Source organism: Actinomadura sp. 21ATH (assembly GCF_041951345.1).
Taxonomy (GTDB): domain Bacteria; phylum Actinomycetota; class Actinomycetes; order Streptosporangiales; family Streptosporangiaceae; genus Spirillospora.
Genome location: NZ_JBGNUR010000018.1, coordinates 111,916 through 162,553, shown reverse-complemented (window position 1 = coordinate 162,553; position 50,638 = coordinate 111,916). Strand labels below are relative to the sequence as shown.

The following is a 50,638-nucleotide window of genomic DNA, read 5'->3' as shown; positions in this document are numbered from 1 at the left end:
CTCTCCTTGCCGGAGGGTTCGCGCGGATGACGGATACAGTCGCCGATGCTGGTGGGTCACGTTCCGCATTCCACCAGGCAGAGCCCATGATTAGGACGCCGCTATCACCGCGCTACGGCCACCTGTACCTGGCGTGGAACGAGCCCGCGGTCGAGCCGCCCGGCGAGTGCCTGCCCACGACGGAGACGTTCCGGCGGCTGGCCCGCGCGATGGGGCTGGCCGAGCCGGCGCTGTACGAGCCGGACGAGCGGCTGGCCGAGCAGGCGCTGGCGTCCGGGCATCCGTTCCTGGAGGGGATCACGCTGGAGCGGCTGAAGAAGGAGGGGTTCGCGCGGCTGTCGGTGCCGGATCCGTTCCTTCCGTACGCGGACGGGTTCCCGACGCTGTCGGGGCGGCTGGAGTTCGTGTCGCGGTGGGCCGCGGACGCGGGCCTGGACCCGCTGGCGGGGTACACGCCGCCGGCCGAGGTCGCCGATCCGGAGCGGGCGAAGCGGTACCCGCTGGCGCTGGTCTCGGCGGCCTCGCACCACTTCCTCAACACGGTGTTCGGCAGCAACGAGGAGCTGCGGCGCCGGTCGGGCGGCGGGCCGGCGCTGCGGATGCACCCCGAGGACGCGCGGGAGCGGGGGCTGGAGAGCGGCGGCCGGGTCCGGGTCGGCAACGACCGTGGCGCGTTCGAGGCGGTCCTGGAGGTGACGCCGCAGGTGCGGCCGGGCGTGGTCGCGACGACCAAGGGGCACTGGGCCAAGTTCTCGGGCGGCGCCAACGCCAACGCGGTCGTCGACGAGCGCGACACGGACATGGGCGGCGGTCCGGTGTTCCACGACACCCGGGTCGAGGTGGAACCGGCCGGCTGAGCGGCCCGTCAAGGGATCATGAAGATCGAGACCGCGCTCGAGCGGGCGCGGAGGTACGAGCGGCGGGGCGAGGCCGCGGAGGCGGCGGCGGTCTACGCGGAGGCGGCCGGGGCGCTGGAGGTGCGCGGCGACCTCGCCTCGGCCGTGGCGGTGCGGGCGCGGCAGGCGCGGGCGCTGCGGGACGCCGGCCGGATCCGCGACGCCCTGCGGATCATGGACGCGGCCGAGCGCGCGGCCGCCGGCCTCCCGGACGCCGGAGCGCTGCGGGCGGTGCTGGACGGGCAGGCCGCGCACGTCCTGGAGGGCGCGGGCCGGGTGAAGGAGGCGCGCGCCCGGGCGCTGGCGGCGCTGGACGGGTTCCGCGCCGTCCGCGACCGCCGCCGCGCGGAGCGGGTGGCGGTGCACGCGGCGCGGCTGGCGGTACGGGAGAGCGGGCACCGCGCGGCCGTCCCGGCGCTGCGCGAGCTGCTGGCCGTCCTCGCGCCGGGCGGCGACGCGCACCGGCGGGTGGCGGCGCTGCTGGGCGAGGCGGAGCGGCGCCCGGACCGCGACCACGACATCGTCGTGACGCATCCCGGCGCGGCGGCGTGGGGGCGGCCGGCGGCCGCGCTGGCGGTCGGCGCGCACCTGGCGGTCGGCAACGGGGTCGCCTGGAACCTGCCGGACGGCCGCGACGAGGACCCCGCCGACGTCCGCGAGCGGCTGGCCGAGAGCTGGGGCGTCACGGACGCGGCGGGCTGGCGCGAGCAGATCGACGCGCTGCTCCACGCGGAGAACAGCGATCCGGCGATCCAGGACGTGCTGGACCTGCGGCGCCCGGAGGACGACGAGTACGCCTGGCAGGAGGCCGTGACCGGCCGGTGCCGCGGCGAGGACGTCGGGACCGCCCGGGAGCTGGTGCGCCTGTCGACGCTGATCCTGCGGTACGAGGCGCGCTTCCGGATCGACGGGCTGCTGGAGGCCGGCGAGCGGGTGGGCACCGTGGCGGGGTACGACTTCGGCCGCGCGGTCAACATGGCCCGCTGGGGCCTCAACGCGGGCTTCTGCGACGCGGAGACCGCCGCGGAGTGCGTGCTGCGCGCGGGCGACCTGGCCCGCCGGGCGTACGGGTCGTGGGCGGAGTTCTCGGCCGGCTACACCCTGGGCCGGCTGCTGCGCTTCGACGGGGGCGAGTTCGGCACCTGGTACGACCGCTCGGTCGCGGCCCACCGTGTCCTCACCGGCGCGCCGGACAGCCCCTGGCGGACCCTCGCCTGGGGCTGACCGGCGCGGGCGGTCACGTGGCGTCGATCTCGTGGATGATCGACTTCTTGGCGTCCTCGTCGAGGCTGGAGGCGGTGACGGCGTTGCGGGCGAGGGCGGCCAGTTCGGCGCGGCCCAGGCCGAAGACGTCGGCGGCGACGCGGTACTCGCCGGTCAGCGTGGTGTCGAACATGGGCGGGTCGTCGCTGTTGAGCGTGACGAACAGGCCCTCCTCCAGCATCCGGGGCAGCGGGTGGGCGGCGATGTCGGGGATCTGGCCGGTGCGGACGTTGGAGGTGGGGCACACCTCCAGGGGGATCTGCGTCTCGCGCAGGTGGGCGACCAGCCGGGGGTCCTGGACGCAGGACAGGCCGTGGCCGATGCGCTCGGCGCCCAGCCCCTCGACGACCTCCCAGATCGTTTCCGGGCCGGTCATCTCGCCGGCGTGCGGGAGGCTGCGGAGCCCGGCGGCGCGGGCGGCGCGGAACGCGTCCCGGATGGCCTCGGTGTGGCCGGCGCGGGCCTGCTCGATGCCGGCCAGGCCGAAGCCGACGAGGTTCTCGGGCGGGTGCGCGAGGGCCTGGTCGAGGGTGTCGCCGATGAAGTCGCCGGGGAGGTCGGCCGGGATGTCGAAGATGTAGGCCATCCGGATGCCGTACCGCTCGCGCGCCTGGCGGGCGGCGATGTCGAGCGCCTCGGTGACGGCGGCGGGCGGCATGCCGACGAGCCGGTGGGCGTGCGGGGTGACGGTCAGCTCGACGTACCGGACGTTCTGCGCGGCCAGGTCGCGGGCGACGCCGAGCACGAGGGTGGCGACGTCCTCGGGGTCGCGGACCAGGGCGTTGACGGCCTGGTACACCTCGGCGAAGTGCGGGAAGTCGCGGAACGCGTAGAACGCGCGCAGCTCCCGCTCGCCGGCCGGGACGGTCCCGTCGGGGTGGCGCCGGGCCAGTTCGAGGACGGTGGGGACGGACGCCGAGCCCACCAGGTGGACGTGGAGCTCGACTTTCGGAAGGGCGTCGATGAACGCGTGCAGATCGGACACGGCGGCGACGTTAACAGCGGTTTCGCCGTCCACGGCAGAGATGATCGCGTTATCTGACACAAGAATGTCAGAATGGGCCCATGCGCGCGTCCCGGCTGATCAACCTGGTGCTCCTGCTGCAGTCGCGGGAGACGATGACCGCCGCCGAGCTGGCCCGCGAGCTGGAGGTCTCCGAGCGGACGGTCTACCGGGACGTCGAGGCGCTGTCGGCGGCCGGCGTCCCGGTGTACGCCGAGCAGGGCCGCAACGGCGGCTACCGGCTCGTCGGCGGGTACCGCACCCGGCTCACCGGGCTCAGCCGCGAGGAGGCCGAGGCGCTGTTCCTGTCCGGGCTGCCGGGCCCGGCCGCGGACATGGGGCTGGCCGACGCGGTCGCGGCGGCGGAGCTGAAGGTGCTGGCCGCGCTCCCGGCCACGCTGCGGGACGCCCCCGTCCAGGCCGGCCGGCGCTTCCACCTGGACGCGCCGGGCTGGTTCGGCGAGTCCGGTCCCCCGCCGCTCCTGCGGGAGCTGGCCCGGGCGGTGTGGCGGGACGAGGTCGTCCGGCTGCGCTACCGCAAGGACCGCGAGGTGACGCGCACGGCGGAGCCGTACGGGCTGGTGCTGAAGAACGGCACCTGGTACCTCGTCGCCCGCGTCGGCGAGGGGCACCGCACGTACCGCGTCGACCGGATCACCGGGCTGGAGCCCACCGGCGAGACGTTCGAGCGGGACGAGGGGTTCGACCTGCCCGGCCACTGGGCGGGACAGGCCGAGTCGTTCCTGCGGGCGATGCTGCGCGAGGAGGTCACCGTCCGGCTGAGCCCGGCCGGGCTGCGCGCCCTGCGGTACGCGGTGGAGCCGTACGCGGCCCGCAGGGCGCGGGAGGAGGCGGGCGAGCCGGACGGCGACGGCTGGGTCGTCACCCGGCTCCCGGTCGAGTCGCCGCTGGTGGCCGAGCAGGAGCTGATGCGCCTGGGCGCCGAGGTCGAGGTGCTGGAGCCGCCGGAGCTGCGCGCCCGGATGGCCGGGAACGCCGCCCGGGTCGCCGCGCTCTACCGGTAGCCGGTGACGTCGGCGGGCCTGCCCGCCGACTGCACTTCGGCGATGTACCGCCAGGCGTCCGGCCGGCTGCCGTCGGTGTCGGTGAACCCGTACTCCCGGGCCAGCTCGCCGCTGGACAGCGACCTGCCGTTCCAGCGGTGCCGTTCCGGGTCGGCGGCCAGGGCGGCGGCGGCCCGCCCGACGTAGGCGGGCGACTCGGAGATCGCGAAGTGCGCGTTCACGCGGGTGCCGTCCCGCCAGGTGTCCTCGGTGACGCCGAAGTGCTCCAGCATCGCCTCCGACCGCAGCCAGCCGGGGGTGAGCGACACGGCGGTGCAGCCGTACGGCGCGATCTCCTCCGACAGGGCCAGCCCCATCCGGATCACGGCCCATTTGCACAGGTCGTAGAAGTAGCCGGTCTCCTCGCGGTACGCGGCGTTGCTCTCGGCCGTGCCGTCGGTCATCTCGATCGCCAGCCCGCCGGGGTTCCTGATCAGGAGCGGGAGCGCCTTGTGCGCGGTGATGGCGTGCGCGTCGATCGACAGCCGGAACATCCGCAGGCCCTCGTCCAGCGGCAGGTCCCAGAACCGGGTGCCGAACCTGACGAGGTGGTCGGCGCCCCAGATGTCGTTCACCAGGACGTCCAGCCGGCCGTGGCCGGCGTCGATCCGCTCGACCAGCCGGTCCACCTGCGCGGGGTCGAGATGGTCGGTGGGGACGGCGATGCCCTCGCCGCCGGCCGCGCTGACGAGCTCGGCGGTCTCCTCGATGGTCTCGGGGCGGCCGGTCTCCGAGCGGCGCTCCCGGGTGGTGCGCCCGGTGGCGTAGACGGTGGCGCCCGCGGCGCCCAGCTGCACGGCGATGCCGCGGCCGGCGCCGCGGGTGGCCCCCGCGACCAGGGCGACCCGTCCCGCCAGCGGGCGGTCCCGCCCGTCCCGGCCGGTCGTCGCGGTACTCGTCTGCTCGTTCATGCGGACGATGCTGGCACCGAAACCTGACAGCGAGCGTCAGGCTTTCCCCACGTTTCGGGCGGGCCGCTCCGGAGGCATGGCGCCCGCCCGGGCCGCTGCCCGGGCGGGGAGGTCCATGCGGCGAGGACGGTCAGGTGAAGATGCTGATGCCGCCCGGCCCCACCAGGCAGCCGAGGACGATCAGGACGATGCCGAAGAGAATCTCCCGGCGGGCGATGAGAACGTAGATGCCGGCGATGACGAGGATCGCCGCGATGATCGAAAGCAAGGCGAACATGGTCGCGGGGTGCCCTGCCCCGCGACCGGCAAACCGCCTCCCGATATTGGTTGTCCGAAATTACCGAATTGTTACGTCCGCCGGTTTCTCGGCGGGCCGCCGGCAGAGCCGCAGCGCGTTCGCCACGATCCGGTGGCCCGACCGCCCCGCCGCGGTGAGGATCGACTCCGGATGGAACTGCACCGCCCAGCGCCGCCGCCGCGGGTCCTCGATCGCCATGACCACGTCCCCGGTCAGCGCGGTGACCTGGAAGCCCTTCACCCGGTCGGGCTTCGCGTGCAGCGAGTGGTAGCGGGCCGCGGTGAACTCGTCCGGCAGCCCCTCCAGCAGCTCGCCGCCCGCCGCGACCTTCACCTGCCCCGGCTTGCCGTGCGACGGCTCCGGCAGCAGCGCCAGCTCGCCGCCCGCGTGCTCGACCATCGCCTGCAGCCCCAGGCACACCCCGAACGCGGGCAGCCCCCGCTCGTCGAGGGCGTCCAGCAGCGCGCCGGTCGCGAAGTCCTCGGGCCGGCCCGGACCCGGCGACAGGACGACCAGGTCGGGCGCGTGCTCGTCCAGCATCCCCACCGGGAAGCCGTGCCGCAGCGTGACCACGTCGGCGCCCTCCTGTCGGAAGTAGTCGGCGAGGGTGTTGACGAAGGAGTCCTCGTGGTCGACCACCAGGACCTTCAGCCCCTCCCCGGCGCGCCCGGCCGCCGGCTCCGCCGCCGCCCCGGCGTCCTCGGCGCCGGCCTGCGACTCCTCCAGCGCCCGCAGCAGCGCGCTCGCCTTGAGGTGCGTCTCGCGCTCCTCCTCGTCGGGGTCGGAGTCGTACAGCAGCGTGGCCCCGGCCCGCACGGTCGCGATCCCGTCCCGGATCTGCGCGGTACGGAGCGTCAGCCCGGTGTTCATCGACCCGTCGAAGCCGACGCAGCCGACGGCCCCGCCGTACCAGCGGCGCGGCGAGTCCTCGTGGTCCTCGATGAACTGCATCGCCCACGTCTTGGGCGCGCCGGTCACCGTCACCGCCCACATGTGGGTGAGGAACGCGTCCAGCGCGTCGAAGCCCGGCCGCAGCCGCCCCTCGATGTGGTCGACGGTGTGGATCAGCCGCGAGTACAGCTCGATCTGCCGCCGCCCCAGCACCTTCACGCTGCCCGGCACGCAGATCCGCGACTTGTCGTTGCGGTCGACGTCGGTGCACATCGTCAGCTCGGACTCGTCCTTGGCCGACGACAGGATCGCGCGGATCTGCTCGGCGTCCTCCAGGGCGTCCTCCCCGCGCCGGATCGTGCCCGCGATCGGGCAGGTCTCCACCCGGTCGCCGGTCACCCGGACGAACATCTCCGGCGAGGCGCCGACCAGGTACTCGCCGTCGCCGAGGTTGAACAGGAACTCGTACGGCGCCGGGTTGGTCTCCCGCAGCCGCTCGAAGAACGCCGCCGGGGACTCGCACCGCCCGTACATGGCGTGCCCCGGCGTCACCTCGAACAGGTCGCCGCGGACGAACTTCTCCTTGGCGTCCCGCACCATCCGCGCGTACACGCCGGGGACGGGCTGGGGCGGCGGCTCGGCGGCGGCGGGCACCGGCGTCGGCTCGGTCTCGCGCGGCAGCCCCGCGGTGCTCGCGCCGCCGGCCTCGAAGTCGTAGGACATCCGGTGCGAGGTCTCCCGCTTCCGGTCGACCACGATCATCTCGTCGGCCAGGTGCAGCACCAGGTCGCGCTGGTCCGCCGGGCGCTCCAGCCGGGTGCGCAGCGGCTCGAACTGCAGCGACAGGTCGTACCCGAACGCCCCGTACAGGCCGAGGTGCGGGTCGTCGCAGCGGAACAGGTCGATGATCGCGCGCAGCGCGCTGAACACGGTCGGCTGCCGGCTGCGCTCCTCCTCGGTGAAGAACTCCGCGGACGGCGGCACGAACACCTCGACGCCGCCGGCGTCCTCGGAGCGGACCTCGCCGACGCCGCGCAGCACCGGCGCGACAGCGGCCAGCACCACCCGGCCGCGCCCGTTCAGCGCCCGCGCGGCGACCGTGCGGCCGCGCGCGACGATCTCCAGGCAGGGGTCGAGGTAGGCCATGTGCCAGCGGCTGTAGCGGCCGGGGTACTCCATGCCGGAGCTCAGCACGCCCCCGCGCCGCTCCCCCACGGCGGCGACGAGGGCGTTCAGCACGTCGGACTTGCGCTCGGGGTCGACCGGCGTGGCCGTGCGGGTGACCCGCACGCCCCCGGCGGTCACGAACTCGCTGGTCTGCGATTGCTCTGGGACGGTCTCCACCGCGGTGGCCCCTCGTGATCGAGCCCTGCACCCCCGGCCGAAACGCGAGACGACCGCCGGGTGAGGGCGGTCGCCTGGATTTCGGAAATGCACGAACCGGCGCCGCCTAGCGGCGCCACCACCACTGGAAGAGCCGGGGCGCGGTTCGCATGGGAGGAGCCTACCCGCCCGCGCGCCCCCGGGTCGAGCGGCGCCGCGCTGGAACGATCCAGCCAAGTCGTGCCGTACCCGATATGAGCCCGTGACCGGCGCCGGGATAGGCTCGCGCGGTTTCACTTCCGCCCCGGAGGACCTGCGCCGACACGCGCGCCACCGGGGCGGGCATCGCTCCCGCCCGACGAGGAGGACCCTTGGCCTCGAAATCGGCCGGTACCCCGGCCAAGACCCCGCCCCCGGCGGAGCCCCCGCGCTCCGACCGCAGCCACTGGAACTGGCTGCTGATCGTCCCGGTGGTGCTCCCCCTGCTGACGTTCGTCTTCAACAGCGACGAGCCCCGCGTCGCCGGTTTCCCCGCCTTCTACTGGATCCAGTTCCTCTTCATCCCGGTGGGCGTGGCCTGCACGGTGATCGTCTACCGGATGACCAGGAGGCGGGGCTGACATGAGCACCGAGCACCTCACCGAAATGATCATTTTCGCCCTGCTGTTCCTCCTGGTGAGCGGCATGGGCTTCGTGGCGGCCCGGTGGCGCCGGCCGGCCACGATGGACAGCCTGGACGAGTGGGGCCTGGGCGGCCGCAACTTCGGCAGCTGGATCACCTGGTTCCTGATCGGCGGCGACCTCTACACCGCCTACACCTTCGTCGCCGTCCCCGCCCTGGTCTTCGGCGCGGGCGCGGCCGGCTTCTACGCGGTGCCGTACACCATCGTGGTCTACCCGCTGGTGTTCCTGGTGCTGATCCGGCTCTGGTCGGTGTCGCACGTGCACGGGTTCGTGACGCCCGCCGACTTCGTGCGCGCCCGGTTCGGCTCGCCGACGCTGGCGCTGGTGGTGGCGATCACCGGCATCGTGGCGACGATGCCGTACATCGCGCTGCAGCTGGTCGGCATCGAGGCGGTGCTGAAGGCGATGGGGGTGACCGGCCACCTGCCGATCGTCATCGCGTTCGCCATCCTGGCCGCCTACACCTACCAGTCGGGCCTGCGGGCGCCGGCGCTGATCGCCTTCGTCAAGGACATCCTGATCTACCTGGTGATCATCGTCGCGGTGCTGTACATCCCGAGCAAGCTCGGCGGCTGGGGGAACATCTTCGACTCGGCGCAGGCCAAGTTCGAGAAGACCCCCGCGCCGTCCGACGGGATCCTGCTGGACGGCACCAACCAGCTCAACTACGCGATGCTCGCGCTGGGCTCCGCGCTGGCGCTGTTCCTCTACCCGCACAGCATCACCGGCGTGCTGGCCAGCAAGAACCGTGACGTGATCAAGCGCAACATGTCGGCGCTGCCCGCCTACAGCTTCGTGCTCGGGCTGATCGCGCTGCTGGGCTTCATGGCGATCGCGGCCGGGGTGACGCCGATCATCACCGACGGGAAGGCCGACACCAACACCGTGGTGCCGGTCCTGTTCGACCAGATGTTCCCGAGCTGGTTCGCCGGCGTCGCGTACGCGGCGATCGGCATCGGCGCGCTGGTCCCGGCGGCGATCATGTCGATCGCGGCGGCGAACCTGTTCACCCGCAACATCTACAAGGAGTACCTGAAGAAGGACGCCACCGAGAAGCAGGAGGCCACGGTCAGCAAGCTGGTCTCGCTGGTGGTCAAGGTCGGCGCGGTGGCCTGCATCCTGCTGCTGGACCCCGAGTTCTCCATCGACCTCCAGCTGATCGGCGGCGTGATCATCCTGCAGACGCTGCCGGCGGTGGCGCTCGGCCTGGTCACCCGCTGGTTCCACCGCGGCGCGCTGATCGCCGGCTGGGCCGCGGGCCTGGGCGCCGGGCTGTGGATGCTGTACCAGATCCCCAACCCGGCGAAGGGCAAGGAGCACTTCGGCGGCTCCGCGTACAAGCTGAGCGAGCTGGGGCTGGACACCAAGATGACGGTGTACGTGGGCGTGCTCGCGCTCGCCGTCAACCTGGTGGTCGCGGTCGCCGGCACGGTGGTGTGCCGCGCCGCCAAGCTGGCCGACGGCGACGACGCCACGCGCGAGTCGGACTACACGGCCGACGCCGGCGACCCGAAGGTCAAGGAGCTGGAGCTGTCCTCCTCGACCTGACCGGCGCGCCGCCGCCCCGTCCACCGGGCGCGGCCGTTCCCACCCCTCAGGGTGCGGAGCGGCCGCGCCCGGCCGTTTCCGCGGCCGGGCGGCGGCGGTGGCCGGTTGCGGACTTGGGCACCGGGTGCCGCTAATTATTAGGTTACTTTCCTGTTTGTGCGGCCGCGATCGGTTGCGAGCCCGGCCGCCGCCGCCGGCGCCCGCCCGCCGGTCCGTCCCCCGTCCGCCAGGAGAGCGGTTCATGCTGCCATGAAGACGCCCAACAGACCTGCGGTCCTCGTACCCGCCGCCGCCCTCGCCGCCTCGCTCGCCGTCGCCGCCGCGCCCGGCACCGCCGCGGCCGGCTGCCGGCCCGACGCGCGCGACCTGCTGATGACCTACCGGCCGGTCGACCACACCGTCACCGACGCGCAGTACTTCCGCGCCCGGCTGACGCTCGCCAACCGCGACCGCGGATGCGCGCTCGCGGGCGGCTGGACGATGTACTTCACCTCCGTCCGCCAGCCCGCCGCGGTGCTGGCCGGCGCGGCCGGCGACGCCGCCCGCGCCCGGCTCGCCGCCCAGGGCCTCGCGGTCGCCCGCGCCGACACCGCCCGGAGCGGCGACTTCTACGCGCTGACGCCGACCGGCGCGTTCGGGCGGGTCGCGCCGGGCGAGCGGCGCGCGATCGACCTCGACGTCGAGCTCTGGGCAACGCACAAGTCCGACGCCCCGGCCGGCTGGGCCCTCGCGTACGGCCGCGGCCCCGCCCGGTGGATGCCCGCGAAGACGCTGCTCGACCCGGCCGACCCCAAGCAGACCAAGGCGTTCTCCGGCGACGCGCGGCCCGTCCAGACCGCGGCGCTCCGCCACGCCGAGAACACCGCCCGCAGGCTCGACCTCACGCTCCAGCAGAGGATCGTCCCGCAGCCGCTGTCGGCCACGGCCGGCGGCGGCACCGTCGCGCTCGGCGGCGACTCCGCGATCACCGCCCCGGCGAGCCTGCGCAAGGAGGCCGGATACCTGCGGTCGGCGCTCCGCGACGTCTCCACGGGACGCGGCGCGCCCGTCACCCTGCGGACGGACGCCCGGCTGGACGCCGACCGCGACGGCGAGCCCGACGCCGAGGGCTACACCCTGAACGCGACCGCCGCCGGGGTCGAGATCGTCGGCGCGGACGCCGCCGGGGTGCTGTACGGCATCCAGACGCTGCGGCAGCTCGTCCCCGCCCCGGCGTACAAGGCGGCGGCCGCCGGCCGCGCGCCCGCGACGGTGGCGGTGCCGCGCGCGGCGGTCGCCGACGCGCCGCTGTTCGGCTACCGCGGCCTGCACATCGACGTGGCCCGGCACTTCGAGTCCCCCGAGACCGTCAAGAAGTTCCTGGACCTCATGGCGTTCAGCAAGCTCAACCGGCTGCACCTCGGGCTGACCAACGACGAGGGCTGGCGGCTGGAGATCCCCGGCCTGCCCGAGCTGACCGGCTTCGGCGGGCGCCGGGTCCTGGAACCGGACGAGCGCACCGGCCTGCATCACGGCATGGGGTCGGTGAACGACCTCGGCGGCGGCGACGGCGTCCTCGGCAAGGCGCGCGACCGCACCCAGGCCAACCTCGGCCGCACCCCCGCGTTCCAGGGCTACGAGCAGCTCATGGTCAACTTCGTCGGCAAGGGCTCCGGGCACTACTCGGCGGGCGACTTCACCGGCATCCTGCGGTACGCGGCGGAGCGGCACATCGAGGTCGTGCCGGAGCTGAACTTCCCCGCGCACGCCCGCGCCGCCGTCCAGGCGATGGAGCGCCGCCACCAGCGCACCGGCGACGCCACCTACCGGCTGCTCGACCCGCAGGACACCTCGCGGCACGTCAGCGTCCAGGGCTACAACGACAACCTGGTCAACCCCTGCGTCCCGGGCACGTACGCGTTCCTGCGCAAGGTCGTCGGCGAGGTCGGCAAGATGTACGCCGCCGCCGGCGTGCCGCTGAACCGGCTCAACCTCGGCGGCGACGAGCCGCCCGGCCCGCCCGAGGGCTGGTGGAACGGATCGCCCGCGTGCGCGGCGAACCCCGACACGGCCGGCAAGTCCGGCGAGGAGCTGGCCGACCTGTTCTTCACCCGGTGGAACGGCATCGCGCTGACGGCGGCGAAGTCGACCTCCGGCTGGGAGGACGTCACCGCGCCCGACCGCGACCTGCGGCTGAGGAACTTCGCGCCGCTCCCCTGGCAGAACGTGTGGGGCTGGGGCCGCGAGGACTGGGCGTACCGGTTCGCGAACGAGGGCACGCCGGTCATCCTCGCCCACGCCACCAACCTCTACATGGACCTCGCCTACAACAAGGACCCCGACGAGCCGGGCTACTACTGGGCCGCGTACGTGGACGAGAAGAGCACGTTCACGTACCAGCCGTTCGACGTGTACGCCAACGCGACCGAGGACCGGTGGGGCAACCCCGTCACGCCCAGCCCCGGCTGGCAGCGGCTGACGGAGCAGGGCAGGAAGAACATCCTCGGCATCGAGGCGCAGCTGTGGGCCGAGAACGGCAAGACGCCCGAGGTGCGCGAGTACCAGGCGTTCCCGAAGCTGCTCGGCGCGGCCGAGCGGGCGTGGAACCGCCGCACGCCGTCGCCCGCCCAGATGCCGGCGGCGTGGGAGGTCTTCAGCAACACGCTCGGGCAGGTCACCTACCCGCTGCTGTCGTACTACCGGCCGGTCGGGCTGCGCGGCACGGGCGTGAACTACCGCGTCCCGCTGCCCGGCGCGAAGATCTCCGCCGGGACGCTGACCGCCAGCGTCCGCAACCCCGGCCTGGCGATCGAGTACTCCACCGACGGCGTCCGCTGGCGCGCGTACGGCGGCCCCGTGCGGGTCGGCGAGCACGCGCTCGTCCGGACGCGCAGCGCGGACGGCCGCACCAGCCGCATCGCCCCGGTCGGCGTGCCGGCCTGGCGGGACGGCACCGCGTACCGGCCGGGCAGCGTCGTGACGCACCAGGGCGAGCTGTTCACCGCCACGCGCGGCGGTACGGGCCGGGCGCCCGACCTGGCCCCGGGTGACTGGAGGCTCCTCCAGTAGGACCTCTCCAGCAGGACCTCCGGATCCCTTTTCCCGTTCCCCTCCCTCGTCCCGTCGCGGCGGCCTTCCGGCCCCGCGGCGGGACTTTCCTCGTCCCGGGGCCTTGACAGCCGATCTCTCCGGCGACCATCCTCAACGCTAACGTTAACGTTAATGTGACGCAGCCTACAGGAAGGCTCCCCGGAATGCGGATGCTCCGTCCCCCCGCCGCCCTGGCCGCGGCCCTGCTCGCCGCGGCGCTCGCCGGCACCGGACCGCCCGCCGGCGCCGCCGGGCCCGAGCGCCCGGCCCGCGCGCTCGACCTGCGCATCGCCACCTACAACGTCTGCGGGCACGGCTGCCTGCCGACCAAGGAGATCTGCGAGGCGACCATCGGGCGCGACTGCGCCACCAAGCTCCCGCCGTGGGCGGGCGGGCGCGCGGCGAACGTCGCCGACGACATCGTCCGCGCCCGCACCGGCGTCGTGGTCACCCAGGAGATCGGCAACAACGCCACCCCGACGCAGCCGATCGTGGACGTGGAGTCGTACCGGAAGCCGCTCACCGACGCGATGCGCGCCCGCGGGTACGCCGAGGCCCCCGCCGACTACGCCGGAGCCCGGCACCCCGAGCACGGCTACCCGCTGAGGTCCGGCGCCGGCCGCTACACCTACTACGACGCCCGCCGCTTCTCCCACCGGGACGAGCGCGGCCGGGAACTGCCGCACGACCTGCTGTGGCTCCCCGACTCCACCGAGATCTACGGCAAGACGATGACGTGGAACACCCTGCGCGACCGGCGCACGGGGATGCGGTTCGTCGTGGTCAACATGCACCTGGAGTACCGCAAGAACGGCGCCACCGACCCCAACGGGTGGACCAAGGACTGGGGCCGGGTGCGCTACGCCGACGCGCGCCGCACCGCCGAGCACCTCACCCGCGACAACGCCCACACGCGCGGGCTGCCGGTCGTGTTCGCCGGGGACATGAACTCCGCGTCCCGGGAGGACGGCGCCAGCTCCTACGACGCGTTCGCCGACCTGGGCTACGCCGACGCGCACGAGACCGCGAAGCGGCGCTCGGGCGACGAGTACCTGTCGTTCAACGGCGGCAGGATCCCGCTGCCGAAGGGCGAGGACAAGATCGACCACATCTTCGTCCGGGCCGGGACCCCGGTCCGCGCCTGGACGCTGGTGCCGCAGACCACCGCGCGGTCCGGCGCGGCGTGGGACCTGCTGCGCTCGGACCACAACCTGGTGCACGCCGACGTACGGATCAAGGAGCCCACCCGATGACCGCCGCCCCCGCCGACACCGCCGCCCTCACCGCGGCGCTGCGCCACGCGAACCCGGCGCTGTCCCGGTTCAACCCGCTCCAGCGCATCCTCGTCCACGACGACTTCAACACCGGCACGCACGGCTGGATCGAGCTGCTCGGCAACTACGACGGCCGCGGCGACCTGCGCACCGTGGACGACCACATGAGCGACTTCCGGCCGCCGCAGCTCAGCTCCTGCGACTTCTTCGACGTCGGCACGCACGGCGCGATGTCGGGCACCTACGCGCTCAAGGTCGCCACCCGCCCGCTGGCCGGGCACACCGGGGTCGCGATCCGGCGGCTGACCATGGCGGGCCGCGGCCGGGTGCAGTTCGAGACGTACCTGACGTTCAAGACCGAGGCGCACTCGGCCGAGAACCAGGCGGCCGCCAAGGCGGGCGCCGGCGAGTGGGACGCCAACCTGCACCCCTCCGAGCAGCAGTTCGGCGCCTTCACCGTCGCCACCGACATCTGCGACGGCGTCCGCTACCACTGCGTGGCCCGCTACCTGAACACCGACGTCGACAACAACCTGCGGCGCGAGTGGGTCGCCCCGACGATCCCCGAGCCGACCCCGCGCGAGCACTTCGAAGGCAAGATCAAGCTGCCGCCGACGGCCGACTTCACCGCGCCCGGCCCGGAGAACTGGGCGAAGTTCGGCGGGCCGCAGGAGCTCTGCTACAACGAGGTGCCGACCAAGGTCAACTGGCACTACCTGCGCTGGGTGATCGACACCTCCACCCGCTCCAACGTCGAACTCCAGCTCAACGACACCGTGTACGACATGCGCGACGTGCCGGTCCCCCCGTACGACGAGGAGTACGGGTCGCTGGAGAACCTGCTCAACTTCTACGTCTCGGTCCGCACGCACACCGACGTGCGCAACTTCCTCTACCTCGACTCGGTGCTCATCTCGGTGGACTGGTGAAAGGGTCCGGCATGCGACAGTCGTTCACCGCGGTCCTGGAACGGAACCGCACCCTCTCCGGTGACTTCGCGACCGAGCCGTACGAGGCGGCCTGGGCCGCCGAGGCGCGCTGGTTCGTGCACACCCTCGAACGCGGCGCCGCCGGCGCCCGGATGCGGGTCACCACGCAGATATCGCCCGACGGGCTGCACTGGTGTGACCTGGAGCCCGAACGCGAGCTGGACGGCGACCTGGCCACCTGGGCCTCGGCCGGGTTCGGCGGGTGGCTGCGGCTCAAGGGCGCCGTCGAGGGCGACGCCAGAGTGATGATCTACCTCGCCCTGAAGAGCTGAGGCACCGCCATGGCGATGCGTAGGCGCGAGTTCCTGGCCCTGGCGGGCCTGGCCGCGTCCGCCGTGGCGGTCGCCGGCTGCGGCGCGGCGGGCGGCGGCTCCTCCCCCGAGGGGTCGCTGCGCGCCGCGTTCGGCCAGCCGGTCACCGACCTGGACCCGTACAACGCGGGCACGGCGGTGGACGAGGCGTCCCTGATCGTCAAGCGGCTGGTGTTCGACACGCTGGTGCGCCGCGACGGGGAGCGCCTCGTGCCCGGGCTGGCGACCTCCTGGAAGCGCGAGGGCGACACCACCTGGGCGTTCGAGCTGCGGCCCGGGGTGCGCTTCCACGACGGCGGCGCGCTCACCGCGCGCGACGTGGTCGCCTGCCTGAAGCGGACGCAGGCCGTCAAGTCGGCGCAGAGCTCGCTGTGGGCGGCGGTGAAGTCGGCGCGGGCGGACGGCGACCACCGGGTCGTGTTCGAGACCGACGGGCCGATGGCCACGCTGCCGGTGAACCTGACGCTGCTGTTCATCGTCCCGGAACGGCTCGTGGCCGATCCCGCGCAGAAGCGGCGCCCGGTCGGCTCCGGCCCGTTCCGGGTCACCGGGTTCACCCCCTCCGCCGGCGTGGAGCTGGCCCGCTTCGACGGGTACTGGAACGGGCCGCCCGCGCTGCCGGGCGTCTCGATGCCGTACATCGCCGAGACCTCCGGCGCGATCACGGCGCTGCGCAACGGCGACATCGACCTGCTGTGGCCGGTGCCGCCCGACCAGCTGCCCGAGGCGCGCGGCACCGGCGTGGACGTGCGCACGGTGCCGAGCTGGACCTACTACCTGGCCTGGTTCAACTGCAAGCGGGCGCCGTTCACCGACCCCCGGGTGCGGCGCGCGATGTGGCACGCGCTGGACCTGGAGGAGATCGTCGGGAAGCTGTACGGGGCGGGCGCGGAGCGGATGCGGGCGCCGATCCCGTCCACCGTCTTCGGCTTCGCCGAGCAGCCTCCGTACGCCCACGACCCCGGGGCGGCCCGGCGGGCGCTGCGCGAGGCCGGGCTGGGCGGCGGGTTCACCACCTCGATGATGTGGTTCGACGCGACCGGCCCGCTGGCCCGCGAGCTGGCCCAGTCGATGATCTCGGCGTGGGCGGAGGTGGGCGTGCGGGTCCGGCCGCAGAGCGTGGAGAAGGCGCAGTGGCTGGCCCGGCTCAACTCCCTGGACTGGGACATCGAGCTCCAGACCAACACCGTCACCACCGGCGACGCGGCGTTCACGCTCGGCCGCCTCTACACCTCCAAGGCCGACCGGATGGGATACCGGAACGCCGAGCTCGACAGGGTCCTGGCCGCGGCCGGCCAGGAGGCGGACGCCGCGCGGCGGGAGGAGCTGTACGCCCGCGCCTGCGAGATCATCTGGGCCGACGCGGTCGGGGTCTTCCCCGCCGCGCTCACCACCGCCTACGGCGTGCGCCGCGACCTCACCGGGTTCGTCCCCGCCGCCAGCAACCAGCCCGACCTGGCCGCGGTCGGGCGAGGGAGGACGCCATGACCCCCCGACGCCGGGCAACCCTGCGCGACATCGCCGCCGCCCTGGACCTGTCGGTCAACACCGTCTCGCGCGCGCTGGCGGGCAAGGACGCCGTCAGCGCCGAGACCCGGGAGCGTGTCCGGGCCGAGGCCGACCGGCTGGGGTACGTCCCGAACACGATGGCGCGCTCGCTCGTGCTGCAGAACGCGATGACGATCGGGCTGGTCATCACCAACCCGTCCAACCCCTTCTACACCCGGCTGATCAGCGCCATCGAGGAGCGCGGCCGCGTGCACGGCTACTCGCTGATGCTGATGGTCACCGAGGACAGCGTCGACAACGAGCGCCGCGTCGTGGAGGAGCTGATGCGGTGGGGCGTGGACGGCGTCCTGGCCGTCCCCGTGCAGGACGGCGCCGAGCACTGGGACCGGCTGCGCAAGTCCGGCGTCCCGGTCGTGCTGCTCAACCGCGACCTGCCCGGGCTGGACACCGACCTGGTCGGCGTCGACTACCGCGACAGCGCGCGCCGGGCCACCGGGCTGCTGGTGGACGGCGGCGCCCGCGACCTCTACCTGCTGGAGGAGGACCTGGACATCTCGCCGGTGGCCGAGCGGATCCGCGGCTTCCGGGCGGTGCTGGACGAGCGCGGCATCGCCGTCGGCGCCGACCGCATCATCCGGGTGCCGACCCGGCGCCGGGAGGCCAGCTCGCAGCCGTGGGACCCGGTCGACTCCTACGCCATCGGGCGCGAGCTGGCCGGCCGGGTCGGGCCCGGGAGCGCGGTGCTGGCCGGCAACGACTACTTCGCGCTCGGGCTGTACCGCGCGTTCACCGAGCACGGCCTGCGGATCCCGCGGGACGTGGCGGTCGCGGGGCACGGCGACCACCCGTTCGCCGCCTACCTCGGCCCGCCGCTGACGACCGTGCGGCTGCCCGCCGCGCGGGTCGGCGCGACCGGCGTCGACCGGCTGCTGGAGCGGATGGCCGGCGAGGGCGCGCCGGAGACCACGCTGTTCCCCGCCGAGCTGATCGTCCGGGAGTCGGCGACGGGAACGGAGGCGGGCTGATGGGACGGTTCCTGCTCAGGCGCGCCGGCCAGGCCGCCGTGGTGGCGTTCGGCGCGATCAGCCTGGTCTTCCTGGTCGTCCGGGTCGTCCCCGGCGATCCGGCGACGCTGATCCTCGGGCCCGACGCGAGCGCCGACCAGCTCGCGTCGGTGCGCGCCGAGTTCGGGCTCGACCGGCCGCTGTGGCAGCAGTACCTCACCCACATGGGCGAGGTGCTGCGCGGCGACTTCGGCGGCTCGTGGCGGCTGGGCGGCGGCGCGATGGGCGCCGTGCTGGAGCGGTTCCCGGCCACCCTGCTGCTGGCCGCGCTGGCGCTGCTCATCACGCTGGCCGCCGGGTTCCCGGTCGGGATGGCGTGCGCGCGCCGGCCCGGCGGGATCCTGGACGCCCTGGTGTCGGCCGGGTCGCTGGCCGGCCAGGCGATCCCCTCGTTCTGGCTGGGCATCGTGCTCATCCTGGTCTTCGCGCGGGAGCTGCACTGGCTGCCCAGCACCGCCGGCGGCGGCCCCGCCGCGGTGATCCTGCCGTCGGTGACGCTCGCGCTGCCGTTCGTCGGCTGGCTGGCCCGGCTGGTGCGCAACGGCGCGCTGGAGGAGCGTGCCAAGGACTACGTCCGCACCGCCCGCGCGAAGGGCACCGGCGAGGGCGCGGTCATGTACGTGCACGTCGCCCGCAACATCGCCGTGCCGGTCGTGACCGTCCTCGGCCTGCTGATGGGCAACTTCATCGCCAACGCCGTCATCGTCGAGGTCGTCTTCTCCTGGCCCGGCCTCGGCTCCCTGATGGTCGACGCGATCACCAACCGGGACTACGCGGTGGTGGAGGCGGCGATCGTCACGATCACGCTGTCGTACATCGCGCTGAACGTCCTCGTCGACGCCCTGTACGTCGCCCTCGACCCGCGCCTCACCCCGGAGACGGCATGAGCACCACCGCGACCGAACCCGCCCCCGCCGCCGCCGTTCCGGCCGGCGCCTCCGGCCGGCCCGCGCGGCGCCGCCTCCCGGCCCGCGCCTGGATCGGCTCGGCGGTCCTCCTCCTGTTCGTGCTCGCCGCCGTTTTCGGGCCGATGATCCGGCCGTACGACCCCGTCGCGACCGACCTGCCGCACCGCCTGCTGCCGCCCGGCTCCGCCGCCGGCGACGGCATCGCCTGGCTCGGCACCGACCAGGTCGGCCGCGACATGCTGGCCAACCTGCTGGCCGGCAGCCGGGTCTCGCTGATCGTGGCGCTGGCGACCGTGCTGATCGGCGGGGCGGCGGGCCTGCTGGCCGGGCTGCTGTCGGGCTATTTCGGCGGCTGGACCGACACCCTGCTGTCGCGGATCGGGGACGTCCAGCTCGCCTTCCCCTCGATCCTGCTGGCCATCCTGATCGCCGGGGTGCTCGGCCCCAGCATCACCAACATCGTGATCACGCTGGCGGTCACCCGCTGGGTGATCTTCGCCCGGGTGGTGCGGGCGTCCGCGCTGGCCACCCGCGACCTGGAGTTCGTCGACTCGGCCCGGGTACTGGGGGCCGGGCACGCCCGGATCCTGTTCCGGCACGTGCTGCCGTCCTGCTGGCAGCCGCTGCTGGTCGCGGCGACCGTGCAGATCGGCCTGACCATGGTCGCCGAGGCGTCGCTGAGCTTCCTCGGCCTCGGCATCCCCGCCGACGCCGCCTCTTGGGGCGCGACGGTCTCGGCCGGCCGCGACTACCTCGGCTCGGCCTGGTGGATCTCCACCGCCCCGGCCGTCGCGCTGGCCGCCGTGGTCACCGGCGTCGGCATCGCCGGCGACGCCTTCCGCGACGCCGCCGACCCCCGCGCCCAGATCTGACCCACGGCCCCACCCCGGCACTGAGAGGCACGCATGTCCCGTACCGCCGACCACCCCGTCCCGGCGACGCCCCCGGCCGCCGGGGACGTCGCCGCCGAGCTGCGCGACGTCCACATCGGCTTCCGCTCCGGGCGCCGCGCCGCCGTCAGCCCGGTCGTCCGGGGCGTCTCCCTCACCCTGCGCCGCGGCCGGGTGCTCGCCCTGGTGGGCGAGTCCGGCAGCGGCAAGAGCCTCACCTCGCTGGCCCTGATCGGGCTGCTGCCGCCCGGCGCCGCGGTCACCGCGGGCACCGTGGCGATCGGCGGCGAGGACACCGCTGGGTTCGGCGAGCGCCGCTGGCGGGAGGTGCGGGGCCGCCGGGTCGCGATGGTGTTCCAGGACCCGATGGCCGCGCTCAACCCCGGCCTCAGCGTGGGCCGCCAGGTCGCCGAGCCGTTCCGCCGCCGCCTCGGGGACGACCGGCGCACCGCGCGCGCCAAGGCCGTCGCGCTGATGGAGGAGGTGGGGATCGCCGACGCCGACGCGCGGTACGGCGCGTACCCGCACGAGTTCTCCGGCGGGATGCGGCAGCGCGCCGTGATCGCGATGGCGCTGGCGCTGGGCCCGGAGGTGCTGCTGGCCGACGAGCCGACCACGGCGCTGGACGTCACCGTCCAGGCCCAGATCCTGCGGCTGCTGGCGCGGCGGCAGCGCGAGGCGGACCTGGCGACGCTGCTGGTCTCGCACGACCTCGGCGTCGTCGCGCGGCTCGCCCAGGACGTCGCGGTCATGTACGCCGGGCGCGTCGTCGAGCAGGGCCCGCTGGACACCGTCTACACCCGGCCCGCGCACCCGTACACGCTCGGGCTCCTGGAGGCCGTCCCCGGCGCCGGGGACGAGCGGCTGCGCCCCATCCCGGGCCTGCCGCCGGACCCGCGGCGGCCGCCGGGCGGCTGCGCGTTCCACCCGCGCTGCCCGTTCGCCACCGAGGTCTGCCGGACCGGCGACCCGCCGCTGGAGCCGCTCGGCGACGGCCGGTCGGCGGCCTGCCACCACACCGCGGAGGTGACCCGATGAGCGAGGTCGTCCTGGAGGTCAGGGGCCTGGAGGCCGGGTACGAGCGGCGCGGCCGCCAGGGGTTCGGCCGGGAGCGCGTCCGCGCCGTGGCCGGGCTCGACCTGATCGTGCGGGCCGGGCGGACGCTCGGCATCGTCGGCGAGTCCGGCTGCGGGAAGTCGACGCTGGCGCGGGCGATCGTCGGGCTGCGCCCCGCGTTCGCCGGGTCGATCGAGTTCGCGGGGCACGACCTGGCCGCCGTGCCGCCGCGGCGGCGCCGCCGGATGGGCCGCGACCTGCAGATGGTCTTCCAGGACCCGTACACCTCGCTCAACCCCCGGATGACGGTCGCGGCGATCATCGCCGAGGGGTGGCGGGTGCATCCGGGCATCGTCGCGCGCGAGGAGCGCGCGGCCGAGGTGGACCGGCTGCTGGGGCTGGTCGGGCTGCGCCCCGAGCACGGCGCGCGGCGGCTGCACGAGCTGTCGGGCGGCCAGTGCCAGCGGGTCAGCATCGCCCGCGCGCTCGCGCTGCGGCCGCGCCTGATCGTGTGCGACGAGGCCGTCTCGGCGCTGGACGTGTCGGTGCGGGCGCAGATCCTCAACCTGCTGGCCGACCTGCAGGCCGAGCTCGGCGTCGCGTACCTGTTCATCTCCCACGACCTGGACGTGGTCCGCCACATCGCGCACGACGTCGCGGTCATGTACCTCGGGACGATCGTCGAGCGCGGCACCGCCGAGGAGGTCTTCACCGCCCCGCGGCACCCGTACACGCGGGCCCTGCTGTCGGCCGCCCCCTCGGTGCACGACCGGCCGGGCACCGCCCCGGAGGAGATCGTCCTCACCGGGGACGTGCCGTCGCCGGCGGCGCCGCCGTCCGGGTGCCGCTTCCGCACCCGCTGCTACATGGCCGCCGGCGTGTGCGCCGAGGAGGTCCCCGCGCTCACCGTCCGGGACGGGACGGCCCATCCGGTCGCCTGCCACTTCGCCGACGCGGCGGGCGCCACGGCGCCTCGGGCAGAGCATCGGTAAGCACCGGCAAAGAACCCTCCAACGCCGCCGTGAGCCCGGGCCGCCCGGGAATCACCGGCTCGGATCAGGCACGGAGGGGAAGGGTGCTCATGCGGGTCACGATACGGGCGGCGCTCGCCGCAGGGATCGCGTCCGCGGTCCTCGGGTGGCCGGCGCCGGCGCGGGCCGGCGAGCTGGACATCGACGCCGAGGGCGCTCGCGCAGGCTCGTCCGTCACCGTCGCGGGCGGCTGCGAGGCCGCCGACCGCGCGGTGCGCGTCACCGGGGCGGCGCGCGGCGAGGGCAGGGTCGTCGACGGCTGGTTCACCGTCGAGGCGCGGATCGTCCGGGAACGGGCGGGCGCGCACCGGGTCGAGGCCAGGTGCGACGCCTCCGGCCTCACCCAGGAGGGCACCTTCCACCTCCCCGGCGGCACCGGCGGGGACGCGCCAGGAAACGAAGACGCCGCCGCGGACGGCGACGCCGCGCCTGACGGAGACACCGCGCGGGACGGGGATTCCACGCGGGACGGGGACACCGCGGGGGCCGGGGGCACCGGCCGGGACAGGGACGAGACCGGCGAGGCGGCCGTGCCCGTCCCGCGCGGGTGGGCGCGGACGGGCGACGGCGGGGCGCACGAGCCCGGCCCGCCGTGGGCGCTCGCCGGCACGGCGATGGTCGTCGCGGCCGCCGCGATCGGCGGCTCGGCGCTGGCGCGGTCCCGCGCGTCCCGTGGCCGCTAGCCGCGCCTACCTCGTGGCGGCCGGGCTGGCCCTGGCGGGCGCGCTGGCCATGGGCAAGGGGATGGACGGCGGCGGGCCGCGGGCGGACTACCGCGACCACGGCGGCCCCCGCGCGCTGTGGCACATCCCCGACGGCCCGGCCCTCCCGCCCGCCGCCCCGGCCCGCGTCCGGATCCCCGCGATCGGGGTGGACGCGCCCGTGGCGCGGGTCGGGCTCAACGGCGACGGCACCGTGGAGGTGCCGCCGCTGCGGCATGCGGACCGGATCGGCTGGTACGCGCCGGGCCCGGCACCCGGCGCCCGCGGACCGGCGGTCCTGCTCGGCCACTACGACGACCGCGACGGCCCCGCCGTCTTCCACCGCCTCCACCGGCTCCGCCCCGGAGACGAGATCCGGGTGGCCCGGGACGGCGGCGGCGCGGCGGTGTTCCGCGTGGACGCGGCCGAGCGCGTGCCCAAGTGGCGCTTCCCGCGCACGCGCGTGTACGGGAAGGTGCGCTACGCGGGCCTGCGCCTGGTCACCTGCGGCGGCGCGTACGACGAGGCGGACGGGTCGTACCGGGACAACCTCATCGTCTACGCCCACCTCGTGCGGTGAGCGTCACGCGCGGCCGTAGGAGTCCTCCAGCCGCTCGATGTCGTCCTCGTCGAAGTGCCCGAACGCGATCTCCATCACCCGCACGGCCGGGCCGGCCGAGCTCAGCCGGTGGGTGTCGCCGGCCCGGATCAGGATCCGCTCGCCCACCTCGGGCTCGATCCGGCGGCCGGCCACCTCGAACACCGCGCCGGGGTCGAGCGCGACCCACAGCTCGTCGCGGTCGCGATGGCGCTGCAGGCTGAGCCGCTGCCCGGGATCCACGTGAATGATCTTCACGGTGGAGGGCTCGTTCAGCGTGAAGCGCTCGAAGCTCCCCCACGGGCGCCGCTCGGTCTCGACGGCGGGTTCGGGCCTCAGGTCGGTCTGCACTGTCACCTCGGGAGTCGTGGATTCTCGGTACGGCCGTTCACCGGAACGGCACGGCGTCAGTCCTGGAACAGATCGAGGACGCGGTCGGAGGAGGCCGCCGGCAGCCCGGCCAGGATGAGGTCTGCCAGGCCGTCGACCACCGCCTCGCGGGGGACCTCCCCGGCGTGGTCGAGCCACCAGTCGCCGGCGGTCTGCACCATCCCGACGACCGCGTGGCCCCACACGTACGCGCGGGTGCGGTCCAGCCGGTCGCCCTCGGCGAGCATCACCTCGGCCAGCTCCCGGCTCACCCCGCGGATCATGGTGCTCATCGCGCTGTGGGTGGCCGCGTCCTCGGCGCTGGCCCGGTGCATGAGGAACCGGTAGAGGTTCAGGTTCGCCGAGATCGTGGCCAGGTAGGTGTCGATGGTGGAGCGGGTTCGGGCGCGCACGGATCCGGGCCGGGAGAACTCGGCCATGATCCCCTCGACCAGCTTGCGGGTGTGCCGCTCGGCCAGCGCCTGGTACAGCCCGCTCTTGTCGCCGAAGTGCCGGTAGAGGATCGGCTTGCTGATCCCCGCCTCCGCGGCGATGGCGGCCATCGACGCCTCCGGGCCCTCCCGCTGGATCACCCGGTCGGCCGCCTCCAGGAGGGCGCGCCGGCGGCCGGGGTCACGCCGTGACCCCGCCCGCACCGCACCCGTCGCCGTCATGGGAGAAACCGTACGCTACCGGCACCGGCGACCCGTGAACGGGCACCGTCCATGACCGCTCCTCCCGCCGGCGCGCGGCCGCTCATCGACATCGGGTCCAATACGGGCACACTCTACGGCTCCCGCCCTCCGCGCGCCCCGGCCGGGTGGCCCGAGATCCCGCGTCAGGGAACGATCGTCTCGCCTTGCGCGGTGCCTTCGAGCGCCTTGACGTAGGCCGCGGCCACGACGGCGGCCGGTGTGCCGTCCGAGGCGTCCATGCCGAGACCCTCCAGCGTCTCGCTGACCCACCCCGGGCTGACCACGTTGATGCGCAGCCCCCGCGGGAGCTCGGCGGCGGCGTTGCGAACAAAGCCCTCCAGCCCGGAGTTGACCAGCGTCCCGCCCGCTCCGATGACGATCACCTTCATGCCGCCAGGATGCCACGCCCCTGGTATCGCGTTGTCCGGCCGGAGAAGGCTTGGTAGGAAGATCGGTATGACCGCTCTCGGCGCCGTGTTCCGGCCTCAGCTCCCTCCCGAACGGCTCCGCGGGGTGGCCCGCGCGGCCGACGACGCCGGTCTGGACCAGCTGTGGCTCTGGGAGGACTGCTTCTACGAGAGCGGTGTCGCCGCCGCCGCGGCGGCCCTGGCCTGGACCGGGCGCCTGCGGATCGGCATCGGCCTGCTCCCGGTGCCGCTGCGGAACGCCGCCCTGACCACGATGGAGGCCGCGACGCTGCACCGGCTCTTCCCCGACCGGGTGATCCTCGGCCTCGGGCACGGCGTCCAGGACTGGATGGGCCAGGTCGGCGCGCGGGTGGACTCCCCGCTGACCCTGCTCCGCGAGCATCTCACCGCCACGCGGGCACTGCTGCGCGGCGAGCGGGTCAGCACGCGGGGCCGGTACGTCCGGCTGGACGGCGTCGCCCTCGACTGGCCACCGGCCACGGCGCCCGCCGTGTACGCCGGCGCCACCGGGCCGCGCTCGCTGCGCCTGTCGGGCGAGGCCGCGGACGGGACCGTCCTCACCGCAGGCACCGGAATCGACGGCGTGCGCAAGGCCCGCGCGCTCATCGACGAGGGCCGCCGGGCGGCGGGCCGTACCGGCCGTCACGAGATCGTCGCCTACTTCCACGCGGCGACCGGCCCGGACGGCGCCGCCCGCCTGCGCGCCGAACTCGCGGCCGAGGGCGACGTCCCCTCCCCCGACATCGGCGTCGCCGGAGACGCGGCCGCCGTCGCCGAGGCCGTCCGCCGCCTGGCGGACGCGGGGGCCGGCACGGTCGTCCTCCAGCCCACGGCGGACGAGCCCGACCCCGAGGGCTTCGTCCGCTTCGTCGCCGAACAGGTCCGCCCCCTGGTCCCCGCCTGAACTCAGCACGAGCGCCCGGGCAGGCGCCCAGGCGATCCGCTTTCTGCGTCGAGTCCGGGCGGACACGCTCGCCGGCGTGCCGTGGCTACTTCTTCTTGGCCGCCCTGGGGCCGCGCGGGCGTGGTTCGACGCCGAGTTCGCGGACCTGGCGCCGGATGTAGGCCGCGCTGAAAGGCGCCTTGGCGGCCAGGTCCTCCGGGCTGCTGCCGGCGCGGACGGCGGCGGCGGCAGCCGCGAAGAGGGCCGCCTTGGCGTCCTCTTCCTGCTTGAGCGCTTCTTCGTAGCGGGTCACGGCGAGCGCGAACTCGGCGTCCTCCCGGGATCCGTCGGACATGCGCGACAGAGTATCGATACCGGCCTGCGCGACCCGCGATCGCCGGCCGGCTCAGAGCCGTCCGCTGTGCACCTCGAACCGCAGATCATCGTTGTAGAACATGTGGAGATAGCCACAGCCGGTGCACACGAGCCCCGTCGCCGGTGGCAGGGGCGGGGCCACGAACTCCCCCCGCCAGCGCAGGTACATCCTCCGCTTCCGGAACCGGGACGCCTGGCACACCGTGCACACGAACGGCCGCGCGCCGATGAAGACCGACACGATCGTTGGACCGCGAACCATCGGAGCATCACCTCCGCACTCAGACGGCCGAGGTCAACCTCCGGTTGCAGGCGAACCGCCCGGCTTCCGTGAGAGACCGCCTGACGTGACAATGACCGGATGGTCCGCTCGGTGATCTGGTTCTTCGGCGCGTGCGCCTTCGTTCTTGGAGGGCTGGGGGTTTACCCGCTGCTTCTTCTCATCACCTTCTCCACAGGAGAGCCGGTGAGCGTCTCCGTCGAACGCTGCGTCCGCTCGACGGCCACTCCTCGCGAAGGAGCCACCGAGGTCCTGGACTGCACCGGTTCCTGGCGGACACCTGACGGTCCGGCCCGCGGCCACGTGTCGGGCGTCGACCGCACCCACATCGGGCAGCGGGTCGCAGCGCGCTCGGGACCGCTGGGGCCTTATGCGGACCCCATCTGGCAGTACTGGCAGCTCTACTCTCCGCTTCCGGCGTTCGCTTGGACGGCCTACCTGGTCGCGCGAAATCAGCGCCGCGTCCGCACCGTGTAAGCGGATCGGCATTTGCCCACGGAGCGCGCTACCGGCCTCACGGGGACCTGCTGGCTGCGCAGCACCGCGCTCCGGAACGGGACCCCGTGATCACGTCCCGACCGTGTCCCGAGCGTACGAAGGCCCGTCTCCCGGCGGCTCCCGAGGGATCCGGCCGGAGGACGGGCAACGCCCCGTACACGGACGAAAGTGCGGGTCAGAAGCTAGCGGACGGGGAGGCCGGTGATGGTGCGGCCGATGACCAGGCGCTGGATCTCGGAGGTGCCCTCGAAGATGGTGAAGATCTTGGAGTCGCGGTGCATCCGCTCGACCGGGTACTCGCGGGTGTAGCCGTTGCCGCCGAGGATCTGGATGGCCTCCTCGGTGACGCGGACGGCGGCCTCGCTGGCCATCAGCTTGGCCATGGAGCCCTCGGCGCTGGTGAAGTCCTTGCCGGTGCGGGCCATCCAGGCGGCGCGCCAGACCATGAGGCGGGCGGCGTCGATCTGGCACTTCATGTCGGCCAGCTTGAACGCGATGGCCTGGAAGTCGCCGATCTTCTTGCCGAACTGCTCCCGCTCCTGGGAGTACTGGAGGGCGTAGTCGTAGGCGGCGCGGGCGACGCCGAGGGCCATCGCGCCCACGGAGGGGCGGGTGGTCTCGAACGTCTTCATGGCGGCCTGGCCCTTGGCGCTCTTGCCCTCGCGGACGCGGGCGATGCGCTCGTCGAACTTCTCCTTGCCGCCGACGATGAGCGCGCCGGGCACCCGGACGTCCTCCAGGATCACCTCGGCGGTGTGGGAGGCGCGGATGCCGTGCTTCTTGAACTTCTGGCCCTGCTTGAGGCCGGGCGTGCCGGGCGGGACGATGAAGCTGGCCTGGCCGCGGCTGCCGAGGTCGGGGTGCACCGAGGCGACCACGACGTGGACGTCGGCGATGCCGCCGTTGGTGGCCCAGGTCTTGGTGCCGTTGATCACCCACTCGTCCTTGGCCTCGTCGTACACGGCGCGGGTGCGGATGGAGCCGACGTCGCTGCCCGCGTCGGGCTCGGAGGCGCAGAACGCGCCCAGCTTCACGTCGTCGGCGGTGCCGAACATCTGCGGGACCCACTCGGCGGTCTGCTCGGGCGTGCCGACCGCGGCGACCGAGGCGGCGGCCAGGCCGGTGCCCACGATCGACAGGGCGATGCCGGCGTCGCCCCAGAACAGCTCCTCGAACGCGACCGGGATGCCGAGGCCGCTGGGCTCAAGCCACTGGGTGGCGAAGAAGTCCAGGGAGTAGAGGCCGACCTTGGACGCCTCCTGGATGAGCGGCCAGGGGGTCTCCTCCCGCTCGTCCCACTCCTCGGCGGCGGGCCGGATCACGTCGCGCGCGAACTCGTGCACCCACTCCTGGACCTGGCGCACGTCCTCCCCTGGCTCGATCGAGAACGGCGTCGGCTCGGTGCTCATATTTATTGACCCTCTCTCCAATATCAGCTGTTACCAACGGTAGCACCTAGAAAGCCGGTCATGGTCGGCCGGGCCCAGATGCGGGAACGGCCGCCGTGGCGGGAGTCACACGGGCCAACGCTGGGCCAACATTGCGAAGGCGCCCCCCAGGGGGACGCCAAGGCGGGGTCAGAAGACCAGGTCAGAACGGGTGCGGAAGGATCACGACAGCATGGGGCGGCGGGCCGCGGCGTAGCCGGGGACCTCGGCCATCGGCGGCCGCTCCCCCACGCCGACGTCGCTGACCCGCACGTCGTGGCCGTCCGCCCCGCGGGCGAACTGGGTGAGCGCGGTGGACGGGGCCTCCAGCGGCAGCATCCGGCCGTGCCGCTGGAGCCGGGACCAGGCGGCCAGCATGATCTGGGACGACATCGCGCCGAGCGCCCGGGTGGTCTGGTGCGAGTGCACCCGGCGGCCGAGGTCGACCTGGGCGATGGCGTCCAGCCCGGCCTCCTGGAACACGTCCAGGAGCAGCCCGAGCTCGACCCCGTACCCGGTGACGAACGGCAGCCGCTCCAGCAGCGAACGGCGGCCGGCGTACTCGCCGCCCAGCGGCTGCATCACGCCCGCCAGCAGCGGCCAGTGCAGGTTGATCAGCGGCCGGGCGACCAGCTCGGTGACGCGGCCGCCGCCGGTCTCGTCCCGGCCCTCGCCGGTCACGAGCGGGCGGTCGTAGCAACCCTTGACGTAGCCGACCGACGGGTCGGTCAGCAGCGGGCCGAGCAGGCCGGTGACGTAGGAGGTCGCGAAGCCGCGCAGGTCGGCGTCCACGAAGACGATCAGGTCGCCGCCGGTGGCGGCCAGCGACTTCCAGAGCGCCTCGCCCTTGCCGGACATGCGGCCGGCCTCGGGGAGCACGGCGTCCTGCGCGACCACCTCGGCGCCCGCCGCGGCGGCCACCGCGGCCGTCCGGTCGGTCGACCGGGAGTCGATCACCACGATCTCGTCCACCAGCGGGGCCTGCTCGACCAGTTCCGTGCGGATGGCCGAGACGATGGCGCCGACCGTCTCCTCCTCGTCCCTGGCCGGCAGTACCACGCTGATCCGGGTGGAGCCTTTCACGGCGAGCAGCGTCTCGAGGGGCCAGTCCGCCGACTCGCTGGTACGGCGGCGCAGCCACGACGCGACCTCAGGCAGCACTCGGGATCTCCCTTCCGTGGGGACCGTCTGGGGGACAAAAACGTCCTTTCACTAGGAAACGCCATGTCAGCCCAGATGATTCACCTTTGGAACGGGCCCGGGGCCGCCGACCCGAGAACTTAACGCGTCCACAACACACCGGTCATCCGGCGGCATGCCGGTCCAAGAACGCGTAAACGTCGGCCTCGTCCACCCCCGGGAACGCCCCGGGCGGCAGCACCGACAGCACGTGCGAGTGGGCCCGCGCGGACGGCCACGCCATCCCCTCCCACCGCTCGGCCAGCTCCACCGGCGGGCGCTGGCAGCAGTCGCCGTCCGGGCACGCCGACTTCACCCGGTTGGTGGTCTCGCGGCCGCGGAACCAGCGCGAGTCCTCGAACCGCACGCCCAGCGTGATGGCGAAGTCGCGCTCGTGGCTGGGGTCGATGTGCGACAGGCACCAGTACGTGCCGGTCGGCGTGTCGGTGTACTGGTAGTACACCGAGAAGCGGTCGGCGGTCTGGAACACGTGCCGCCCCGCCCACTCCCGGCACATCCGCTGGCCCTCGATGGCGCCGGCCTCGTCCTGCGGGAAGGCAAGGCCGTCGTTGGCGTACGCCTTGTAGATGGTGCCGTTCTCGTCGTTCTTGGTGAAGTGCAGCTGCAGGCCGAGGTGGTGGGTCGCGACGTTGGTGAACCGGTGCGCGGCCATCTCGTACGACACCGAGAACACGTCGGCCAGGTCCTCCACCGACAGCTCGCGGTTGGCCTTGGCCTCCTGGAGGTAGGGCACGACGGCCCGTTCCGGCATCATCATCGCGGCGCCGAAGTAGTTGGCCTCGACCCGCTGCCGCAGGAAGTCGGCGAAGTCCTTCGGGACGTCGTGGTCGAGCGCGATGTGGCCGAGCGTCTGGAGCAGGATCGTGCGCGGGGTGTGCATGCCCAGCTGCTCGCGCTCCAGGTAGATCCGCCGGTTGCGCAGGTCGGTGATGGAGCGCACCGAGCGCGGCAGGTCCTGGACGTACTGGAGCCCGAACCCGAAGTGGCTGACCAGCGTCATCAGCGTGCCCTGGGACACCGCGCCGCCGCGGTAGCCGACCGCGTCGAGCGTCTGGGCGGCCACGTCCTCGATCTCGGAGAAGTGGTTGCCGCGCTCGTGCATCTGGCGGCGCAGCTCGGCGTTGGCCTTGCGCGCCTCCTCGGGGCTGGCGGTGGGCTTGGTCCGGCTGCGCCGCAGCTCGCCGTACAGCGCCAGGATGTGCTCGATCACCTCGTTGGGCATCCGCTTGCTCACCTTGAGGTGGGAGACCCCGAGGGAGCGGTAGAGCGGGTCGCGCTGCGCCTCCTCCAGCGCGATCTCCAGCTGCGCGCGGCGGCTGGGCGGCTGGCGGCGCAGCAGCTCCTCCACCGGCACCTCCAGCGCCGACGCGAGGGACTGGAGCAGGGTCAGCTTGGGCTCGCGCCGGCCGTTCTCCAGCAGGGAGAGCTGGGAGGGGGCGCGCCCGACGCGCTCGCCGAGCTCGGACAGGGTCATGCCGCGGCCCCGCCGCAGATGCCGGAGCCGCTGCCCGAAGGTGACGAGGTCGAAGTCACTCGTCAAGTTGAGGGGTTCTTCTGGCCGCAAGGTCGTCACGGCTTCATGTTAGCGGAAATTTCGCGAATCTTCTGTTACTCACGAGTTCATTAAGGGCTTGCGTCCGGGGCATAGTCGACGCAAGCACCCAGGGGACGACACGAAAGGGCGAGATCATGAGCGACAGTCGCCTCAAGGGCGCAGCCGACGAGCTGCGGAGGCAGTGGGAGACCGACGAGCGCTGGAACGGCATCGAGCGGACCTACACCGCCGAGGACGTCATCCGCCTGCGCGGTTCGGTCCAGGAGGAGCACACGCTGGCGCGGCTCGGCGCCGAGCGCCTGTGGAAGCTGCTGCAGGAGGAGGACTACGTCCACTCCCTCGGCGCGCTCACCGGCATGCAGGCCGTCCAGCAGGTGAAGGCCGGCCTCAAGGCCATCTACCTGTCCGGCTGGCAGGTCGCCGCCGACGCCAACCTGGCCGGCCAAACCTACCCGGACCAGAGCATCTACCCGGCCAACTCGGTCCCGGCCGTGGTCCGCCGCATCAACAACGCGCTGCTGCGCGCCGACCAGGTCCAGTGGTCCGAGGGCTCGGGCGACACCCACTTCCTGGCCCCGATCGTGGCCGACGCCGAGGCCGGCTTCGGCGGCGTGCTCAACGCCTTCGAGCTGATGAAGGGCATGATCGCCGCCGGTGCGGCGGGCGTGCACTGGGAGGACCAGCTGGCCTCCGAGAAGAAGTGCGGCCACCTCGGCGGCAAGGTCCTCATCCCGACCTCGCAGCACGTCAAGACGCTGAACACCGCCCGCCTCGCCGCGGACATCTCCAACGTTCCCTCGCTGATCATCGCGCGGACCGACGCCGAGGCCGCGACCCTGATCACGACGGACGTGGACGAGCGCGACCAGGAGTTCCTCACCGGCGAGCGCACCGCCGAGGGCTTCTACCGCACCCGCAACGGCATCGAGCCGTGCATCGCCCGCGCCAAGGCGTACGCGCCGTACTCCGACCTCATCTGGATGGAGACCGGCACGCCCGACCTGGAGGTCGCGCGCAAGTTCGCCGAGGCCGTCAAGGCCGAGTACCCGGACCAGATGCTGGCCTACAACTGCTCGCCGTCGTTCAACTGGCGCAAGCACCTGGACGACGCGACCATCGCGAAGTTCCAGCGCGAGCTCGGCCACATGGGCTTCAAGTTCCAGTTCATCACGCTGGCCGGCTTCCACGCCCTCAACTACGGCATGTTCGACCTGGCCCACGGTTACGCCCGCGAGGGCATGACGGCCTACGTCGACCTGCAGGAGCGCGAGTTCGCGGCGGCCGACCGCGGCTTCTCGGCGGTCAAGCACCAGCGCGAGGCCGGCACCGGCTACTTCGACCAGGTGAGCACGGCCATCGCGCCGGACTCGTCCACCACCGCGCTGACCGGCTCCACCGAAGAGGCCCAGTTCCACTAAGCCTCTCCGGCGGGCCCGCCGCGGTCCGTCCCCCAGGGCCCTTCCTCGGTCTGGCTCACTGAGGAAATCCGCCGACCCGGCCCCGGTCGGCGAGCAGAAGGCCCCTCCTCCGTCCCTACACCCGGAGGAGGGGCCTTCTCGCGTCCGCACACCGGGCGCGCGGGTGGGCGAGGGGCGAGGGGGCGACGCGCGAGCCTGATACGAGGTTTTCACCGCTGGCCGCTACCGGGCAGCGGCATCGACAGATCTTCCGGCCGGCGTCAGATTCGTGGCGTACCACTCTGATCCATCGACTCTATCGACGGAACACTCGACGGAGAGGATCCGACCGATGGCCTTGCGGCGCTCCCCGTACCTGCTGTCGCTGGCGCTCGCCGCGATCGGCGTGACCGCGCTCGCCCCCGCGGCGCTGGCCGACGCCCGCTTCACGCCCGGCTCGGCGGGGCTCGGCGACCCGTACTTCCCCGAGCTCGGCAACGGCGGCTACGACGTCCGGCACTACGGGCTGGACACCGCCTACGACCCGGCCACCGACGTGCTGAAGGGCACCGCCGTCCTCAGCGCGCGGGCCACCCAGAACCTGTCGCGGTTCAACCTCGACCTCTACAAGATGAACGTCCGCTCGGTCCAGGTGGACGGCAGGAACGCCCGCTTCACCCGGACCGGGGAGCGCGAGCTGGTCGTCACGCCGCCCAGGGGCCTGCGCAAGAACCGCGCGTTCACCGTCACCGTCCGGTACGACGGCGTGCCGCAGACGCTGGGCGGCCCGATCGTGTTCGGGCTCCCGTACGGCTTCATCCACACCCCCGACGGCGCGTCGGTGTCGTCGGAGCCCGACGGCGCCTCCACCTGGTTCCCGGCCAACGACCACCCCAGGGACAAGGCGCTGTTCACGATCAGGACCACCGTGCCCGCCGGGCTGAAGGCCATCGCGAACGGCCACCTGGTGAAGCAGTGGAACCACGGCGGCGGCGCCACGTTCGTGTGGCACGAGGACCGGCCGATGGCGCCGTACCTGGCGACCAACACCATCGGCCGCTTCAACGTGTCGACCACCGAGACCGGGAAGGGCGTTCCGCAGCTGGACGCCGTCGACCCGGACGTGGCGGCGCACCCGGACGCGGTCGCGACGCCGCGCCACACCACCCGGGCCACCGACGAGCTGGCGGACTACTTCGGGCGCTACCCGTTCACCACCACGGGCTCGATCGTCGAGAACAACAACGTCCCGCCGCTCAACGTCGGCTTCGCGCTGGAGACGCAGAGCCGGCCGATCTACCACCGGCCGCGGAACGAGGGCGTGGTCGTCCACGAGATCGGGCACCAGTGGTTCGGCAACAGCGTGTCCACGCACCGCTGGAAGGACATCTGGCTGAACGAGGGCTGGGCGCGCTGGATCGAGTGGTACTGGACCGAGCGGCACGGCGGGCAGAGCGCGCAGGAGTCGTTCCAGCAGACCTACGACAACCCGCCGGCGACGCCGCCGGACCGGCCCGCGTTCTGGGAGCTGGTGGTCGCCGACCCGACCCGCGACCAGATGTTCCACGGCGCGGTGTACTCGCGCGGCGGGCTGACGCTCCAGGCGCTGCGGCAGAAGATCGGGGACGAGCGGTTCCTGCGGCTGGCCCGCACGTGGGTCGCGCAGAAGAGGTACGGCACCGCGACGACCGAGGAGTTCATCTCCCTGGCCGAGAAGGTCTCCGGGCAGGACCTGGACGACTTCTTCCGGGTGTGGCTGTACACGCCGTCCAAGCCCACCACCTGGTAGGCACGGGGCGGAGGCCGGGCCCGCGGCGCGACCGGGCCCGGCCCACGCCCCGCGACCACATGGATTCCCTCCGCGCCGTTCCGTATGCTCATGGCGAGTGGGCGTCTTTCCGTGGGTGGCGTGGTACGCGTTCCGCCGGTACACGGCGTACCCGCTCAGCGCCCTGGCCGAGGCCCTCACCAACACCGTCTTCGGCTTCATGCGCGCCTACATCCTGGTTGCCCTGTGGACCGAGCGCCCCTCGCTGGGCGGCTACGACGCCGCGGACGCGGTGACGTTCTGCTTCCTGACCCAGGCGCTGATCGGGCCGGTCCAGATCTTCGGCGGGATGGAGCTCACCGAGCGGATCCGCAGCGGGGACGTGGCGATCGACCTGCACCGCCCGGTCGACCTCCAGGGCTGGTGGCTGGCCGACGACCTCGCGCGCGGGTCCGCGGCGCTGCTGCTGCGCGGCGCTCCCCCGCTGGTGGCGGGGGCGCTGGTGTTCCCGCCGCGCTTCCCGGGGCCGGCGACGCTCGCGGTGTTCGCGGTGTCGGTGCTGCTGGCGATCGTGGCCGGGTTCGCGATCCGCTACCTGGTGGCGCTGGGCATGTTCTGGCTGCACGACGACCGCGGGCTGAACTCGGTCGCGCTGGTGATGTCGCTGTTCTTCTCCGGCATGATCCTTCCGCTGGTGGTGTTCCCGGGCTGGCTGGGCGAAGCGGCGCGGGCGCTGCCGTGGGCGGCGCTGATCCAGGTGCCCGGCGACGTCTTCCTCGGCAAGTACGGCGGGGCGGAGCTGGCCGGCGCGCTGGCGTTCCAGGCGGGCTGGGCGGTGGTGCTGCTGGCGGCGGGCCGCGCGCTGACGCTGGCGGCCCGGCGCAGGCTGGTGGTGCACGGTGGCTGAGGTGCTGGACCGGACCGTGCGGATGTACGCGCTGCTGGCCTGGACATGGGTGCGGGCGGCGGCGCGGTACCCGGTGTCGATGGTGCTGCTGGCCCTCGGCGTGGCGGCGGTCGGCGCGCTCGACCTGCTGGCGATCGTGCTGATGTTCGCGCACGCGCCCGTGATCGCGGGGTTCACCGGGACCGAGGTGATCTTCCTCTACGGCACCGGCGCGCTGGCGTTCGCGGTGTCCGACCTGCTGTTCGGCACCACCGAGCGGCTCGGCCTCCACATCCGGCAGGGGACGCTGGACGCCATGCTGGTGCGCCCGGTGAGCCCGCTGGTCCAGGTCGCCACCGAGGAGTTCTCGCCGCGGCGGCTCGGCAAGCTGATCCCGGCGGCGGCCGTGCTGGCGATCGTGCTGCCCCGGCTGGACGCCCCGTGGGACGCCGGGCGGATCGCGATGGTCCCGCTGATGGTGCTGTGCGGCATCGCGATCTTCGCCGGGCTGTGGGTGCTCACCGCGTCGCTGCACTTCGTGCTGATCGAGGGGCACGCCGCCACCAAGGCGGTCACCTACGGCGGCGGATTCCTGACGCAGTATCCGATGAGCGTGTTCGGGCGCGACTTCGTGCGCGGGGTGACGTTCGCGGTGCCGCTGGCGTTCGTGAACTGGCAGCCCGCGCTGTACGTGCTGGACCGGCCGGACCCGGCCGGCCTGCCGTCCTGGCTGCGGTTCGCGTCGCCCGCGGCGGCGGTGCTGGTGTGCGCGGCGGCGGCGCTGGCCTGGCGGACGGGGCTGGCCTGGCGGACGGGGCTGCGGCACTACCGGTCGACGGGGAGCTAGCGGGCGAGGGACGGCGGGAGGGGCGGGATGATCGAGGTCGAGGACGCGTCCAAGGCGTTCACCGTGCGCAAGCGGGCCGGGCGCGGGCTCCGGCGTACGCGCACGGCGGTGCGGGCGGTGGACGGGGTGTCGTTCACGGTGGGGCGCGGCGAGTTCGTCGGGTACCTGGGCCCGAACGGCGCCGGCAAGTCCACCACCATCAAGATGCTCACCGGGATCCTCACCCCGTCGTCGGGGCGGGTGCGGGTGTGCGGGCTGGACCCGTCCCGGCAGCGGACCGCGCTGGCGCGGCGGATCGGCGTGGTGTTCGGGCAGCGGACGACGCTGTGGTGGGACCTGCCGCTGCGCGACAGCCTGACGCTGATCCGGCGGCTGTACCGGGTGGAGGCGGCGGCGCACCGGGCGCGGCTGGCGGAGCTGACCGCGCTGCTGGAGCTGGGCCCGTTCCTGGACACGCCGGTCCGCCAGCTCAGCCTCGGCCAGCGGATGCGCGGCGACCTGGCGGCGGCGCTGCTGCACGATCCGGAGCTGCTGGTGCTGGACGAGCCCACGATCGGGCTGGACGTGGTCAGCAAGGCCACCGTCCGGGAGTTCCTGGAGCGGGTCAACGCCGAGCGCGGCACGACGATCCTGCTCACCACGCACGACCTGGGCGACATCGAGCGGCTGTGCCGCCGGGTGATGATCATCGATCACGGCCGGCTGGCGTACGACGGCGGCCTGGAGCGGCTGCGCGCGACGGCCGGCGCCGGGCGGGTCCTGGTCGTCGAGCTGGCCCGGCCGGAGCCGCCGGTGGCGCTGCCGGACGCCGAGGTCATCGCGGTCGAGGGGCCGCGCCAGCTGCTGCGCCTGCCTAGGGACGCGAACGCGGCGGCGGTCGTCGCGGAACTGGCGGGCCGCTACGAGATCCGCGACATCGCGCTGCGGGAGACCGGCATCGAGGAGGTGGTGGCGCGCCTGTACCGCGGCGAGGGCGCGTACGACCGCCCGGACCGGGCGGCGGCGCCGTGACGGGCGCCGGGACGCGCGGGGGTCCGGGTCAGCGCTGGGCGGCCGGGTAGTAGGACTCGGACGCCTCCTCCTCGTCGTCGCGGTCGCTCCCCCAGCGGCGCGGCGCCCAGGTCGGCATCAGCAGCGCGAAGCCCAGCAGCGCGTACAGGCCCGACCCCAGGAGCATCCGCAGGCCGAAGTCGAGGTCGCCGGCCGGCGGCACCTTGCCGGGCAGGTCGAGCGCGCGGGCCGGGTCGATGAGGAAGTAGGCCGACAGTCCGAGCAGCGCCAGCGCCGGGACCAGCGACACCAGCGGCGACGCCCACCGGGCGACGATGATGACGCCCGTCACCAGGCCGACGGCGGCCAGCAGCGCGAACGCGCCGTACATCCGGGTGCTGTCGGTGATCTCCTGTGCGGCCCCGTCGAAGGACTGGCCCGCCTGGACGTATCCCCAGCCGGCGCCGTACACCAGCGCCGGTGTGAGCAGGACGCCGAGCAGGAATCCGAACGCGTGGCGCACCGGGCATCACATCCCATCGGACGGGCCCGCACCCTGCCGCGCGGGCGGCCGTATGCACCCCATCACAGCACGCGTTTCCCTCACGGCGCACTAGTTCCGGTCGTATTGCGCGAAGTCGTGATCTTTCTACCCAGGATCCGAAACGTCTCGTCCGTTTTGACGGCGATTGTCGGGGCACTTGCCGTCCATCGACCCGACCCACGTGGAGGAGCAATGTCGACCATCATCATGGTCGTCGTCGCCGTAGTGATCATCGCGCTGGTGGCCGCGGCCGCGTACGCCCTGCGGACCCAGGCACGCACGCGCGCACTCCGGCGGCGATTCGGACCCGAATACGACCGCGCCGTGGAGCGCCACGGCAAGCGCGCCGCCGCCGAGCGGGAGCTGATGTCCCGCGAGCGGCGGCACGAGGAGCTGGAGCTGCGCGAGCTGGACCCGCGGCAGCGGGAGCTGTACCGCGAGCAGTGGGTGCACGTCCAGGAGCAGTTCGTGGACGCCCCCGGCGCCGCCGTCGAGCAGGCCGGCCGCCTGGTGACCGTCGTCATGGGCGAGCGCGGCTACCCGACCAGGGACTTCGACGACCGGGTCGCGCACCTGTCGGTCGAGCACGGCCGCACTCTGGACCACTACCGGCGCGGCCACGACATCAGCGACCGGGCCTCGCGCAACGAGGCCAGCACCGAGGAGCTGCGCCAGGCCATGGTGCACTACCGGGCGCTGTTCGAGGACCTGCTGAAGGTCCCCGGAGGGGAGCGCTCCGCGACTCCCGCCGCGCGGCGCGGCCCGGCCGCGCCCGCGGCTCCGGGCACGGCCTCGGCCACGTCCCCGGACGGTCCCGCGCACGGCACGCCCGGCACGAACGCGCCCGGCGCCCCCGCGCACGGCACCCCGGCGCACCACGGCCAGGACACCGAGAGGGGGCGGTGACCCGTGAAGCACGAGACCACGGACCCCGCGCTTCGTACCGGCACTGACCCGGGCAAGGCCCCCGGCGCCCCCGGCGCCCCCGGCACCGCTGCCGGCATCGGCGGCGATCGGCGCGTCGCCGGGCCCGCGGCCACCCCCGCGCCGCCCGCGTCCGGGGAGACCGGGGAGAGCGGCACGGCCGAGACGCCCCCCGCTCCGGCCGCCGAGACCGCGCACGCGTCCCAGCACGGGTCTCAGCACGGGTCTCAGCACGCGCCCGGCCGCACGCGCGAGACCTCGACCGCGGAGCACGGGAGGCTGCTGGAGGGCTCCGCCGCCGACGGCTTCCACGAGCGCTGGCGCGAGGTGCAGTCCCGCTTCGTCGACGACCCCCGCGGCGCCGTCCGCCAGGCGGACGAGCTCGCGGCCGAGATCGTCAACGCGGTGGGCCAGGCCCTGGCCGCCCGCAAGCGCACCCTCGACGAGCGCCTGAACGAGGGCGGCGAGGCGTCCCCCGACACCGAGCGGCTGCGGCTGGCGCTGCGCGACTACCGCGACTTCGTCGACCGCACCCTGACCCTCTGACCGGTCCACCGATCCCCCATGGGGCGCCGTCCGCCGGGCGGCGCCCCTCGGTGCTGTACGGACGGCGTCCCGCGGTGAATACTGAACGCGATTCGGTATCGCGCGACAGTGGAGGATCACCTTGTCCGAGTACACGATGACCATCGGCGGCGAGGCCGTGGCGGCGCCCGCGACGTTCGGCGTGATCAACCCGGCCACCGGCGAGGTCGCCGAGCAGGCCCCCGACTGCTCGCGCGAGCAGCTCGACGCCGCGATGGCCGCCGCCCGCGACGCGCTGCCGGAGTGGCGGCGGGACGAGGCCGCCCGCCGCAAGGCGCTGCACGCCGCGGCCGACCTGCTGTTCGCCAGGTCGGAGGAGATCGGCCGGGTCCTCACGCTCGAACAGGGCAAGCCGCTGCAGGACGGCACCATGGAGGTGGTCGGCGCCGGGGTGTGGCTGAAGTACTTCGCCGACCTGGAGCTGCCCCGCGAGGTGATCCAGGACGACGACACCGCGCTGGTCGAGGTGGTCCGCCGCCCGATGGGCGTGGTCGCGGCGATCACCCCGTGGAACTACCCGCTGCTGCTGGCGATCTGGAAGATCGCGCCCGCGCTGCTGGCCGGGAACACGATGGTGCTGAAGCCGTCCCCGTTCACCCCGCTGTCCAGCCTGCGGCTCGGCGAGGCGCTGCGCGACGTGCTGCCGCCCGGCGTGCTCAACGTCGTGACCGGCGGCGACGACCTGGGCGCCTGGATGACCGGCCACGAGATCCCGCGCAAGATCAGCTTCACCGGCAGCGTCGCCACCGGCAAGCGGGTCGCCGCCGCCGCGGCGCCCGACCTCAAGCGCGTCACGCTGGAGCTGGGCGGCAACGACCCGGCCATCCTGCTCGACGACGCCGACCCGGGCGCGGTGGCCGACCGGCTGTTCGGCGCCGCGTTCATGAACAACGGCCAGGTCTGCTCGGCGATCAAGCGCGTGTACGTGCCCGAGGCGCTGTACGGCGACGTGGTCGACGCCCTGGCCGCCAAGGCGAAGTCGGTCAAGGTCGGCGACGGCATGACCGAGGGCGTGGAGTACGGCCCGGTGAACAACAGGCCGCAGTTCGAGCGGGTGAGCGAGCTGGTCGCCGAGGCGATCGCGGGCGGCGCCCGCGCGGCGGCCGGCGGCAAGCCCGTCGAGGGCCCCGGCTACTTCTTCGAGCCGACGATCCTCGCCGACATCGCCGACGGCGCCCGGATCGTCGACGAGGAGCAGTTCGGCCCGGCGCTGCCGGTGGTGAGGTACCGCGACCTGGACGAGGCCGTCGAGCGCGCCAACGGCACCCACTTCGGGCTGTCCGGCTCGGTCTGGAGCGCCGACGCCGACCGGGCCGCCGAGGTCGCCGGCCGGCTCGAGTGCGGCACCGCCTGGGTGAACACCCACCTCGCGCTCGCCCCGCACCAGCCGTTCGGCGGCTTCAAGTGGAGCGGCGTCGGCGTCGAGAACGGCCCCTGGGGCCTGTACGGCTTCACCGAGATCCAGGTGATCCACCGCTCCAGGGGCTGACCCGTCCCGCCGGCGGGCCCGATGATCCCCTGGGGCCCGCCGCGCCGTACGGAAGGGTGCTCGCGGTCACGGCTTCGAGGCCGAACAGTGACACGGCCGCTACTGGCGGCGCCGCCCGGCGATGGGACACTCTCGGTCTCGGAGCCGCGACCGCACATCCCCCGACCGTGGAGGCGCCGGATGCAGACGTGGGACGTCATGCGGCAGGACGACGACGGCAACCAGGTCCAGATGACGACGCACGACTCCCGGATCTCGGCGCTGGCCCAGGTGCTGGCGCTGGAGAGCGGCGTCCCGCACAAGCAGCTCTACTGGGTCACCGGCCCGTCCGGTCCGGTCGTGCGCACCAACCGGGACCTCTACCTGCACTTCCTCCAGCTGGGGCAGGAGGCGCGGGCGGCGTCCTGGTCGCTGTCGGCGTTCCTGCGCGCGCTGTGGACGGTCAGCCGCCCGCTCCGGCGGCGCGAGCGGCTGCATCCCGACGACGTGGCGGCGATGTTCTCGGCCGCGTCGAGCGTCCCGCCCGCGGAGTACGACCCGTCCTGGAGCACCCGCGACCTGTCCCTGCCGGGCGCCGAGCCGGCCGGGTACGCCGACTGGGAGCGGGTCGTGCTGTCCCAGCTGGCCGACCTGGAGGACTTCATCGCCCACCCGCCGGGCCCGCAGGCGCGGTTCGGCGTGGACGCCCCGCGCCCGCCGGGCACCGGCCGCCGCGCCACCCCGCGCCGCTGGTACAACTTCGACCCGGCCACCTACCTGGAGTGCGCGGTGGCGGGCAGCCTCGGCGGCTGGGACGCCGCCGACGGCGCCCGGATCCCGCTGCCGGCGTCCGGCGGGCGGCCGCTCGCGCGCTCCTACGTCCGCCCGATGACCACGATGAGCTGGGCCGACCTGGCCCGCATCGCGGTGTGCGGCCAGATCTACGAATGACCGGCTCCACGACGCCCGAGGGCCCGCCCGCCTGTCGGACCCGGATGCCAGACTGGAGGGATGCGACCGGTCCGCATCGATGACCAGGGCGAATGGTGGATGGCGCACGGCCGTCCCCACCCCGCCCTGCGGCCGTTCCTGGACGCCTACCACGGCTACTGGGAGAAGCGGCCCGCGCCCAACCGCAAGCGCACGCTGCCGAGCCGCCGCACCGTCATGATCATCAACATGGGGCCGCCGCTCGACATGGAGATGCCCGGCGCCGCCCCGCGCCGCTTCTCCTCCTGCTTCGCCGGGATGTACGACGGGCACGGGTCGTACCAGAGCACCGCGGCCCAGCGCGGGATCCAGCTCGACCTCGCCCCGCTCGGCGCGTACACGCTGCTGGGCACGCCGATGAGCGAGCTGGCCAACCTCGCGGTGCCGCTCCCCGACCTGCTCGGCGGGGCCGCCGCCGAGCTCCCGGATCGGCTGGCGGCCGCCCCCGGCTGGCCCGCCCGCTTCGACCTGCTCGACCGCTTCCTGCTCGGCCGGCTGGAGGTCGGCCCCTCCCCCGCCCCCGAGGTCGCGCGCGCGTGGGAGCTGCTGACGGCCGCCCGCGGCCGGGTCCCCGTCACCGACCTGGTGGCCGAGGTCGGCTGGAGCCGCCGCCACCTCACCCAGCGGTTCAAGGAGCAGGTCGGGCTGCCGCCCAAGGTGACGGCCCGCGTGCTGCGCTTCGAGCGCGCGGTCGAGCTGATGACGGCGGGCCCGCCCGACCTGGCCGGCACCGCCCACGCGTGCGGCTACTTCGACCAGGCCCACCTCAACCGCGAGGTGCGCGCCCTGGCCGGCTGCACGCCGACCGAGCTGCTCGCCACGATGGGCCACCGGCCGATCGCCGGGCACTGAGGGCGCGTCCAACGCGCGCTCCTCGGTGCGAGGCGTTGCCGCTCACCGTGAGCTGGAGTCTGCCGTGAGGCGTGTGGTCCGCGTCTCGTCATGACCTGGCCGGCGGGTGAGCCGATGGGCCAGTTCCGACAGGCCCAGTGCCAGCAGGGCGATCACGGCGGCGGCCGGAGCGAGCCGGCCGGCGCCGAACCAGCCGATGCCGGCGGCGCCCGCCATGCCCGACAGCGAGATCGCCAGGTAGAGGATGGCGGCGTTGAGCGATACGTACACCGATGCCGAGGCCGGATCCAGGGCGATCAGCCGGTGCTGCTGCGGGGTCGTCAGTGCCCAGGCCGGGACCCCGTACGCGACCACCATCACCGCCGCGGCCGCGAGGGAGCCCGTGGCCAGGGGCATCACGAGCAGCGCGGCGGTCAGCAGGGCGATGGCGCCGGAAGCGACGGCCCGTCCCCCGAGCCGGTCGGCCAGCGTTCCGCCCGCGTAGTTGGCCAGGGCACCGACCGCGCCGAAGAGGAACAGCAGCACGGCCAGGCGCCCGCTGTCCCCGCCCGTCGCGGGCTCGAAGACGGCGGAGATGTAGGTGTAGGGGATGTAGACGGCCGTGAAACCCACCAGGGTGGTGCCCATCAGGGCGAGCGCACGCGGATCGCGCAGCGGGCGCAGCCGCTCGCCCAGACCTTCGGGTGCCGGGACCGTCACCCGTCCCGGCACCAGGACCAGCACGAACACCATGCCGAGCACCGCCAGCCCGGCCAGGAACCACACCGTCGCGCGCCATCCCAGCGCCCCTCCCAGGACGGTGCCGATGGGGGCACCCAGAGCGGTGGCCGCGGTGAAGCCGGTGGTGACCAGGGCGATCGCCCGGCCCCGGCGCTCGGCGGGAACCAGTGCGGCGGCGGTCACCGCCGCGGCCGGCACGAACAGTCCGGCCCCGGCCGCGGCGACCATCTGCGCGGTCACCAGCAGGGGGAACGACGGCGCGACCGCGGTGGCGGCATTGCCGGCCAGGTAGACGCCGAGTGCGATCAGCAGGATCCGGCGCCGCGGCCAGCGGGCGGTCAGCGTGCCCAGGACCGGTGCGAGCACCGCGCAGACCAGCGCGAAGGCGGTGACCACCTGCCCCGCCGTGGCGATCGGGATACCGAAGGTGTCGCCGAGCAGGGGAAGCATGCCGGCGAGAACGAACTCGTCCGTCCCGACCGCGAAGACCCCGAGTCCCAGGGCGGGCACGCTCCACCGTGCACGCCGTGTCCAGCCGTCACCGGCCACCGCAACCTCCGAAACGGTACTGATCGGTTCCATTTGCTCTGCGACGGTACTGATCGGTTCCGTTGTGGTCAAGTCGTACTATCGTCGGTGGCATGCCGACCCGTGCACGTGAACGCCTGGTCCAGGCCGCCGAGGACCTCTTCTACGCCGAGGGCATCCGCGCGGTCGGGGTGGAGCGCCTGCTGGAGCGGTCCGGCGTCGGCCGGGCGTCCTTCTACCGGCATTTCGCGAGCAAGGACGACCTGGTGTCGGCGGTGCTGCGGGAAAGGGACGAGAAGTGGCGCCGCGCCCTGGCCGAGAACGTCGCCTCGCGCGGTGACGATCCGCTGGCGCTCTTCGACGCGCTGGAGGCCGACTTCGGTGGCGACGACTACCGCGGGTGCTCGTTCATCAACGCGATGGCCGAGATCGCCGACACCGACCATGCCGTCTACCGGCTGGCCGAGGACCACAAGCGCGCGGTCACCGGCTACGTCGGCGAATTGCTCGCCAAGGCCGGGTACACCGAGCACGCCGAACTCGCCGCACAGTTCGTCCTGCTGCTGGACGGGGCGATCGTGACCGCACTGCGCCTGCGCTCCCCCGAACCCGCCCGCCGCGCCCGCGCGATAGCCGAGACCCTCCTCAACGCCGCTTCCCGAACCGCGCCCCCCTCGATCGAAGGGGGTGGACGGGAGGGCGACCCGGGGTAACCATCCAGGTATGCCGCGATTGATGCTGCTCGGTGTGGGGGCGGCGGGGTCGGCCCGGTTCGCCCCGGCGGGACTGCTCGTGGAGTACGGGCACACCCGGGTCGGGATCGACGGCGGCGCGGGCTCCGAGCCGCCGGAGAACGTGGACGCCTGGCTGGTCGGTGACGGGGAGGCGCACCCCGACCTGTGCCGGGTCGCCCGCGAGACCGGCATGCGGGAGCCGGCGCTGGAGCCGTTCCGGCACGGCGCCCTGCACATCGATCCGCTCCCCGCGGGCGGCGGGGCGTACGGCTACCGGATCGTCGCCGGGCACCGTTCGGCCGCCTGGGCGCCGGCGTTCGGCGGCTTCCCGGAGTGGGCGGCGAAGGCGGACCTGGTCTTCGCCGGCCCCGGCACCGGCGTGGCCGCCACGGCGGCGGCCGCCCGCAGGCTGGAGGTGCGCCGCCTGGTCTTCGTCCTCCTGGACGAGCGCGCGTGCGCGGCCATGGACGCGGGAGAAGAGCCCCCGTTCGGCGAATGGGGCGAGGAAGGCGGGCAATACCGGATATGACCGTCCCCGCGGCGGCGGGGAGCCACGGACGGAGGCCGCACCGGGCGCGCCGCCCGGCCGGGCGGCCCGGAGGTGCGCGATGATCTTCGCTGGACTGGCCGTGCTCGTGGCGGGGGCGGTGGTCGTCCTCGTCGCGGACGGCGCGGTCGCCGGGCTGGACCTGACGGTCGCCGGTGGCGTGCTGATGGGCGTGGGCGCCGGGGTGCTGATCGCCGGGCTGCTCCGGCTGCGGCGCCGCCGCCCGGCCGGGCCCGGCGACGAGCCGTACCGGACCGGCAAGGGGAAGATCGTCGCGATGGTGGCGGCGGTGCTCTACATCGTCTCGCCGGTCGACCTGGTCCCCGACTTCCTGCTGCCCGTCGGGGTCGTGGACGACGTCACCGCGCTCACCTGGCTGGTGATCGCGGCCGGGCAGGAGCTGGCGCGGCGGCGCCGCCGGCCGCTCAGCCGTGCCGGACGCCGCCGCCCAGGCTCATGACCACCACCCCGGCCACCACGATCACCGCGCCCGCGATGCTCAGCGGCCGGACCGGCTCCTGGAAGAGCACGACGCCGCCGACGAACGCGCCGACCGTGCCGAGCGCCGACCAGATGGCGTAGACGGGGCCGACGTTCAGCGCCGTCAGCGCCTTGGCCATCAGCACGAACGAGATCAGGTAGCCGGCCACGACGATGACCGAGGGGCCGGCCTTGGAGAACCCCTCCGAGGCGCGCAGCGAGAGGGTCGCGGTGATCTCGAACAGGATCGCGAAGGCGAGCACGACGTACGGCATGATGGCGCGGTCTCCTCGGCCGGGGGTCACGGTGCGGCGATGGCCTCGAACACTTTCACATCCGCGGCCCAGTCGGTGCCCGGACGCGGCCAGTGCACGGCGATCTCGTCGATCCCGAGCTCGCCGTAGCGGCCCGCCAGGTCCTGGAACGCGCCGGCCGACTCCAGCCAGGGCTCGCCGGTGAAGCCGGTCAGGAAGACCGGCCTGATCCCGGCGAAGTCGCGCCCCTCGGCCTCGCAGGCGGCGCGCAGCCCGTCCAGCTGGGCGCGCACGGCGTCCTGCGGGTCCTGGCCGTCGCGGCCGCCGGTGGTGACCCAGCCGGCACCGTGCCGGGCTGCCAGCCGCAGCCCCCGGGGGCCGGTCGCGGCGATCACGAACGGGACGCGGGGCCGCTGGACGCAGCCGGGCTCGGTGACGACCTCCCGGGCGGAGTAGTAGGTGCCCTCGTAGGTCGTCTCGGGTCCGGTGAGCAGCCGGTCGAGGAGCTCGACCCACTCGGCGAAGCGGCCGGCCCGCTCGCGGGGCGTCCAGTCCGGGCCGCCCAGGACGCCGCCGTCGGAGGTGCGGGCGGTGCCGCCCGCGCCGATGCCCAGCCGGAGCCGGCCGCCGCTGACGTGGTCGACGGTCTTGGCGGCGTGCGCGGTCGGGACGGGATGCCGGAAGTTGGGCGAGGTGACCAGCGTGCCGAGCCGGACCCGCGAGGTCACCGCCGCCGCGGCGGCGAGGGTGGTGTACGCGTCGTACCACGGGGTGGTGCCGCGCCAGGCCACGTGGTCGTACACCCACGCGGTGTCGAAGCCGAGCTCCTCGGCCCGGCGCCACTGGTCGCCGGCCTCCGGCCAGGAGCGGGTCGGCCACATCACGGTGCTGATCTTCATCGGGTTCCTCTCATGGCGGCCGGGCGATCCATTCGCGCAGCGCCCACCACCAGTGGGCGCCGTGCGCGACGGCGTTCTCCGCCGCGGCCGGGTTTCCGCCGGTCAGCTCCTGGAAGCGGCGCAGCCGGTACTTGACGGTGTTGCCGTGGACGTGCAGGGCGGCGGCCGTCGGGTCGATCCGGCCGCCGTGGTCGAGCAGCGCCAGGACGGTCTCGGCCAGCTCGCGGTGGAACGGGTCGGCCGGGTCGAGCCCGCCCAGCAGCCGGGCGGCCAGCAGCCGCCCCAGCTCCGGCTCCGCCGCGGTCACCGTGACCAGCGCGAGGTCGGTGAGCGGCCGCAGCCCGGTCAGGCCGGACGCGGCGGCGGCCTCCAGGGCGCGGCGGGCGAGCCGGTAGAGCGGGGCGATCGCGGCGGGGCGGTCGGCGGGCGCGGCCACCATCAGCGGCCCGTCCCGCAGCTCGGGCAGCCGGGTGACCAGCGCGGCGAGCCGCCCGTCCACCAGCCCGCACAGGGCGGGGCCGCCGGCGGCCAGGGCGCTCTCCAGCCGGCTCGCGACGGCGGGGTCGCTGACGTCGGACACCACGCAGTGGTACGCGGCGCCGGGGTCCAGCGGCGGGCGGACGGCCGCCGGCTCGCCGTGCAGCAGCCGGCGCAGCGTCTGGACGTGCCCCTCCCGGGTGGTGCGGGCCGTCTCCAGCTCGGCGATCCGGTGGGCGTGCACCATCCGGTGGACGAGCGCGGTGTTGATCTCGTCGATCCGGGTGACGCCGTCCAGCAGCACGTCGGCCGGGACCCGCAGCCGCCGGCCCTGCTCGATCAGCAGGCCGACCAGGTGGGAGCGGCCGGCCTGGAAGCCGTCCAGGAGCGCCGCGACCGGGACGCCCTGCCGCGCCCGGTCGGCGCCGAGCCGCTCGGCCGCGGCCAGCACCTCGCCGCCCGGCTCGCCGCCCTCGCGCAGCGCCGCGAGCACCCCGCGCACCAGCGCGCGGGTGTGCCGCCGGGTCTCCTCCTCCGGCAGCGCGGCGACCAGCTCGGAGCGGCTACGCGCCGCCCGTACCGTGGACTCCAGGAGCGCGGGGTCGTCGGCGCGCTCGACGACCAGGCGCAGGAAGGCGTCGATGTCCTGCATCCGCCCTCCCTTGTCCGCACGGGACAACCGCCGCCGCCCGGGTTGACCTGATCCAGCCTAGACGACCAAGGGGCGGACGCTGTTTGGTGAAGACGGACAACCCGGTGAAGAGGCACGATCCAAGGAGCGCCCATGTCCCAGGAAGAGGAAGAGTTCCTCGAGAAGCTGCCCACCGACCTGATCTTCCGGCTGCCGGAGACGTTCGCCACCGTGGAGGAGGAGCGCCGGCACCGCAAGGAGCGGCTCGCGGCGGCGCTGCGGATCTTCGGGAAGTTCGGCTTCGAGGAGGGCGTGGCCGGGCACATCACCGCCCGCGACCCCGAGCGCGCCGACCACTTCTGGGTCAACCCGTTCGGGATGTCGTTCAAGCACATCAAGGTCAGCGACCTGATCCTGGTGAACCACCAGGGCCAGGTGGTGGAGGGCCGCTACCCGGTGAACGAGGCCGCGTTCGCCATCCACTCCCAGATCCACCAGGCCCGGCCGGACGCGGTGGCGGCGGCGCACAGCCACTCCACCTACGGCCGCGCGCTGTCGGCGCTCGGGCAGCCGCTGGAGCCGATCACGCAGGACGTGTGCGCGTTCTACCAGGACCACGGCGTGTTCGACGACTACACCGGCGTGGTGACCGACCTGGAGGAGGGCAAGCGCATCGCGGCGGCCCTCGGGGACAACAAGGCGGTGATCCTGCGCAACCACGGGCTGCTGACCGTCGGCGACACCGTGGACGCCGCCGCCTGGTGGTTCATCACGATGGAGCGCTCCTGCCAGGTGCAGCTGCTGGCCAAGGCCGCCGGGACCCCGGTGCCGATCGAGCACGAGAACGCGGTGCTGACGCACGGGCAGATCGGCAACGACCTGGTCGGCTGGATCAACTACCAGCCGCTGTACGACCAGATCACCCGGGAGCAGCCCGACCTGTTCGACTGACGGCCACCGGCACCCCCGGCGTTCGTGCTGGTCGGGACCATCCGCGATGATCGGTGCATGGCATTGCGGGTGGCACTCATCGGCTACGGCACCGGGGGCGCGGTCTTCCACGCGCCGCTGATCGCCTCGGTCCCGGACCTGCGGCTGGAGGCCGTGGTGACCGGGAATCCCGAACGGCGGGAGGCGGTGCGGCGCCGCCATCCGGACGCGCGGGTCCTGGAGAGCGCCGACCGGCTCTGGGAGTCGCCCGAGGCGTACGACCTGGTCGTGGTCACCGCGCCGAACCGGCAGCACGTGCCGCTGGCCCGGACCGCGCTCACCTCCGGCCTGCCGGTCGTCGTGGACAAGCCGGTCGCGCCCACGGCCGCCGAGGCGCGGTCGCTGGCGGCGCTGGCGGCGGTCCGCGGGCTGCCGGTGATCCCGTTCCACAACCGGCGCTGGGACGGCGACTTCCGCACGGTGCGGCGGCTCGTGCGTGAAGGGGAGCTCGGGACCGTCCAGAGGTTCGAGTCGCGGTTCGAGCGCTGGCGGCCGGAGATCAAGCCGGGCTGGAAGGAGAGCTCCGACCCGCGCGACGCGGGCGGGATCCTGTACGACCTGGGCTCGCACCTCATCGACCAGGCGGTCACGCTGCTCGGCCCGCCGGAGCGGGTGTACGCCGAGATCGACGTGCGCCGGTCCGGGGCGGTCGCGCCCGACGACGTCTTCGTCGCCCTCGCCCACCCCGGCGGAGCGCGCTCGCACCTGTGGATGAGCGCGACCGCGGCGCAGCTCGGGCCGCGGTTCCGGGTGCTCGGCTCGGCCGCCGGCTACACCGTCTCCGGGATGGACCCGCAGGAGGACGAGCTGCGCGCGGGCCGCACGCCCAAGGACCCGGGCTGGGGGCAGGTGCCGCCCGAGGCGTACGGGCGGCTCGGCACCCCGGCGGCCGGCCGGCCCGAGCCCACCGAGCCGGGCGCGTACCAGGACTTCTACGCCGGGGTCGCGCGGGCGCTGCGCGGCGACGGCGCCCCTCCGGTCGCGCTCGCGGACGCCATCACCGGGCTGGAGGTCGTCGAGGCGGCGATCCGGTCGGCGGGCGGCGGGACACCGGTCCCGGTTCAGTAGCGGAGGTCGGCGGCCAGCCCGTAGTGGTCGGAGGGCGGGACGCCGTCGGCCGGCTCGGTGCCGAGCAGCTCGCAGTGCACCGGGTGCCCGGCGCCGCCCGCGCGCGGCCAGGCCGAGAAGACGTAGTCGATCCTGCGGTCGGGCCACAGCACCGGCTCGGTCCAGGGGTTGGCGCGCGCCCAGGTGTGCCCGGGCGTGCCGTCCCCGGCCGTCTCCCAGGCGTCGTAGAAGACCAGGCCGGGCGCCACCACGGCGGCCCGCCCGGTGAGGGCGCGGATCTCGTCGCTGCCGGGGTCGGCGTTGAAGTCGCCGGCCACCACCAGCGGGCCCTGGGCGCCGGCGGCCTCGCGCGCGAACGCGCCCAGGTCGCGCACCTGATCCTGGCGCTGGGCGCTGTGGCCCAGCTTCCAGCCCAGCCCGGCGCCGATCACCTCGATCGGGCCGCGCGGCCCCGCGGCGCGCGCGTACAGGGCGTGCCCCGAGTCCCACATCTTCCCTGCGGGGTCGCCGAGGCGGCGCTCCTCCCGGCCGCTCAGCGGCCAGCGGGACAGGATCGCGATGCCGGACTCGGGGGCGCCCCCGTACACGTGGTGGGGCAGGCCGAGCGCGCCCTTGAGCCGCCCGGCCTGGGACGACTCCTCGTCCTCCCACGCCTCCACCAGCACCAGGACGTCGGGATCGGCGGCCAGGAGCGCGGCGAGCAGCCCGCGCTCGCGGTCCTGCCACGGTCCGTACCGGGCCCAGGTGTTCCAGGTCGCCACCCGCACGGTCGTCTCGATCAGCGGCCCGTAGGGGCGCTCGATGTCATAGGCCATGCCCGCGGCCTACCCGCGTTCAGAGGACGGAGACGTGGACGTGGTCGTAGTGGTTCTGGGTGACGCTGCCGCGGTCCTCCATCTGCCGCCAGCCGCCGCTGCCGCGCATGTCGTAGATGCGCTGGCGCCAGATCACGTACTTGATCCCGAACCGGGAGGCGTTGTCGATGACGTACTGGGCGACGGCGTCGCCGTGGGCGCGGGCGGAGGCGCTCGGCATCTGGCCGCCGGTGCTCTCCATGAAGTCGCAGGC

Annotated in this window: 53 protein-coding genes (1 of these 53 cut by a window edge); 34 read left to right on the top strand and 19 right to left on the bottom strand. The window is 73.8% G+C overall.

Features of this window, described 5'->3' with window-relative positions:
- The first annotated feature begins 86 nt into the window (after window positions 1-86).
- Both ACA361_RS35245 and ACA361_RS35240 read left to right on the top strand, forming a co-directional pair.
- Window positions 87-857 (top strand): molybdopterin dinucleotide binding domain-containing protein, encoded by a 771-nt coding sequence (locus ACA361_RS35245; RefSeq protein ID WP_375019385.1) that lies wholly within the window; start codon window positions 87-89, stop codon window positions 855-857.
- Between the two features lie 18 nt (window positions 858-875).
- Window positions 876-2,120: a DUF1266 domain-containing protein gene (locus ACA361_RS35240; protein WP_375019383.1), complete on the top strand. Its 1,245-nt coding sequence runs from the start codon at window positions 876-878 to the stop codon at window positions 2,118-2,120.
- 13 nt (window positions 2,121-2,133) lie between these two features.
- Here ACA361_RS35240 and add read toward each other — a convergent pair whose 3' ends face one another.
- Window positions 2,134-3,144 carry an adenosine deaminase gene (gene add / locus ACA361_RS35235; protein WP_375019381.1) on the bottom strand — a complete coding sequence of 337 codons (1,011 nt, stop codon included), beginning with the start codon at window positions 3,142-3,144 and terminating at the stop codon, window positions 2,134-2,136.
- An 80-nt stretch (window positions 3,145-3,224) separates the two neighbouring features.
- Here add and ACA361_RS35230 point away from each other — a divergent pair, with 80 nt between their 5' ends.
- Window positions 3,225-4,187: a helix-turn-helix transcriptional regulator gene (locus ACA361_RS35230; RefSeq protein ID WP_375019379.1), complete on the top strand. Its 963-nt coding sequence runs from the start codon at window positions 3,225-3,227 to the stop codon at window positions 4,185-4,187.
- On the opposite strand, the gene ACA361_RS35225 is transcribed toward ACA361_RS35230, so the two are convergent.
- The 3 genes from ACA361_RS35225 to ACA361_RS35215 form a co-directional block, all read right to left on the bottom strand.
- Window positions 4,178-5,137: an SDR family oxidoreductase gene (locus tag ACA361_RS35225; RefSeq protein WP_375019377.1), complete on the bottom strand. Its 960-nt coding sequence runs from the start codon at window positions 5,135-5,137 to the stop codon at window positions 4,178-4,180. The two genes, ACA361_RS35230 and ACA361_RS35225, sit on opposite strands and share 10 nt — an antisense overlap.
- Before the next feature lie 130 nt (window positions 5,138-5,267).
- Window positions 5,268-5,414, bottom strand: coding sequence for a GPGG-motif small membrane protein (locus ACA361_RS35220; RefSeq protein ID WP_375019375.1), 147 nt, complete (start codon window positions 5,412-5,414; stop codon window positions 5,268-5,270).
- Window positions 5,415-5,474: 60 nt separating this feature from the next.
- A complete protein-coding gene (locus ACA361_RS35215) occupies window positions 5,475-7,670 on the bottom strand; it encodes an anthranilate synthase component I (RefSeq protein ID WP_375019373.1) in 2,196 nt (731 codons plus the stop codon).
- A 350-nt stretch (window positions 7,671-8,020) separates the two neighbouring features.
- On the opposite strand from ACA361_RS35215, the gene ACA361_RS35210 reads away from it, so the two are divergent.
- The 14 genes from ACA361_RS35210 to ACA361_RS35145 all read left to right on the top strand — a co-directional run bounded on the left by ACA361_RS35210 (window position 8,021) and on the right by ACA361_RS35145 (window position 23,263).
- The gene (locus tag ACA361_RS35210) at window positions 8,021-8,269 is read left to right on the top strand and encodes a DUF3311 domain-containing protein (protein ID WP_375019371.1); all 249 of its coding nucleotides are present in this window, start codon (window positions 8,021-8,023) and stop codon (window positions 8,267-8,269) included.
- Between the two features lies 1 nt (window position 8,270).
- Entirely contained in the window at window positions 8,271-9,881 is a 1,611-nt protein-coding gene (gene mctP / locus ACA361_RS35205) for a monocarboxylate uptake permease MctP (protein ID WP_375019369.1), read from the top strand.
- A gap of 249 nt (window positions 9,882-10,130) precedes the next feature.
- Window positions 10,131-12,929 carry a family 20 glycosylhydrolase gene (locus ACA361_RS35200; RefSeq protein WP_375019367.1) on the top strand — a complete coding sequence of 933 codons (2,799 nt, stop codon included), beginning with the start codon at window positions 10,131-10,133 and terminating at the stop codon, window positions 12,927-12,929.
- Window positions 12,930-13,120: 191 nt separating this feature from the next.
- Window positions 13,121-14,203 carry a hypothetical protein gene (locus tag ACA361_RS35195; protein WP_375019365.1) on the top strand — a complete coding sequence of 361 codons (1,083 nt, stop codon included), beginning with the start codon at window positions 13,121-13,123 and terminating at the stop codon, window positions 14,201-14,203.
- Window positions 14,200-15,153 (top strand): DUF6772 family protein, encoded by a 954-nt coding sequence (locus ACA361_RS35190; protein WP_375019363.1) that lies wholly within the window; start codon window positions 14,200-14,202, stop codon window positions 15,151-15,153. The genes ACA361_RS35195 and ACA361_RS35190 overlap by 4 nt, the downstream gene beginning before the upstream one ends.
- Before the next feature lie 11 nt (window positions 15,154-15,164).
- Entirely contained in the window at window positions 15,165-15,485 is a 321-nt protein-coding gene (locus tag ACA361_RS35185; RefSeq protein WP_375019361.1) for a hypothetical protein, read from the top strand.
- Window positions 15,486-15,494: 9 nt separating this feature from the next.
- The gene (locus ACA361_RS35180; RefSeq protein WP_375019359.1) at window positions 15,495-17,012 is read left to right on the top strand and encodes an ABC transporter substrate-binding protein; all 1,518 of its coding nucleotides are present in this window, start codon (window positions 15,495-15,497) and stop codon (window positions 17,010-17,012) included.
- The gene (locus tag ACA361_RS35175; RefSeq protein ID WP_375019357.1) at window positions 17,009-18,058 is read left to right on the top strand and encodes a LacI family DNA-binding transcriptional regulator; all 1,050 of its coding nucleotides are present in this window, start codon (window positions 17,009-17,011) and stop codon (window positions 18,056-18,058) included. The genes ACA361_RS35180 and ACA361_RS35175 overlap by 4 nt, the downstream gene beginning before the upstream one ends.
- Entirely contained in the window at window positions 18,058-18,984 is a 927-nt protein-coding gene (locus ACA361_RS35170; RefSeq protein ID WP_375019355.1) for an ABC transporter permease, read from the top strand. The genes ACA361_RS35175 and ACA361_RS35170 overlap by 1 nt, the downstream gene beginning before the upstream one ends.
- Window positions 18,981-19,877 carry an ABC transporter permease gene (locus tag ACA361_RS35165; protein ID WP_375019353.1) on the top strand — a complete coding sequence of 299 codons (897 nt, stop codon included), beginning with the start codon at window positions 18,981-18,983 and terminating at the stop codon, window positions 19,875-19,877. The genes ACA361_RS35170 and ACA361_RS35165 overlap by 4 nt, the downstream gene beginning before the upstream one ends.
- A gap of 33 nt (window positions 19,878-19,910) precedes the next feature.
- On the top strand, window positions 19,911-20,933 hold the full coding sequence (locus ACA361_RS35160) for an ABC transporter ATP-binding protein (protein ID WP_375019351.1): 1,023 nt from the start codon (window positions 19,911-19,913) through the stop codon (window positions 20,931-20,933).
- Window positions 20,930-21,943 carry an ABC transporter ATP-binding protein gene (locus ACA361_RS35155; protein WP_375019349.1) on the top strand — a complete coding sequence of 338 codons (1,014 nt, stop codon included), beginning with the start codon at window positions 20,930-20,932 and terminating at the stop codon, window positions 21,941-21,943. Before ACA361_RS35160 ends, ACA361_RS35155 begins: the two co-directional genes overlap by 4 nt.
- 89 nt (window positions 21,944-22,032) lie before the next feature.
- Window positions 22,033-22,665 carry a hypothetical protein gene (locus ACA361_RS35150; protein WP_375019347.1) on the top strand — a complete coding sequence of 211 codons (633 nt, stop codon included), beginning with the start codon at window positions 22,033-22,035 and terminating at the stop codon, window positions 22,663-22,665.
- Window positions 22,655-23,263, top strand: coding sequence for a class F sortase (locus ACA361_RS35145; protein WP_375019345.1), 609 nt, complete (start codon window positions 22,655-22,657; stop codon window positions 23,261-23,263). Before ACA361_RS35150 ends, ACA361_RS35145 begins: the two co-directional genes overlap by 11 nt.
- A 3-nt stretch (window positions 23,264-23,266) precedes the next feature.
- On the opposite strand, the gene ACA361_RS35140 is transcribed toward ACA361_RS35145, so the two are convergent.
- The 3 genes from ACA361_RS35140 to ACA361_RS35130 all read right to left on the bottom strand — a co-directional run bounded on the left by ACA361_RS35140 (window position 23,267) and on the right by ACA361_RS35130 (window position 24,734).
- The gene (locus ACA361_RS35140) at window positions 23,267-23,638 is read right to left on the bottom strand and encodes a phosphomannose isomerase type II C-terminal cupin domain (protein WP_375019343.1); all 372 of its coding nucleotides are present in this window, start codon (window positions 23,636-23,638) and stop codon (window positions 23,267-23,269) included.
- A gap of 50 nt (window positions 23,639-23,688) precedes the next feature.
- Complete coding sequence (locus tag ACA361_RS35135; protein WP_375019341.1) at window positions 23,689-24,324, bottom strand: TetR family transcriptional regulator; 636 nt, start codon at window positions 24,322-24,324, stop codon at window positions 23,689-23,691.
- 164 nt (window positions 24,325-24,488) lie between these two features.
- Complete coding sequence (locus ACA361_RS35130; RefSeq protein WP_375019339.1) at window positions 24,489-24,734, bottom strand: hypothetical protein; 246 nt, start codon at window positions 24,732-24,734, stop codon at window positions 24,489-24,491.
- Between the two features lie 67 nt (window positions 24,735-24,801).
- Here ACA361_RS35130 and ACA361_RS35125 point away from each other — a divergent pair, with 67 nt between their 5' ends.
- Window positions 24,802-25,677, top strand: a complete 876-nt coding sequence (locus tag ACA361_RS35125) for an LLM class flavin-dependent oxidoreductase (RefSeq protein WP_375019337.1) — start codon at window positions 24,802-24,804, stop codon at window positions 25,675-25,677.
- An 85-nt stretch (window positions 25,678-25,762) separates the two neighbouring features.
- Here the strand turns inward: ACA361_RS35125 and ACA361_RS35120 are convergent, their stop codons facing one another.
- A complete protein-coding gene (locus ACA361_RS35120; RefSeq protein WP_375019335.1) occupies window positions 25,763-26,011 on the bottom strand; it encodes a hypothetical protein in 249 nt (82 codons plus the stop codon).
- A 51-nt stretch (window positions 26,012-26,062) separates the two neighbouring features.
- A complete protein-coding gene (locus ACA361_RS35115) occupies window positions 26,063-26,293 on the bottom strand; it encodes a hypothetical protein (protein ID WP_375019333.1) in 231 nt (76 codons plus the stop codon).
- A 99-nt stretch (window positions 26,294-26,392) separates the two neighbouring features.
- On the opposite strand from ACA361_RS35115, the gene ACA361_RS35110 reads away from it, so the two are divergent.
- Window positions 26,393-26,788, top strand: coding sequence for a hypothetical protein (locus ACA361_RS35110; protein WP_375019331.1), 396 nt, complete (start codon window positions 26,393-26,395; stop codon window positions 26,786-26,788).
- A gap of 203 nt (window positions 26,789-26,991) precedes the next feature.
- Here the strand turns inward: ACA361_RS35110 and ACA361_RS35105 are convergent, their stop codons facing one another.
- The 3 genes from ACA361_RS35105 to ACA361_RS35095 all read right to left on the bottom strand — a co-directional run bounded on the left by ACA361_RS35105 (window position 26,992) and on the right by ACA361_RS35095 (window position 30,976).
- Window positions 26,992-28,218 (bottom strand): acyl-CoA dehydrogenase family protein, encoded by a 1,227-nt coding sequence (locus ACA361_RS35105; RefSeq protein ID WP_366616764.1) that lies wholly within the window; start codon window positions 28,216-28,218, stop codon window positions 26,992-26,994.
- Window positions 28,219-28,419: 201 nt separating this feature from the next.
- A complete protein-coding gene (locus tag ACA361_RS35100) occupies window positions 28,420-29,397 on the bottom strand; it encodes a glucosyl-3-phosphoglycerate synthase (RefSeq protein ID WP_375019328.1) in 978 nt (325 codons plus the stop codon).
- Window positions 29,398-29,539: 142 nt separating this feature from the next.
- Window positions 29,540-30,976: a helix-turn-helix domain-containing protein gene (locus ACA361_RS35095; protein ID WP_375019327.1), complete on the bottom strand. Its 1,437-nt coding sequence runs from the start codon at window positions 30,974-30,976 to the stop codon at window positions 29,540-29,542.
- A 149-nt stretch (window positions 30,977-31,125) separates the two neighbouring features.
- Here ACA361_RS35095 and aceA point away from each other — a divergent pair, with 149 nt between their 5' ends.
- From aceA to ACA361_RS35070, 5 genes are all read left to right on the top strand, one after another.
- Window positions 31,126-32,409 (top strand): isocitrate lyase, encoded by a 1,284-nt coding sequence (gene aceA, locus ACA361_RS35090; protein WP_375019325.1) that lies wholly within the window; start codon window positions 31,126-31,128, stop codon window positions 32,407-32,409.
- 331 nt (window positions 32,410-32,740) lie between these two features.
- Window positions 32,741-34,177, top strand: a complete 1,437-nt coding sequence (locus tag ACA361_RS35085; RefSeq protein WP_375019323.1) for a M1 family metallopeptidase — start codon at window positions 32,741-32,743, stop codon at window positions 34,175-34,177.
- 97 nt (window positions 34,178-34,274) lie between these two features.
- Window positions 34,275-35,063 carry an ABC transporter permease gene (locus tag ACA361_RS35080; RefSeq protein ID WP_375019321.1) on the top strand — a complete coding sequence of 263 codons (789 nt, stop codon included), beginning with the start codon at window positions 34,275-34,277 and terminating at the stop codon, window positions 35,061-35,063.
- Window positions 35,056-35,889, top strand: a complete 834-nt coding sequence (locus ACA361_RS35075) for an ABC transporter permease (RefSeq protein ID WP_375019319.1) — start codon at window positions 35,056-35,058, stop codon at window positions 35,887-35,889. Before ACA361_RS35080 ends, ACA361_RS35075 begins: the two co-directional genes overlap by 8 nt.
- 27 nt (window positions 35,890-35,916) lie before the next feature.
- Window positions 35,917-36,900, top strand: coding sequence for an ATP-binding cassette domain-containing protein (locus tag ACA361_RS35070; RefSeq protein ID WP_375019317.1), 984 nt, complete (start codon window positions 35,917-35,919; stop codon window positions 36,898-36,900).
- 28 nt (window positions 36,901-36,928) lie between these two features.
- On the opposite strand, the gene ACA361_RS35065 is transcribed toward ACA361_RS35070, so the two are convergent.
- Window positions 36,929-37,402, bottom strand: a complete 474-nt coding sequence (locus tag ACA361_RS35065) for a hypothetical protein (protein ID WP_375019315.1) — start codon at window positions 37,400-37,402, stop codon at window positions 36,929-36,931.
- A gap of 213 nt (window positions 37,403-37,615) precedes the next feature.
- Here ACA361_RS35065 and ACA361_RS35060 point away from each other — a divergent pair, with 213 nt between their 5' ends.
- From ACA361_RS35060 to ACA361_RS35040, 5 genes are all read left to right on the top strand, one after another.
- Window positions 37,616-38,329, top strand: coding sequence for a hypothetical protein (locus ACA361_RS35060; protein ID WP_375019313.1), 714 nt, complete (start codon window positions 37,616-37,618; stop codon window positions 38,327-38,329).
- A 3-nt stretch (window positions 38,330-38,332) separates the two neighbouring features.
- Window positions 38,333-38,893, top strand: coding sequence for a hypothetical protein (locus ACA361_RS35055; RefSeq protein ID WP_375019311.1), 561 nt, complete (start codon window positions 38,333-38,335; stop codon window positions 38,891-38,893).
- A 121-nt stretch (window positions 38,894-39,014) separates the two neighbouring features.
- On the top strand, window positions 39,015-40,421 hold the full coding sequence (locus ACA361_RS35050; protein WP_375019309.1) for an aldehyde dehydrogenase family protein: 1,407 nt from the start codon (window positions 39,015-39,017) through the stop codon (window positions 40,419-40,421).
- A 180-nt stretch (window positions 40,422-40,601) separates the two neighbouring features.
- Entirely contained in the window at window positions 40,602-41,351 is a 750-nt protein-coding gene (locus ACA361_RS35045; protein WP_375019307.1) for a hypothetical protein, read from the top strand.
- 60 nt (window positions 41,352-41,411) lie between these two features.
- Entirely contained in the window at window positions 41,412-42,242 is an 831-nt protein-coding gene (locus ACA361_RS35040) for a helix-turn-helix domain-containing protein (RefSeq protein ID WP_375019305.1), read from the top strand.
- A 42-nt stretch (window positions 42,243-42,284) separates the two neighbouring features.
- Here ACA361_RS35040 and ACA361_RS35035 read toward each other — a convergent pair whose 3' ends face one another.
- Window positions 42,285-43,472: an MFS transporter gene (locus ACA361_RS35035; RefSeq protein ID WP_375019303.1), complete on the bottom strand. Its 1,188-nt coding sequence runs from the start codon at window positions 43,470-43,472 to the stop codon at window positions 42,285-42,287.
- A 131-nt stretch (window positions 43,473-43,603) separates the two neighbouring features.
- Between ACA361_RS35035 and ACA361_RS35030 the strand changes: the two genes are divergently transcribed.
- From ACA361_RS35030 to ACA361_RS35020, 3 genes are all read left to right on the top strand, one after another.
- Complete coding sequence (locus tag ACA361_RS35030; RefSeq protein ID WP_375019301.1) at window positions 43,604-44,203, top strand: TetR/AcrR family transcriptional regulator; 600 nt, start codon at window positions 43,604-43,606, stop codon at window positions 44,201-44,203.
- Between the two features lie 10 nt (window positions 44,204-44,213).
- Window positions 44,214-44,753 carry a hypothetical protein gene (locus ACA361_RS35025; protein WP_375019300.1) on the top strand — a complete coding sequence of 180 codons (540 nt, stop codon included), beginning with the start codon at window positions 44,214-44,216 and terminating at the stop codon, window positions 44,751-44,753.
- A 79-nt stretch (window positions 44,754-44,832) separates the two neighbouring features.
- Window positions 44,833-45,231, top strand: coding sequence for a YkvA family protein (locus ACA361_RS35020; RefSeq protein ID WP_375019298.1), 399 nt, complete (start codon window positions 44,833-44,835; stop codon window positions 45,229-45,231).
- Here the strand turns inward: ACA361_RS35020 and ACA361_RS35015 are convergent.
- The 3 genes from ACA361_RS35015 to ACA361_RS35005 are packed head-to-tail and all read right to left on the bottom strand — an operon-like array spanning window position 45,197 to window position 47,533.
- Entirely contained in the window at window positions 45,197-45,526 is a 330-nt protein-coding gene (locus ACA361_RS35015) for a DMT family transporter (RefSeq protein WP_375019296.1), read from the bottom strand. The genes ACA361_RS35020 and ACA361_RS35015 overlap by 35 nt on opposite strands.
- A 26-nt stretch (window positions 45,527-45,552) precedes the next feature.
- Window positions 45,553-46,404, bottom strand: a complete 852-nt coding sequence (locus tag ACA361_RS35010) for an LLM class flavin-dependent oxidoreductase (protein WP_375019295.1) — start codon at window positions 46,402-46,404, stop codon at window positions 45,553-45,555.
- Window positions 46,405-46,414: 10 nt separating this feature from the next.
- Window positions 46,415-47,533 carry a helix-turn-helix domain-containing protein gene (locus ACA361_RS35005; protein ID WP_375019293.1) on the bottom strand — a complete coding sequence of 373 codons (1,119 nt, stop codon included), beginning with the start codon at window positions 47,531-47,533 and terminating at the stop codon, window positions 46,415-46,417.
- A gap of 132 nt (window positions 47,534-47,665) precedes the next feature.
- On the opposite strand from ACA361_RS35005, the gene ACA361_RS35000 reads away from it, so the two are divergent.
- Window positions 47,666-48,463, top strand: coding sequence for a class II aldolase/adducin family protein (locus ACA361_RS35000; RefSeq protein WP_375019291.1), 798 nt, complete (start codon window positions 47,666-47,668; stop codon window positions 48,461-48,463).
- A 57-nt stretch (window positions 48,464-48,520) separates the two neighbouring features.
- Window positions 48,521-49,570, top strand: coding sequence for a Gfo/Idh/MocA family oxidoreductase (locus ACA361_RS34995; protein WP_375019289.1), 1,050 nt, complete (start codon window positions 48,521-48,523; stop codon window positions 49,568-49,570).
- Here ACA361_RS34995 and ACA361_RS34990 read toward each other — a convergent pair.
- Both ACA361_RS34990 and ACA361_RS34985 read right to left on the bottom strand, forming a co-directional pair.
- Window positions 49,564-50,385 carry an endonuclease/exonuclease/phosphatase family protein gene (locus ACA361_RS34990; RefSeq protein ID WP_375019287.1) on the bottom strand — a complete coding sequence of 274 codons (822 nt, stop codon included), beginning with the start codon at window positions 50,383-50,385 and terminating at the stop codon, window positions 49,564-49,566. The genes ACA361_RS34995 and ACA361_RS34990 overlap by 7 nt on opposite strands.
- Before the next feature lie 19 nt (window positions 50,386-50,404).
- On the bottom strand, window positions 50,405-50,638 hold the 3' portion of the coding sequence (locus ACA361_RS34985; protein WP_375019285.1) for a hypothetical protein. 780 nt of this gene lie beyond the right edge of the window; only the last 234 of its 1,014 coding nucleotides appear in the window; the start codon falls outside the window, past its right edge; its stop codon occupies window positions 50,405-50,407.

Bases quoted from the DNA above. Each gene is read 5' to 3' on its own strand.
- ACA361_RS35245 (WP_375019385.1), top strand. From the start codon at position 87: ATGATTAGGACGCCGCTATCACCGCGCTACGGCCACCTGTACCTGGCG.
- ACA361_RS35240 (WP_375019383.1), top strand. From the start codon at position 876: ATGAAGATCGAGACCGCGCTCGAGCGGGCGCGGAGGTACGAGCGGCGG.
- ACA361_RS35230 (WP_375019379.1), top strand. From the start codon at position 3,225: ATGCGCGCGTCCCGGCTGATCAACCTGGTGCTCCTGCTGCAGTCGCGG.
- ACA361_RS35225 (WP_375019377.1), bottom strand. From the start codon at position 5,137: ATGAACGAGCAGACGAGTACCGCGACGACCGGCCGGGACGGGCGGGAC.
- ACA361_RS35220 (WP_375019375.1), bottom strand. From the start codon at position 5,414: ATGTTCGCCTTGCTTTCGATCATCGCGGCGATCCTCGTCATCGCCGGC.
- mctP (WP_375019369.1), top strand. From the start codon at position 8,271: ATGAGCACCGAGCACCTCACCGAAATGATCATTTTCGCCCTGCTGTTC.
- ACA361_RS35200 (WP_375019367.1), top strand. From the start codon at position 10,131: ATGAAGACGCCCAACAGACCTGCGGTCCTCGTACCCGCCGCCGCCCTC.
- ACA361_RS35195 (WP_375019365.1), top strand. From the start codon at position 13,121: ATGCTCCGTCCCCCCGCCGCCCTGGCCGCGGCCCTGCTCGCCGCGGCG.
- ACA361_RS35190 (WP_375019363.1), top strand. From the start codon at position 14,200: ATGACCGCCGCCCCCGCCGACACCGCCGCCCTCACCGCGGCGCTGCGC.
- ACA361_RS35185 (WP_375019361.1), top strand. From the start codon at position 15,165: ATGCGACAGTCGTTCACCGCGGTCCTGGAACGGAACCGCACCCTCTCC.
- ACA361_RS35180 (WP_375019359.1), top strand. From the start codon at position 15,495: ATGGCGATGCGTAGGCGCGAGTTCCTGGCCCTGGCGGGCCTGGCCGCG.
- ACA361_RS35175 (WP_375019357.1), top strand. From the start codon at position 17,009: ATGACCCCCCGACGCCGGGCAACCCTGCGCGACATCGCCGCCGCCCTG.
- ACA361_RS35170 (WP_375019355.1), top strand. From the start codon at position 18,058: ATGGGACGGTTCCTGCTCAGGCGCGCCGGCCAGGCCGCCGTGGTGGCG.
- ACA361_RS35165 (WP_375019353.1), top strand. From the start codon at position 18,981: ATGAGCACCACCGCGACCGAACCCGCCCCCGCCGCCGCCGTTCCGGCC.
- ACA361_RS35160 (WP_375019351.1), top strand. From the start codon at position 19,911: ATGTCCCGTACCGCCGACCACCCCGTCCCGGCGACGCCCCCGGCCGCC.
- ACA361_RS35155 (WP_375019349.1), top strand. From the start codon at position 20,930: ATGAGCGAGGTCGTCCTGGAGGTCAGGGGCCTGGAGGCCGGGTACGAG.
- ACA361_RS35150 (WP_375019347.1), top strand. From the start codon at position 22,033: ATGCGGGTCACGATACGGGCGGCGCTCGCCGCAGGGATCGCGTCCGCG.
- ACA361_RS35135 (WP_375019341.1), bottom strand. From the start codon at position 24,324: ATGACGGCGACGGGTGCGGTGCGGGCGGGGTCACGGCGTGACCCCGGC.
- ACA361_RS35130 (WP_375019339.1), bottom strand. From the start codon at position 24,734: ATGAAGGTGATCGTCATCGGAGCGGGCGGGACGCTGGTCAACTCCGGG.
- ACA361_RS35125 (WP_375019337.1), top strand. From the start codon at position 24,802: ATGACCGCTCTCGGCGCCGTGTTCCGGCCTCAGCTCCCTCCCGAACGG.
- ACA361_RS35120 (WP_375019335.1), bottom strand. From the start codon at position 26,011: ATGTCCGACGGATCCCGGGAGGACGCCGAGTTCGCGCTCGCCGTGACC.
- ACA361_RS35115 (WP_375019333.1), bottom strand. From the start codon at position 26,293: ATGGTTCGCGGTCCAACGATCGTGTCGGTCTTCATCGGCGCGCGGCCG.
- ACA361_RS35110 (WP_375019331.1), top strand. From the start codon at position 26,393: ATGGTCCGCTCGGTGATCTGGTTCTTCGGCGCGTGCGCCTTCGTTCTT.
- ACA361_RS35105 (WP_366616764.1), bottom strand. From the start codon at position 28,218: ATGAGCACCGAGCCGACGCCGTTCTCGATCGAGCCAGGGGAGGACGTG.
- aceA (WP_375019325.1), top strand. From the start codon at position 31,126: ATGAGCGACAGTCGCCTCAAGGGCGCAGCCGACGAGCTGCGGAGGCAG.
- ACA361_RS35085 (WP_375019323.1), top strand. From the start codon at position 32,741: ATGGCCTTGCGGCGCTCCCCGTACCTGCTGTCGCTGGCGCTCGCCGCG.
- ACA361_RS35070 (WP_375019317.1), top strand. From the start codon at position 35,917: ATGATCGAGGTCGAGGACGCGTCCAAGGCGTTCACCGTGCGCAAGCGG.
- ACA361_RS35060 (WP_375019313.1), top strand. From the start codon at position 37,616: ATGTCGACCATCATCATGGTCGTCGTCGCCGTAGTGATCATCGCGCTG.
- ACA361_RS35045 (WP_375019307.1), top strand. From the start codon at position 40,602: ATGCAGACGTGGGACGTCATGCGGCAGGACGACGACGGCAACCAGGTC.
- ACA361_RS35040 (WP_375019305.1), top strand. From the start codon at position 41,412: ATGCGACCGGTCCGCATCGATGACCAGGGCGAATGGTGGATGGCGCAC.
- ACA361_RS35030 (WP_375019301.1), top strand. From the start codon at position 43,604: ATGCCGACCCGTGCACGTGAACGCCTGGTCCAGGCCGCCGAGGACCTC.
- ACA361_RS35025 (WP_375019300.1), top strand. From the start codon at position 44,214: ATGCCGCGATTGATGCTGCTCGGTGTGGGGGCGGCGGGGTCGGCCCGG.
- ACA361_RS35020 (WP_375019298.1), top strand. From the start codon at position 44,833: ATGATCTTCGCTGGACTGGCCGTGCTCGTGGCGGGGGCGGTGGTCGTC.
- ACA361_RS35015 (WP_375019296.1), bottom strand. From the start codon at position 45,526: ATGCCGTACGTCGTGCTCGCCTTCGCGATCCTGTTCGAGATCACCGCG.
- ACA361_RS35010 (WP_375019295.1), bottom strand. From the start codon at position 46,404: ATGAAGATCAGCACCGTGATGTGGCCGACCCGCTCCTGGCCGGAGGCC.
- ACA361_RS35005 (WP_375019293.1), bottom strand. From the start codon at position 47,533: ATGCAGGACATCGACGCCTTCCTGCGCCTGGTCGTCGAGCGCGCCGAC.
- ACA361_RS35000 (WP_375019291.1), top strand. From the start codon at position 47,666: ATGTCCCAGGAAGAGGAAGAGTTCCTCGAGAAGCTGCCCACCGACCTG.
- ACA361_RS34995 (WP_375019289.1), top strand. From the start codon at position 48,521: ATGGCATTGCGGGTGGCACTCATCGGCTACGGCACCGGGGGCGCGGTC.
- ACA361_RS34990 (WP_375019287.1), bottom strand. From the start codon at position 50,385: ATGGCCTATGACATCGAGCGCCCCTACGGGCCGCTGATCGAGACGACC.